This window comes from Mycobacterium ahvazicum (assembly GCF_900176255.2).
GTDB lineage: Bacteria > Actinomycetota > Actinomycetes > Mycobacteriales > Mycobacteriaceae > Mycobacterium > Mycobacterium ahvazicum.
On the sequence record NZ_FXEG02000002.1, the window covers coordinates 676,507 to 734,177 of the forward strand.

A 57,671-nucleotide genomic window follows, 5' to 3' on the forward strand; every position below is an offset into this window, starting at 1 on the left:
TCATGATGATCAAGATCAGGCTGATCGCGGCGACTCCCGCAATGAGCAGATCGTAAAAGGCGCCCTCTTGAATGTCCCGATACGTCGAGGCGGTGCCGCCCATCGAGATGGCCGCGCCCTGCATCGGAGTCCCCTTGATGGCCTCCTTGGCCGCCAGCTGGATCGGCTCGACACGGGAGATGCCTTCGGGCGTCGACGGATCTCCGTCCATCGCGATGATGAAGCGGGCCGCCTTGCCGTCCGGTGACAGGAACATCTTCAGGCCCCGCTTGAAATCCGGATTCTCAAAGGCCGACTGCGGGAGATAGAACGAATCGTCGACCTGGGCGGCGTCGAAGACCCGGCCCATGGCACCCGGGTCTTTGGTGTTCATCTCCTGCTCCTTGTAGAAAGACAGCAGTGTGCCGTGCCAGACGACCAGCATGTCGCGCATGATCGTCATCGTCGAAATCATCGGCAGCATCTGCGCGCGCATCTCCGGTAAGAGCCGGATCAGGACGTCCATATCCTTGACGAGCGACTCCAATTTCTCGCTCAGCTGATCGATGTTGTCGAACGTTTCGAATATCGATCTGACCGCCCAGCAGGCCGGAATATCGAAACAGTGCTTCTCCCAATAGAAATAGCTGCCGATCGGTCGCAGGAAGTCCGACAAGTCCGCAAGATGATCTCGTATTGTGTCGGTGGTGTTCGACATATCGTGCGTGAGGTGATCCATATCGACCGTGTTGTCGACGATTTCGCCCATGAGCTGATACATGTGCTTCATCGTGTCGATGGATACCGTCATCGCCTGCGCTTGGATCACCATGTCGTCCAGGCGGTCCTTCATGAATTGCATGTTTTCGGCCTGTGAGACGCCCTGCATGCTCATGATGAACGGAATCGACGTGTGTTTGAGAGACGTTCCCAGCGGCCGGGTTATCGATTTCACCTGTGAGATTCCGGGGCTGTGAAAAATGGCTTTCGCGACCTTGTCCAGGATCAGCATGTCCACCGGATCGCGCATGTCATGATCGGATTCGATCAAAAGCACATCGGGGTTGAGCCAGGACTGGGAAAAGTGCCGGCCCGCGGCCGCATCCCCGACGACGGCCGGCATGCTGGCCGGCACGAATCTGCGCAGATCGTAGGTCGTCCGGTAATTCGGTAAGGCCAGCAGCCCGACGAATGCCACCGCGCAGGTCGCCGCGAGCACCGGGCCGGGCCAGCGAACGATCGCGGTTCCCACCCGCCGCCAGCGCCGCGTGGCCATCCTGCGCTTGGGTTCGAAGAACTTGAAGAAGCTGGCGACGGTCAGCACCGCCGGCCCGAGCGTGAGCGCGGCGAGGACCGCGACCAACATGCCGACCGCACAGGGTGGCCCGAGCGACTTGAAGTACGGCAACCGGGCAAAGCTGAGGCAACACATGGCGCCGGCGATGGTCAGCCCGGAGCCCAGAATCACGTGGGCGGTTCCGTCAAACATGGCGAAGTACGCGGCTTCTCGGTCCTTACCCGCGTAGCGGGCCTCGTGGTAGCGGCCGAGCAGGAATATCGCGTAATCCGTGCTGGCGGCGATGGCCAGCAGCGTGAGCAAGTTGACCGCGAAGGTCGAAAGGCCGAAAACGCCGCGATCAACCAGAAAACTGACGATGCCGCGAATCGCCCCGAGCTCGATCCCGACCATGGCCACGACGAGGATCATCGTGACGAAGGACCGGTAGATGAAGAGCAGCATCGCCGCGATCACCACCCCGGTGATCAGGGTGACCCTGGCGATACTTTTATCGCCGGCCTCGGACTGATCGGCGATCAGCCCCATCGAGCCGGTTACATACGCCTTGAGTCCGCGTGGCGCCGGCGTGGTGTCGACGATGTGGCGTACGGCGTGGACCGAGTTGTATGCCGCCGTTTCACTCTTGCCGGCAAGGTAGACCACCACATACGCGGCTTTGTCGTCGGCACTTTGCGATCCCCCCGCCGTCAGCGGGTCACTCCAGAAGTCCTGGATGTGCGCGACGTGCTGGGTATCGGCCGAAAGGCGGCGCAACAGCTCGCTATAGAAACGGTGCGCCTCGTCGCCGAGTGGCTTGTCGCTTTCCAGCACGATCGTGGCGGCGTTGTCGGTACCGGATTCTCCGAATACCTGTCCCACCCGCTTGAGTGCCTGAATCGAAGCGCCGCCCTTGGGGCTCATCGAAACCGAATGCGCCTTGCCGACCGCTTCCAGCTGCGGGATGGCGAGATTGAGCACGGCCGTGAGCCCGAGCCAGATCAGGACGATCGGCACCGCGAATCGGCGGATGATCTTTGGCAACAGTGGGGGATTGGAGGCGGGTGCGGCGGCTGTTTGGCTCATCCGGCATTCACCTGGCAGAAGGTCAACGCTTTCGGTCCGGGTTCGGATCGCTCGTCCTTGGTCGTGCCGTTCACCTTGATTCGGCAGCCGATGACGCCGCCGCTGCTTTGCGCCAAAAGGTTGACGGTGACCGAAGTCAGTGTCGTCGACACCGTTTGCGACCACGGCAGCGGAATATTTTCCAGACGTTGCACGCGTGCGTCGGGATCCAGGTACGCGATCTTTGCGGTCGGGGCGGGGCCGAAGACTTCATAGGTGACTTGTTTCGGGTCGAACACCGGTTCGTCGAGATCGGCCTTGACCCTGACAACGGGATGTCCGTGAACGCCGAACATGCTATGGAGGCGATAGATTCCGAGCGCCGCGACACCGGCAATCGCAATTACGGCCAGCAGCAACCACATTCGTTTCACCACTGTGGTAACCGAATTCATCTTCGCCCTCGTCTGTCACCGGCGCGAACGCATATCCTCCGCCAGTTTTCGGCGTGCATTGCAAATCCGATAACTCGCGCGTCAGCGATGTAGACGCTACCGCCGATGGAATTGGCGCATCCTGGGTTTCAGCTAATCGTTAGGTGGTTTCTCGGTGAGCCCCGCATCCCGCCGCGCCCGGTGCTATGTTGATCGCGTGCGCCGCGCACCGAGAGCCCTCGAGACCACGCGGCGCAACCGACTTCGAGGCAAGCGGTGGGCAGCAGTCGCTGTGATCGTTCTTCCCGCGCCGCTTGCTCTCACGCATTGCCCGCGCACACTCGGGGCTTTGACTGCCATCGTTGCGGTCCACCAGGAATCTGCACAGGCGGCGCCCCCCGCCGGTGAGCAGCCGGTTGACCACTCGCGCGCCGCGTCGATGCGGCATAAGGCTGCCCCCGGCGAGCTTTGCCGCAGCAGCGATTTCACTCTCGTTGCCAATGGTTCGCCTACTGGTACTGACGACTCACCCAGCACGCCCGCGGTCGGTTTTGCCCAGGGGATCGACGTCTCCGCAGGCAACGCGAGGGCACCTCCTCATATTTTCAGCGGACGCGCTCGCCTTCATTTGCTCTGCTCACTCCGGCGCTGAGGAATAGCCCACCGCCGGAGTGAATTCCGCTCCCCGCAGCTGCGGATAGTGCTCGCCAATTCCTTCGGCCATCCACTGTCATAATCATTCCGATTTTTTTTAAGGATGGTATTTTCAATGCGAAATCAGGATCTCACTACTGAGCCCGGCACCCAAGGCTCGTCGGCTGCGCTCATTCTCTTTCCGCTCCGACTGGTTGTCGGGTGGACCTATTTTTCTGCATTTTGGCGCAGGGTAGTTCTCGCTGACAAGTTGGACGCCAGCAGCCCCGGATATGTCGGAGAGAAGTTCAACAATTTCCTTCCCAACGCACTGGGCATCAAACCGATCATAAGCTACCTGGTGATGCACCCGGATCTCCTGAAATGGTCCATGATTGCCTTCACAATGGTGGAAGCGCTCGTCGGATTGTTTCTGATGCTCGGGATATTTACCCGGACCATGGGTGCGATTGCCATGCTGCTGGCCCTCGGCATTCTGCTTGGCGCGGGTTGGCTGGGTACCACCTGTCTCGACGAATGGCAGATCGGAATTCTAGGTATCGCCTCGGGGGCCGCGTTCCTGCTCAGCGGAGGCGGCGAGTACTCAGTCGATGCTCTGCTCAGGCGCAAGGGCTTGAGCTTCACACGGAGCAAACATTTCACATGGCTGGCTTCGGGTGAATTGAAGGTCAGAAAGCCCGTGATCGTCATCGCGACGGCCGCGGTGCTTTCAGCAACGCTGGCGACCAACCAGTACTTTCATGGCGGTGTCTATGGGCCCCTGCATAACAAATCGGTCAAACCTGTCGTCAAAATCTCGGATGCCAGGATCACGCGCGGCGGTTTGCGGTTTACGGTCTATCGGACCGAAGGCGTGGATGTCTATGGCTCATTCCTGGTCAGTGTTGCTCTACTCGATAACGATACGACCATTTTCAAGGTCGCGGGTCCGCAGCTGAGCCAACTCCCCAAGAGCGACATCGTGAATTACAACGTGGCAGAGGTGAAACCGGGGACGTGTGGCCTGGTCATACCGTTGGGAGGCAAAGCGCGGATCTCCATCAACACCGGGGCCGCAGCTATTGACAGGAGTCGGGGCTACACACTTTCCCTCACCGACGTGAGCGGCGTCCGGTGGCAACAACCGGTTACCGGAGCGTGACCTTCGGTGGCCGCCACAATGTTGGGGTGATGCCGGTTCCGGCGAGCGTCACGATGGCGTTCAGTGCTGCGGCCGGCGGTTCATCGAGCGCGCGACCATGATCAACGAGAACACGACGATCGCCCCGATGATGCCCACACCCACCCGCACCGGCAACGCGTCGGCCGAGGGCAGTAGCCCCGCCGCCTGGGACCCGGCCCCAAGCCGATCCGCGGCGGGCTCTTGCTTGGGCGCCAGCGACGGGTCGGGTGCGATCAGGGCGCCGACCTGGGTGCCCTGCGCCGTGGCGAAGCCGTAGTCGAGCAGATGCGCCGCCTGCTCCCAGGGCGCGATCGGCTGCCGGGTGCCGTGCAGCAATATCGCCACCAGCCGTCGGCCGTCGTGGTTGGCCGCGCCGACGAACGTCTGGCCGGCATCGTCGGTGTAGCCGGTCTTGCCGCCGAGCGCGCCCGGATATTTGTAGAGCAGCTGGTTGTCGTTTTCCAGCTCATAGCCGGGGTGGTCGCCGTGACCGGGGAAGTCGAAGGTCTTCGTCGCGACGATGTCGGCGAAAGTCGGGTTCTGCCAGGCGTACCGGTAGAACAGGCCGATGTCGTAGGCCGAGGTGCTCATGCCCGGCCCGTCCAGTCCCGACGGTGTCGCCACCCGGGTGTCCTGGCCGCCGAGCTTGGCGGCCAGCACGTTGATCTTCTCCACCGCCTGCTGCATTCCGCCCAGCTGCATGGCCAGCGCGTGTGCCGCGTCGTTGCCGGAGTGCATCAGCAGCCCGTGCAGCAGCTGGTTGACGGTGTACACGCCGCCGTCGTCCACGCCGACCTTGGTGCCTTCGGCGGAGGCGTCGTCGGCCGTTCCGGTCACCGACTTGTTGAGGGGCAGCGCGTTCAGTGAGGCCATCGCGACCAGCACCTTGATGATGCTGGCCGGGCGGTGGCGGCCATGCGGATCCTTGGCCGCGATCACCGCGCCGCTGTCCAGATCCGCGACCAGCCAGGCGTCGGCGGAGACGTCGGTCGGCAGCGCCGGGGTGTCTGGCGCGGTGACGATGCCGCAGCCGGACAGGGCCTCGCCGCCGACCGGCTTGGCGGGCACCGCCAACGGCATCGGCGGATCGCCGGCCTGCGGCACCTCCGACGAGTCCACCGCGGGTGGAGTATTCACCTTGTACGGGCAGCTGGGAGCCCCGGCGTTGGCGCCGGGGCTCGGCTCCGCGAGCGCGGTGGGCATGCCCGAAGCGGCCGGGGCAGCGGTCATGAAAACCGCCGCAACCAGGCAGGATGCAGAACGTAGGCGAGCTTTTGAGCGGGGCATTGGTGTGCAGACTAGGCGATGGGGCGCCCGATTGCCGGGAGCCGCGCTGTGACTGCTGAGGCTGATGTGACAAGTTCATCCGTGCGGCGCAGGCTCCGGCAACCCACTACGCTGGCAGGGGCCAACAGCCGTCAGCCATCAGCCGTCGAAAAGGGTGCGCCATTCCAAGCGAGCGATTGTGGTCGAAGTGGCGGCGCCGCGCGGGCACCAACGGATCCGGCAGCTCGCCGCGATCGCTGGAGCAGCTGTTCAAACAGGTGGAGAAGTCGACCCAGGTACGGCGGACCGGACTTGACCAGGTATTGGCCGAGTTGGAGATGCATCGCGACGCCACCGGCGATCCCGAGGCGCGGTCGGCGCTGGCCTGGCTGTGCAATTCGCTGTCGCGGTTCGTGAACAACCCGAGCGCGGCGCACGCCCGTCAGCTGGTGATGGCCACCGGCACCGCTAGGGCCGCGCTGGATCGCTGAGCACGCCGCGCAGGATCGATTCGATCGTGTCGAATTCGGCCTGACCGCTGATCAGCGGCGGCGCCAACTGGATGACGGAATCGCCGCGATCGTCGGTGCGGCAATACAATCCGGCCTCGAACAGCGCTTTGGACACGTGGCCCAGCAGCGCCCGGCGTTCGGTGTCGGTGAAGGTCTGTTTGGTCGCCTTGTCTTTGACCAGCTCGACGCCGTAGAAGAAACCCTCGCCGCGTACGTCGCCCACGATCGGCAGGTCGTACAGCTTCTCCAGGGTGGCGCGGAAGGCGGGCGCGTTGGCCTTGACGTGGTCGTTGATGCCCTCGCGCTCGAAGATGTCAAGGTTGGCCAGGCCGACGGCAGCCGAAACCGGGTGGCCGCCAAAGGTATACCCGTGCGGGAACATGGTCTCGCCGTCGTTGAACGGCTCGAACAGCCGCTCGCTGGCGATCATCGCGCCGATCGGTGAGTAGCCCGACGTCATGCCCTTGGCGCAGGTGATCATGTCGGGAACGTAGCCGACGTCGTCACAGGCGAACATCGAGCCGATCCGGCCGAACGCGCAGATCACCTCGTCGGAGACCAGCAGCACGTCGTACTCGTCGCAAATCTCCCGGACCCGCTCGAAATAGCCTGGGGGAGCGGGGATGCTGCCGCCGGCGTTCTGCACCGGTTCGAGGAACACCGCGGCCACAGTGTCGGGTCCCTCGAACTCGATCGCCTCGGCGACCCGGTCGGCGGCCCACTGCCCGAATGCTTTTGCGTCGGTGCGAAAGGGTTCGGGCGCCCGGTAGAAGTTGGTGTTGGGTACCCGGAAGCCGCCCGGCGTGACCGGTTCGAACGGCGCCTTGAACCGCGGCAGTCCGGTGATCGCCAGCGCTCCCTGGGTGGTGCCGTGGTAGGCGATCGCGCGCGAAATCACCTTGTGTTTCCCGGGTTTGCCGGTGAGCTTGAAATACTGCTTGGCCACTTTCCACGCGGTCTCGACGGCCTCGGTGCCGCCGGTGGTGAAGAACACCCGGTTCAGATCGCCGGGGGCATAGTGGGCCAGGCGCTCGGACAGCTCGATCGCGGGCGGGGTCGCGTACCCCCACAACGGAAAGAACGCCAGTGTGCTCGCCTGCCGGGCCGCGACCTCTGCCAGTTCGGTGCGGCCGTGGCCGACCTGCACGGTGAACAGCCCGGACAGCCCGTCCAGATAGCTCTTGCCGCGGTCGTCGTAGATCATGACGCCCTCACCGCGGGTGATGATCGGCGCGGTGATGTCGGCGCCGTGCCGGGCGAAGTGCAGCCAAAGATTGTCAGTCATGTTGTCAGCGAGCGTAACGCCACGGGCGGCGATCACTTAAGCAATATTCCGGCATCCACCGACAGCGTCGTGCCGGTGATGTAGCGGCCGGACTTGGCGCACAGGTAGAGCATCGCTTCCGAGACATCCTCGGCGTCGATCACCGAAACGGGCAGCAGATTCGTGAAGGCTGACGCGAGCGTCGGGTGCTGCTCGAGGAACCTGTCCATCATCTCGTTGTGGATCATCGGCGTCCCCACCCCGGTCGGATGCACGGAGTTCACTCGAATCTCTTTCTCCGCCAATGTAGTTGCGTAATAACGCATCAGGCCGATCACCCCGTGCTTGGCCGCGGTGTAGCCCGCCAGGCCCGGGTTGCGGGTGTCGAAGTCGCGCCCGATCGATTTGAAGCCCGCCGCCGAGCTGGTGATGACGACCGCCCCGCCGTCCTGGTGCGCGAGCAGATGCGGCAAGGCCGCTTCGATCGTGGAGTAGACGCCGTTGAGCATGATGTCGATCGCATCGACGTAGGAATCCATCGTCGGCTCGGCGAGGCCGATGCCCGGCCCCACGCCGGCATTGGCCAGGACGAAGTCCAGGCGACCGAGCTCGGCCACGCCGTTCGCCAGTACCGACTGAAGACGTTCGAAGTCACGCACATCGGCCTGCTCGGCGACGATGCGGCGACCGGTCTTCTCGACCAGGTTGACCGTCTCGTCCAGATCCTCGGGACAGCTCAGCGAATAAGCGACGGTGTCGATCTGCCGGCAGATGTCCACGGCGATGATGTCCGCGCCCTCCTCGGCGAACCGCAGCGCGTGCGCGCGGCCCTGCCCGCGCGCTGCACCGGTGATGAATGCGACCTTGCCTTCCAAGCGGCCTTCCAAGCGCCCCGTCATGAATCCACTGTGCTGCCGGACCGGGGCCGCCGGCAGCCAGTGCGCGCACAGTTGTAGTCAGGATGCGCATAGGCTCGGGACATGACCGCAACGCAGGTCACCGATTTCGAAGCGCTGCGCCCCCATCTGATGGCGGTTGCGTACCGGGTGACGGGCACCGTGGCCGACGCGGAGGACATCGTCCAGGAAGCGTGGCTGCGCTGGGACGGACAAGACGCGACGATCACCGACCTGCGCGCCTGGCTGACGACCGTGGTGAGTCGGCTCGGACTGGATCGGCTGCGCTCGGCCGCCCACCGGCGCGAGACCTACACCGGCAACTGGCTGCCCGAGCCGGTGGTGACCGGCTTTGACGGCACCGATCCGCTGGCTGCCGTGGTGGCGCGCGAGGACGCCCGGTTCGCGGCGATGGTGGTGCTGGAGCGGCTGTCCCCGGATCAGCGGGTCGCCTTTGTGTTGCACGACGGGTTCTCGATGCCGTTCGCCGAAGTGGCCGAGGTGCTGGGAACCAACGAGCCGGCCGCCCGGCAGCTGGCCTCGCGGGCCCGCAAGGCCGTCGCGAGCCAGCCGCCGCCGGAACCCGATCCATCGCACAACGAGGTGGTCGGCAAGCTGATGGCCGCGATGGCCTCCGGCGACCTGGAAGCGGTGGTGGCGCTGCTGCATCCGGACGTGACATTGACTGGCGACGCGAATGGCAAGGCGCCCACCGCAATCAACGTCATCCACGGGGCAGACAAGGTGGCGCGATTCTTCTTCGGCCTGGCCAACCGCTACGGCCCGGCGATGTTCACGACGTATCAGCTCGGGTTGGTCAATGGCGAACTCGGCGGCTACACCGCGGGGGTGCCCGCCGGCGACGGGTATCGCGAGATGATGCCCCGGATCATGGCGATGACGGTGCGCGACGGAAAGGTCTGTGCCCTATGGGATGTCGCTAATCCCGACAAGTTCAGCGGATCCCCGCTGCGCCTTCCGTCGCCCACGGAACGCGGCAACTATCACCCGAATTGAAGCCCTGCTCGGTGATGCCCAGCGCCGAGTTCACCCGCGCCCGCATGTTCTCCAAGCCGATCTGATAGGTCAGCTCGATCACCCCGGCGTCACCGAACCGCGCCCGCAGGTCGGCCACCTGCTCGTCGGTGACGGTGTGCGGATCGGTAGTCATGGCGTCGGCGTAGGCGATCGCGGCGCGCTCGTCGTCGGTGAACGCCGCCGAGGTGGCGTAGTCGTCGATCTTCCTGAGCCGCTTGATGTCGAGGCCGTCCAGGCGCTGCAGCATGGACCCGAAGTCGACGCACCACGAGCACCCGATCGAGCGCGCGGTCCAGTACACGGCGAGCTCACGGACACTGATCGGTAGCGTGCGGGACGCCCGGTCGACCAGGGTCTCGTGCACGGCGCCGGCGACCATCAGCCGGCGATGATGCGCGGCCACCGCGAACGGTTCGGGCACCTGGCCATAGCGCCGCTTGGCGATCCGGTACATGGCGCGGGTCATCAGGCCGGCGCTCTTGGGTGGTAGCGGCTGGATGCGTGTTTTCTGAGTCATACGTTCAAGACGACGCAGCTTCGGGGAGTGTGACCAAGCTTCTTCCAAGAATCCGATAAGGATCCCCGGCAAGTGTGGGGTGATGACTTACTGCTATTTCGACGAGCCGCCCCGCCTGGAAGACATCGAGCCGGCCACCCACAGCGAGGTGCTGGTCGCCGAGCCGCGGCTGGACCAGGCTCGCGTCCGGGCCGCGGTCGACGCGGTTTTCGCTGCTCACCCCGACCTGGGCACCGTGTTCGAGTCGAAATTGAAGATCTGGATGACCCGACCGGGCGGCGGCTGGGCGTGGGGGGTGGAACCACCCGGCGGCAGCGTCACCGACGTCACTGCGCGGCATTTGGCCAGTTTCGACATGCACACCGGCCGGTTGTTCGCGGTCTCGCTGCTGCCGGGCGAACCCGACCGCGTGGTGCTGACCGCCAGCCGGCTGTGCATCGACGAAGCGGCCTGGCGGGCGGTGGTCGACGACCTGGTCGCCGAGTGCCACACCGCCGGGCTCAGCGTGAGAACATCAGCGCGCGCTTGACCTCTTGGATCGCCTTGGTGACCTGAATTCCACGCGGGCAGGACTCCGTGCAGTTGAACGTGGTGCGGCAGCGCCACACCCCGTCGACCTCGTTGAGGATGTCGAGGCGCTCAGCGGCGGCCTCGTCGCGGCTGTCGAAGATGAACCGGTGCGCGTTGACGATCGCGGCCGGGCCGAAGTAGGTGCCCTCGCTCCAGAACACCGGGCAGCTGGTGGTGCAGCACGCGCACAGGATGCACTTGGTGGTGTCGTCGTAGCGGGCGCGGTCGGTCGGGCTTTGGATGCGCTCGCGGGTCGGCGGGTTGCCGCTGGTGATCAGGTACGGCTTCACCGCCCGGTAGGCGTCGAAGAACGGCTCCATGTCGACGACCAGGTCCTTCTCCACCGGCAGACCACGGATCGGCTCGACCGTGATCGTCAGGGACTTGCCCGGTCTCTTGGGCAGCAGGTCGCGCATCAGCACCTTGCAGGCCAGCCGGTTCACGCCGTTGATCCGCATCGCGTCGGATCCGCAGACGCCGTGGGCGCAGGATCGCCGGAAGGTCAACGTGCCGTCCAGGTAGCCCTTGATGTAGATCAGCAGGTTGAGTAGCCGGTCGCTGGGCAGACACGGCACCCGAAAGCTTTGCCAGCCACCGGTTTTCGCGAACGCATCGGGATCGTCGGGATTGAACCGGGCGATCTTGAGAGTCACCATCACGGCGCCGTCCGGAACGGCGGGCAGGGGTGGTTCCCCGACCTCTTCAGACATCAGTACTTCCGCTCCTTGGGTTCGTAGCGCGTCTGCACGACGGGCTTGAAGTCGAGCGCGATGTCGCTCAACAGCTCGCTGCCCTGCTTGTAAGCCATGGTGTGGCGCATGTAGTTGACGTCGTCCCGGTTCGGATAGTCCTCGCGGGCATGTCCGCCGCGGGACTCCTTGCGATTCAAGGCGCCGACGACGGTGACTTCGGCCAGCTCCAGCAGGAAGCCCAGCTCGATGGCTTCCAGCAAGTCACTGTTGAATCGTTTTCCCTTGTCGTGCACGCTGATTCGCGAGTAGCGCTCCTTGAGCGCGTGGATGTCGGTGAGCGCCTGCTTGAGTGTTTCCTCGGTGCGGAACACCGCGGCGTTGTTGTCCATCGTCTGTTGCAGGGCGCCACGGATGTCGGCGACGCGTTCGTTGCCGTGCTCGCTCAGGATGTCGGCCACCCAGCCGACGACCATGGCCTCCGGATTCGGCGGCATGTCGACGAAGTCGTGGCCCCGAGCGTAGCTGGCCGCGGCGATGCCGGCGCGGCGGCCGAAGACGTTGATGTCCAGCAGCGAGTTGGTGCCCAGCCGATTGGCGCCGTGCACGGAGACGCATGCGCACTCACCGGCCGCGTACAGGCCGGGGACGGTGGATGTGTTGTCCCGCAACACTTGTCCGGAGACCGTGGTCGGGATGCCGCCCATCACGTAGTGACAGGTGGGGTAGACGGGGACGAGCTCGTGGACGGGGTCGACGCCCAGGTAGGTGCGGGCGAACTCGGTGATGTCGGGCAGCTTGGATTCCAGCACGTCTTCGCCGAGGTGGCGGACGTCGATGTACACGTAATCCTTATGCGGCCCGGCACCACGGCCCTCCAGGACCTCCAGGACCATCGAGCGGGCCACGATGTCGCGGGGGGCCAGGTCCACGATCGTCGGGGCGTAGCGCTCCATGAAGCGTTCGCCCTCGCCGTTGAGCAGCCGGCCGCCCTCGCCGCGCACGGCCTCCGAGATCAGGATGCCCAGACCGGCCAGTCCGGTCGGGTGGAACTGGTGAAATTCCATGTCCTCCAACGGAAGTCCCTTGCGGAACACGATGCCGATACCGTCGCCGGTCAACGTGTGCGCGTTGGAGGTGGTCTTGTACATGCGCCCGGAGCCACCGGTCGCCAGCACGACGGCCTTGGCGTGGAAGACGTGGATGCGACCGGTGGCCAGCTCATAGGCGACGACGCCGGTGGCCACCGGGCCGCTGGGCGTCTGGGTGAGCACCAGGTCGAGCGCGTAGAACTCGTTGAAGAACTGCACGTCGTGCTTGACGCAGTTTTGGTAGAGCGTCTGCAGGATCATGTGGCCGGTGCGGTCCGCGGCGTAGCAGGCGCGCCGAACCGGGGCCTTGCCGTGATCACGGGTGTGGCCGCCGAAGCGGCGCTGGTCGATCCGGCCCTCGGGGGTGCGGTTGAACGGCATCCCCATCTTCTCCAGGTCGAGCACCGCGTCGATGGCTTCCTTGCACATGATCTCGACGGCGTCCTGGTCCGCGAGGTAGTCACCGCCCTTGACGGTGTCGAAGGTATGCCACTCCCAGTTGTCGTCCTCGACGTTGGCCAGTGCCGCGCACATGCCGCCCTGGGCGGCGCCGGTGTGGCTACGGGTCGGGTACAGCTTGGTCAGCACCGCGGTGCGCACCTGGGGGCCGGCCTCGACGGCTGCCCGCATCCCGGCACCGCCCGCGCCGACGATCACCACGTCGTATCGGTGTTGCTGGATCACGGGTTAGCCTCCGACATCGGGGTTGAACGTCATCAACACGTAGGTACCCAGCACCAACGTGAATCCCATCGACAACAGCAGCAGGCTGTTCAGCCAGAACCGGGTGCTGTTCTTGCGGCTGTAGTCGTCGATGATGGTGCGCAGGCCGTTACCGCCGTGCAATTGCGCCAGCCACAGCAGCGATAGGTCCCAGAACTGCCAGAACGGCGACGCCCAGCGCTGCGCCACGTAGTTGAAGTCGATGCGGTACACGCCGTTGTCCCACATCAGCATGATGAACAGGTGCCCGATCGCCAGGAAGACCAGCGCGACGCCGGAGAACCGCATGAACAGCCAGGCGAATTTCTCGAAGTTGGGGATGCCAGACCGCCGCCGGGGTGAGCGCGGGTTGTCCAGGCTGGGCGGGCGATCGTGGCTGCGCTGCAGGACCGGCGCTACCTCGCCCCGGCCGAGCTGAAGGTCGGGGCTGCTCATCGGAAGTGCTCCATCATGTGGACACCGATGGCCACTGCCGCGGGCACCATGACCAACAGGTAGACGACGGCGACGACCCACAGCATCGTCTTCTGGTGGCGGGGACCCTCGGCCCAGAAGTCGATCAAGATGATGCGGATCCCGTTGAGTGCGTGGAATCCCACCGCGGCGACCAAGCCGAGCTCCATCAGGCCGACGATCGGCGTCTTATAAGTCGCGACCACTTCGTTGTAGGTCTGCGGGCTCACCCGGACCAGGGCGGTATCCAGGACGTGCACGAACAGGAAGAAGAAGATCGTTGCGCCGGTGATGCGATGCAGCACCCACGACCACATCCCCGGATCTCCCCGATACAGGGTCCGTGGTGGCCGCCGCTTGCGTGATGGCTCGGTGGTCTCAGTGCTCAAACCAGTTCCCTTGTTCATCCGCGAAACTAAAGCCGGGCAATCGAGCTTAGCCCGGCAGAGATGGGTCCGGAACCGGCCAACATCGTTCTTCAACGGCGCTTTCGTGCCAGGGTTAGGGTGGCTTTCTCGACTCGGCCGATCGGTGATTGGGGTTGCGGTATGCCTGCTATTGATTGGAATATGCTGCGGGACAGAGCAATACAGGCATCGACGGGAGCTTATGCCCCGTATTCGCAGTTCCCGGTGGGTGCGGCCGCGTTGGTCGACGACGGTCGCGTGGTCACCGGCTGCAATGTGGAGAATGTCTCATATGGCCTTGGTCTGTGTGCCGAATGCGGCGTGGTGTCCGCCCTGCATACGACCGGTGGCGGCCGGTTGGTTGCCCTGGTGTGCGTTGACTCACAGGCAGCGCTGTTGATGCCCTGCGGGCGCTGCCGCCAACTCCTGCTGGAGCACGGCGGACGCGACCTGCTGGTCGCGCATCCGGCCGGCCCCCGCCGGCTCGAAGAGCTACTGCCCGATCCGTTCGATGCCGATGATCTCACCCGGGAACGTCCTTGACTGACTTCGCATTCGACGCGCCTACGGTCATCAGAACCAAACGTGACGGGGGTCGGTTGTCCGATGCCGCGATCGACTGGGTCGTCGCGGCCTATACCGATGGTCGCGTTGCCGAGGAGCAGATGGCGGCGCTGTTGATGGCGATCTTCTGGCGTGGCATGGACCATGGCGAGATCGTCAGGTGGACAGCGGCGATGCTGGCGTCGGGCGACCGGCTGGATTTCAGCGATCTGCGGTCCGGCGGTAAACCGCTGGCCACCGTCGACAAGCATTCGACCGGCGGGGTCGGCGACAAGACCACGCTCGTGCTGGTGCCCGTCGTCGCCGCCTGTGGTGGTGCGGTGCCCAAAGTCTCCGGCCGTGGGCTCGGCCATACCGGCGGCACCCTGGACAAGCTGGAATCCATCACCGGGTTCAGCGCGTCGATATCCAAACATCAAGTGCATCAACAACTCTGCGATATCGGCGCGGCGATCTTCGGCGCCGGTGAACTGGCGCCCGCCGACAAGAAGATCTACGCACTGCGCGACATCACCGCCACGGTCGACTCCCTGCCGTTGATCGCCAGCTCGATCATGAGCAAGAAACTGGCCGAGGGCATCGGCGCGCTGGTGCTCGACGTGAAGGTCGGTGGTGGTGCGTTCCTGACCTCGGAGGCGCAATGCCGCGAACTGGCCGAAACCATGGTCGGGCTGGGTGTGGCCCACGGTGTGCCCACGCGGGCGGTGCTGACCGATATGGACAGCCCACTGGGCGCCACGGTCGGCAATGCGCTCGAGGTCGCCGAGGCGCTCGAGGTGCTGGCCGGCGGCGGACCACCCGATGTCGTGGAGCTGACGATCCGGCTGGCCGTCGAGATGCTGGAGCTGGCCGGGATCGACGGCCGCGATCCGGCCCAGACCCTGCGCGACGGCACCGCGATGGACCGGTTCCGCCGGTTGGTCGCGGCCCAGGGCGGCGACTTGTCCGTGCCGTTGCCAATCGGTTCGCATTCGGAGACCGTGATCGCGACGCGGAGCGGCACAATGGGGAACATCGACGCTATGGCAGTGGGACTGGCAGCTTGGCGACTCGGCGCGGGCCGATCCCGCCCGGGTGGGCAGGTGCAGCCCGGCGCCGGCGTCCGGATCCATCGACACCCCGGCCAGCCCGTTGCCGCCGGTGAGCCGTTGTTCACGCTGTACACCGACACCCCCGAACGCTTCGATGCCGCGCTGGCCGAGCTGGACCGCGGCTGGAGTGTGGGTGACACGGCACCGCCGCCGCGACCGCTGATCATCGGGATCGCCTCGTGAGCGCCCCGCTGGAATTGCGGCAGATCCAGCAGGCGCCCAAGGCGCTGCTGCACGATCACCTCGACGGGGGATTGCGCCCGTCGACCGTGCTGGACATCGCCGGCCAGATCGGCTACGACGAGTTGCCCGCCACCGACGCCGACGAGCTGGCGACCTGGTTTCGCACTCGGTCGCACAGCGGTTCACTGGAGCGCTACCTGGAGCCGTTCTCGCACACCGTGGCCGTGATGCAGACGCCCGAGGCGCTGTTCCGGGTCGGCTACGAGTGTGTGGAGGATCTGGCGGCAGACTCCGTGGTGTATGCCGAGATCCGTTTCGCGCCAGAGCTACACATCAACCGCGGGCTGTCCTTCGACGAGATCGTCGATGCTGTACTGGAAGGCTTCGCCGCCGGCGAGAAGGCCGCCGCCGCGGCGGGCCGTCCGATCGTGATGCGTCTTCTGGTGACCGCGATGCGCCACGCCGCGATGTCGAGAGAGATCGCCGAGCTGGCAATTCGATTCCGGGACAAGGGAGTTGTCGGCTTCGACATCGCCGGTGCCGAGGCCGGCTATCCGCCGACGCGACACCTGGACGCATTCGAATATATGCGAGACCATAACGCGCGCTTCACTATTCATGCCGGTGAGGCGTTCGGTCTGCCGTCCATTCACGAGGCGATAGCCTTCTGCGGAGCGGACCGGCTGGGCCACGGCGTGCGCATCGTCGACGATATCGAAGTCGTCGAGGGCGGCGGTGTCGAATTGGGCAGGCTGGCATCGATCCTGCGTGACAAGCGAATTCCGCTGGAGCTGTGCCCGAGCTCGAACGTGCAGACCGGCGCGGTCAAGAGCATCGCCGACCACCCGTTCGATCTGCTGGCCAGGGCCCGGTTCCGGGTGACCGTCAACACCGACAACAGGCTGATGAGTGACACCACGATGAGCCTCGAAATGCACCGGCTGGTAGAGGCTTTCGGTTACGGGTGGAGCGACCTCGAGCGGTTCACCATCAATGCGATGAAGTCGGCGTTCATTCCGTTCGACGAGCGGCTCGCGCTCATCGACGACGTGATCAAGCCGCGGTACGCGGTGCTGATCGGCTAGAAGGGCGGCGGCTCGTCGTCGTCTGGGGGTGGAACGGCTACTGCTGCGGCGCGGCGCTTTTCGCGGGCGGCGCGGTTATGCTGGCGCTCGGTGGCGATGCGGGCGGCACGGTTCTGCGCGCGAGTGTGGGTCCGCAGCGGCATCATTGTTTCGCGGTTGTCGCACTGCGTGTCCGGCATCGCGACGATCGGTGGCGGATCCGCACCGGCGCACAGGGCGGGGAACAGCAGGGCACTGCCGGGTGTGGTGACGCGAGTGTGTCCATCGGGCAGGGTCCAGATAACAGTGCCGTCGGGCAGTTGCTGGTCGCGCCAGCCCCAAAAAGTCTTGAGCAAGTGATGTTTTCGGCATAGACACTTGAGATTCGATGGGTGCGTGGCACCGCCGTCGCCAAACGGCACGGTGTGGTCGATGTCGCACTCGGTCGCTGGCCGGTCGCACCCAGGTGCCCGGCAGGTGAGATCGCGGGCCCGCACGAAGTCTGTCAGCGCCCGGGACGGTGTATATCCTGATTCTGTGGTCATCGTTACGGTAATCGGTTGCAGCTTGGCCGTTTTCGCTAACTCACGGGCAACCTCGGCCGGGATGATGCCGTCGCCGTAGAGAAATCCCGCAGCCGTACCGGACCCGTCGACGGTGGCGCTGTCGGCGACTACGTGGATCACGACCGAATTCGGTTGCCGGGGTGCAGAACTCGTCGGGCAATCGGTGCGGTCACATCCGCACGTCAGCCGGTCATGGCCGGCGGCCAGCGCACCCAGCGCATCGGCGCGCAGCTGCTCGATCGTGCGGGGATCGTCGTCGCACACCGTCTTGGCCAGTTCGTCGAGCCGGCGATCGAGGGCCTGCCCCGTCGTCGCGAACACCGTGCCGTTGAGCAGTGCCGTACCCGCCTCCATCGCCGTCACCTTGAAATAACGGTCCTCCGCGTACTCGCGCGACCGGCGCACCGCGTCGCGATCGATCTTGGCGACGATCCGATCAACCTCCGTCGCAAGCTTCCAGCTGGTCATCGACGGCCAGCGCGGCGCCTTGATCGCCAGCTGGGCATCCACCACGGCCAACGCCTCGGCATCGGAGATCAGGTCGGTGCGGAACGCGATAGTGCGAAACAGCCGAAAGTCGATGTCCCCGTCGCGAAATACGGCGGCGACGGCGGGCAGCCGTTCGTGCATGGCGCGGGCGTAACGCAGGTTGCTGTGGCCCATCGCCACGCTGGTGTGCAGTGCCGCCGCGACCTCGGCGGCAACCGCGTCACTGGTGTCGGCCGCCCACTGCGCGCGCTCGCCGTGCTGGGCGACCCGCAACCTGAACAGATCGCCGATCGCGTCAAGACGCGCCGCCGCGGCCTGGTTCTCCGCGCGCGCCGCGTTGGTGATGCGAGTCAGCAGCCCCGATGCATCGAACATGTGTTCGAGTATAGAAGAGGGGTCCGACAAGCCTCAGCCGTCGATGTGCGGGTCGAATCCCCCGGGGCCCATTACGTTGCAGGTCCGCTCGGGCACAAAGAAGGAACTGGCGCCGTTGGGCACCAGATTGTGCGTCACGACGCAACGTTCCCAGGTGCCGTCGGGCTGGATGGGTCCGTCGCACTTGCTGATCACGGGTCCGCCGTACTGGCAGCCGGCGAGGGCCGGCGGCGCCGTGGTGAGCAGCCCTCCGGTGATCAGCACGACGGCCAGTCCGCCGACGATGCTGCGCTTCATGGTTCGACGCTACCGCTTAGCCCAATGCCGCCGCGGCTTCGCCTTCGGGGAGAAGCGCGGAGGCCACGTGGCGGCCCCAATCGGCGAGGCCCTCGGCGTTGAATTGGGGTTGAATTCCCGCGGTTCCGGCCAGGCCGGGGGTGGCCAATGCGGGCACGGGGACGGAGGTGTAGGAGACGCTGCCCGCGGCATTGGTGAGGGTCGCGCCGGACAGGCCGGCGAATCCGACGGCGGTGTCGTTCACGGTGATGATGCCGGTTCCCGGACCGAGGGTGGCCGAGCCCGCGTTGAGGAAGCCGAAGGCCCCGATGGCGAATTTGGGGGTAAGGGTGACGGTTTCGCCAACCCCGACGTTCACGACGCCACTCACGTTGGCGCCGGTGGTCGCGTCCACCCACTGCAAGGCTCCGGCGGTAAAGACGCTGCCGGGGTTGAGGGTGACGGTCGAACCGCTCTGGGCCGTGACTTCGAAGAAGCCGGCGGCGCCGGTGGGTGCCATCGTGACCGACCCGGCGTCGACGATCATGTGCGAGTTGGTCCCGACGGAGATGATGCTCAGCGGCGGCACGTTGGCCGACGTTCCGGGCGGGATCGGCGGGTCGGCGTCGCCGACCGGCGTGTAGTCGATGCCACCGGGCCCGGTGGTGTTGGTCGATACCTGCTGCACCAGGGATTGGGTGCGGGCGCTGGTGAGATTGCCCGCGCTCTGGGCCATCGCGCGGCCCTGATCGGCTTGGCCGGCCTGGTTGGTGGTCTGCGGCGGCTCGTCGTAGGACGTCAGGGTGCTCGCGGTCGTCGCGTCGGCGGCGTAGGTGTACATCGCGGCGGCGTCTTGGACCCACATCTGCCCGTACTGGGCTTCGGTGGCCGCGATCGCCGGGGTGTTCTGCCCGAAGAAGTTCGTCGCGACCAGCGCCATCAGCTGCGCCCGGTTGGCGGCGATCACCGGCGGCGGGACCGTCATCGCGAAGGCCGCCTCGTAGGCCGCTGCCGCCGCGTATGCCTGAGCCGAGGTTTGGGCGGCTTGCGCGGCGGCCGCCTGCAGCCAGGCCACATAGGGTGCGGCGGCGGCGGCCATCCGCATTGACGACGGGCCGAACCACGTCTGCCCGGTCAAGCCCGAGACTTCCGAAAAGTAGCCGCCGGCAGCCGATTCCAGCTGAGCGGCGAGTTCGCCCCAGGCCGCCGCGGCGGCCAGCAACGGGCCGGACCCGGGTCCGGAGTACATGCGAGCGGAGTTGATTTCCGGCATCAGCAATCCAAAGTCCATGGCGGCGTTGCCTTTCGGACGGACCAGTAAAAACGGCGAAGCGTTCTGGCACAAACCCCCGCCCGAAGAGGTCGACCCCCTCGTAGGGATTTCTAGCACGCGGAATTCGGCTTCGGAAGGTTTTGGACGTGTGTATAAGTCCGTGTCGGCCGCGGGTCAGATCGACGACGAGTCGACGGCCAGACCGATAGCGCGCACGGTGCTGACCAGGTGGGTCTGCACGGCCTGCTGCGCTCGTGGCAGATCGCCGTCGCGCAGTGCCTCGGCGATCGCGAGGTGCTCGCGCATGATCGTCGCCACCCGATCTTGTTCGCGCAACGCCGATTCGCCGATCATCCGCATCTGCCGGTCGCGCAGCGAGGAGTAGAAGCCGGACAGAATCGCGTTGCCCGACTCTTCGAGGGTGATGGCGTGGAAGGCGCGGTCGGAGTCCAGGAATGCCCGCCAGTCGCCCGCCGCCGCGGTATCGCGCTGCCGTTGCAGCTCGGCCATCAACCGCTCGAACACGGCGGCACACCCGGCGGGCCCGCGTCCGACCACTTTGCGCGCGGCGTACTGCTCGAGCAGCAGCCGGGCCTCGATCACCGAGCGGACCTCGTCAGGGGAGACGGGCACGACGAGCGCCCCGCGTTGCGGATACAACCGCAGCAGGCCCTCGGCCTCCATGCGCAGAAAGGCCTCGCGCACCGGGGTCCGCGACATGCCCAGCGCGGTCGCGACGTCACCCTCGCTGATCAGTTCGCCGCCGGGAAACGCTCCGGTGAGCACCTGGGTCTTGACGTACTCCAGCGCGCGGTCCTTGGCGGTCGCTGCCACGGCGCCCCCTTGTAGCTCAGTCGTATCTCAGGGTGCCCATACCGTACACGACGTTGCGGTTGACACTGAGATACAAGATAGATACGATTCAAACACAAGATGTACTTGAGCCTGAAGGAGATGCGCGATGTCCGTGAACTTGGACCCGACGATTCCCGCCCCGATGACCAACGTGGCCGAGTACGGGTTCGAGGGCCGTTTCGCCGACTGGGCCGATGAAGCCCGCTACTTCGAGTACTCCAAGGCCGCCAATCCGATCGGCTCTGGGTATGCGCCGCAGGTTCCGGTTACCCAGTTCGGACCCGAGGTCTACATGGACGAGCCCACCGGAATCGTGCCGCTGGATCTGTCCGCGGACCTGGGCATCAGCGGAGCGGCGACCAGTCCCGCGCTGCTGGCCAACTTCCTGCGCATCCGCGCCGGCGAGCAGATCGACACCAGCCCCAACGCCACCTCGCAGCTGTACTACGTGTTGTTCGGGCACGGCTTCGCCGCCGTGAACGGCCAGCTGGTCAAGTGGGAGAAGGGCGACTTCCTGACCCTGCCCGCCGGTGCCCGCTCGGTGTTCTACGCCGACTCGGAGGCGGCCATGTACTGGGTGCACGACGAGCCGCTGCTGCGCTACCTGGGCGCCGAAGCCCGCGAGCCGCGGTTCGCCGCGACCAAGTTCTGCCGCACGGACGCGGTGGCCAAGCTGGACGAGATCGCGTCGCGTCCCGGCGCCAACGACAAGAGCCGGGTGAGCGTGCTGCTGGCCAACGAGAACCAGGAGCAGACGCTGACCATCACCCACGTGCTGTGGGCAATGTTCGGCGTGCTGCCGCCCAACCAGGAGCAGCGCCCGCATCGGCACCAGTCTGTCGCATTGGATCTCATTCTCGATGCTCCGCCCAGCGGCTGCTACTCGTTGCTCGGTACGCGCCTCGACGAGCGTGGCGACATCGTGGACCCGATCCGGGTGGACTGGCAGGCCGGTGGCGCGTTCACCACTCCGCCGGGCATGTGGCACGCCCACTTCAACGAGACCGATCAGCCCGCCCACCTGATTCCCGTGCAGGACGCCGGGCTGCAGACCCACCTGCGCAGTCTCGACATCAAATTCACTGCGCGCCGGGACCTCGTCGCTGGCTGAACCGTGTCGCTGCGGCGCCACGTAATGTGCGTGGCATGAAGCTGCCACTGCTGGGTCCGGTGTCGCTCACGGGCTTCCAGCACGGATGGTTCTTCCTGGCGCTGCTGGCCGTGCTGCTGGTGATCGGGCTCTACGTCGTCCAGCAATTCGCCCGGCGCCGACGGGTGCTGCGGTTCGCCAACATGGAGGTGCTGGAGCGCGTCGCGCCCGCACGGCTGTCGCGGTGGCGCCACATCCCGACGATCCTGCTCGCGGCGTCGCTGGTGCTGCTGACGACGGCAATGGCCGGGCCGACAACCGATGTCCGAATTCCGCTCAACCGCGCGGTGGTGATGCTGGTCATCGACGTCTCGGAGTCGATGGCCGCCACTGACGTGGCTCCCAACCGGCTGGCCGCCGCGCAAGAGGCCGGTAAGCAGTTCGCCGACGAGCTGACGCCGGCGATCAACCTCGGGCTGGTGGCGTTCGCGGCCAACGCCACCCTGCTGGTGTCGCCGACGACCAACCGCGGTGCTGTCAAGGCGGCGATCGACGGCCTGCAACCGGCTCCGAAAACCGCCACCGGAGAAGGCATTTTCACCGCGTTACAGGCGATCGCGACGGTTGGTGCGGTGATGGGCGGCGGCGACGGCCCGCCCCCGGCGCGCATCGTGCTGGAGTCCGACGGCGCCGAGAACGTGCCGCTGGACCCCAACGCGCCGCAGGGCGCCTTCACCGCGGCCCGCGCGGCCAAGGCCGAGGGCGTGCAGATCTCGACGATCTCGTTCGGTACGCCCGACGGCACCGTCGTCTACCAGGGCGCGACAATTCCGGTTCCGGTCGACGACCAGACCCTGCAGGAGATCTGCAAGATCACCGACGGCCAGGCGTTCCACGCCGACAGCCTGCAGTCCCTCAAGGAGGTCTACGCGACGCTGCAGCGCCAGATCGGCTACGAGACGGTCAAGGGCGATGCGAGCCTGGCGTGGCTGCTGCTCGGTTCGGTGGTGCTGGCCGGCGCGGTGCTGGCCGGCCTGTTCCTCAACCGCAGGCTGCCCGCCTGACGAGCTAGGTAGGCAGGCGCCGGTTGATCAGCAGCGCCAAGACGGTGGCGATCAACGCGGTGAGCACTCCGAGGCGCAGCCACCCGGAACCACCCGGCCCGGGCACGGTGCGATACCCGATCTCCTTCTGGATGGCTTGGTAGTCCTTGGTGAGCTCGTCGAGGTTGGACGCGGTATAGGCCTGCCCGCCGGCCAGCTGCGCGACCTTCTTCATCTGGTCCGTCGAGACCGGAACGTTCACCTGCACGCCGTCCAGGCTGATGCTGCCGCTCTTGGTGCCGAACGAGATCGTCGAGATGGGCACGCCCTGGTCCTTGGCCAGCCGCGAGGCCGTGTAGACACCGTCGTGCGGATCACTGGGATCGGTCGGCCTGTTCTCCCCGCCGTCGGACAGCAGCACGATCCGGGCCGGCGGCGGAGTATCCCCACCGGTCGTGTTCGTCGCCTCGATGGCGTGCAGGGCGGTGTAGATGGCTTCACCGGTCGCCGTGCCATCGCCGAATTGCAGCTTCGGCAGGGCGTCGATGGTCGCCTGGTGCTGCGGGGTCGGCGGCACCAGCAGGTACGGCGTGCCCGCGAAGCCGACGAGCCCGAGATTGATGCCCGGGGTCAGCGCCGCGGCGAACTTACTGGCGGCTTCCTCGGCGGCCTTGAGCCGGCTGGGCTCGACGTCGGTCGCCCGCATGGACTGCGACATGTCGATCACGAGCATCACGACGGCGCGGTTGCGCGGGATCTTCATGTCGTGCGTCGGGGTGCCCAGCGCGATCGTCAACAGCGCCAGGCTCAGCAGCGACACGGCTATCGGCAGGTGCCGCCATGGCGACTGCGGCACCTCCGCCTCGGTGTAGCGGCGCAGGCGCCGCCGCTGCCGGGCCGCAACGACGACATAGACGGCCAGCAAGACCAGCGGGATCAGCCCGAACAACAGCAGGGCCGGACGCTGAAATCCATAGACTGGCAGCGGTCCGATCACGGGAAGCGACACCCGCAAGTAAAGAGGACACTCGGACACCCGTCAAACGAACGCGGGTAGCGCCCTATTCACGCCGCAGCCGGGAATCGATGAACTTCTCCAGTTCTTCCCATTCGCGCACCGCCGCCGAATACGGCGGCGCGGGCTTGCTCACCGAGCCGGGCTCGAGCACGTAGGCCACCAGCTTGCCCAGCGGCTTGCCGGTTTCCAGGGCCTTGTCGACGGTGCTCTCCTCGGAGTAGTCGCCGATATCGCGGAGCAGTTCGACGGCCAGGTCGAGTTGCTCACGATCGACGGCGTCGGGGCCGTCGGCGAAGTCTTCGGCCAGCCCGCTGAGCACGTAGATGTTCTCGTCGCTGACCTCGACGGCCAGCGATCCGTCCGTCGCGGCGGTCCGGATGTCGTCGTAGGTGCTCAGATCGGACAGGTCGTGGTCGTGCTCGTCGGCGAGGTAGCGAGCCAGGCTCCGCTCGGAGGTGAACACGCTGATACGCCCGTTGCGGCCCAGGAAGATCGGGCGGTCGTCGAGGTAGCAGCGCAGCGTGTAGAACGTGCCCGAACTCGTCATGATGCGGACCGGGTCGATGCCGACCTGCATCCAGAAGTCCTCGTCACCGCCGAGGACGACGGTGTCGCCGGGCGCGCGATCCTCCTCCTCCTCCTCGTCCTCTTCTTCGTCTCCGTTTTCTTCGTCGTCCAAGGCCTCGTCGTCGACGGCTTCGTCAGCCTCGTCGTCCTCGTCGACGGCTTCGCCGTCGGACTCGTCCTCGTCGGTTTCTTCCGGAGCTTCTTCCTCGCGCTCTTCGTCCAGCTCTTCGGCGGCCTTCTTGACCGCCGTCTCGTCGACCTCGGGGGTGCTGGTGATGCCCTCGATGGCCTTGAGCACGTCGTCCCAGCTGCGTCCGATGACCTCGCCGATCGCATCCCAGCGTTTGGCGCCGGCACGGCCGGTGAAGTGCTCGACGCCGCCGGACACCGTGCCCAGGCTGGGGTTGCCGTTGAAGAACTTCGACACCGCAGGCAGCTCGCACACCGACCCGATCGACGACACGATCGCCAGTGCGCCGGCCAGCGCGGTCACCGAATCCTCGGTCGGCTTCTCGGCCACCAGCTCCTCGACCGCGATCAGGTCGAACTGTCTGGTTTCGGCGGGCTCGAAATCGTGCGCGTGGGCGGTGGTCAGGTCTTTCCACCCCGGGTGATCGGTCAGGTCGTTTTCGGCACCCGACCGCACGAACGCGACGAGATCGGCAACGGCCTCGAAGACGTACAGGTCGTCTTCATTGCCCAGGAACGCCTCCCACTCGTCGCCTGCGTCGCGCCAGCGCGGTGCCCAGACGGTATAGCGGTCGCCGTCGGACAGGCTCAGACAAATGGGTACGAGGTCAGCAGCCATGCGGCACACAATAGCGACGGCCGGGGAAGCGGCCTATCCCGCCCAGATGCTGGCGATCGCGGGAGCGTTGGCCGCGTTGCCGGTCTTGGGCAGTCCGTACATCTGCTCGATGGTGGACAGCAGGTTGTAGTGGCTCATCTGCTCGGGGTAACCGCCCGGCTGGACGTGCGCGCCGTAGATGATGGTCGGGATCTGGTTGTGGGTGCCGCCGTCGTCCTCGTCCCAGGTCACGATCAGCAGGCTGTTGTTGGCCACGGCCCAGTTGGCGTATCCGGACATCTGCCGGTTCAGCCAGGCGTCACCCTGCGCGATCGAGCCGTCGTGCATGTTGTTGTCGTTGTTGGGAATGACGAACGACACCGTCGGCAGGCTGGCGTAGTTCCCCTGCGGGAACGCGGAGAACGGCATCGAACTCGCTGGCGGCACGTTGGTGAAATTGGCCCACGGCACGTGCTTGCGTGCGTACTTGCCCGCGCTGCACGCCGGTGAGCCCACCGCGGGCAGGTCTTCCGCATAACCGACGAATGTGTAACCGGCGCTGAGCAATTCAGAGCCCAGGTTGGGGGCGTTGCCGGCGTTGATCGGGCACGAGTCCTTGGTCAGACCGAAGGTGTTGCCGGCGAACATCGCCAGATAGTTCGGCTCGCTGGGGTGGGTTTCGGCGAACGACGCCGTCATGTTGGCGCCGTGGGAGGCCAGCGCGTTGATGAACGGGTTCTGCGGGCTGCCGATGATGTGACCTTCAGAACGGTTCTCTTCCACCACAATTACGATGTGCGCGGGCCGGGGCAGCGCCGCCGCGGCGGCCCCGCGGGGAGCCAGCGGGGTGGCTGCCAGCCACATCAGCCCCACCGCTGCGGCCAACCTGCCAAGACTTCGGATCTCGCGAAACACCCGGGGAGCATATGGGCCGACGCGCGCGCCGCACGCCAGGCGCGCATGGGGGTGAGCTGCGCTTTAGCCAACCGAGGTCGGATCGTTATATACCCTCATGCGCATGGAAGTCCGCGTGATCGACCACCCGTTGGCCGCCACCCGGTTGACGGTGCTGCGCGACGAACGCACCGACGCCGCGGGCTTTCGGGCCGCGCTGCGTGAGCTGACGCTGATGCTGGTCTACGAGGCCACCCGGGACGCGGCCACCGCGCCGATCAGGATACGGACGCCCCTGGCCGAGACATTCGGAAAGCGATTGGCCAAACCGCCGCTGCTGGTGCCGGTGCTGCGGGCCGGGCTCGGGATGGTCAGCGAGGCGCACGCCCTGGTCCCGGACGCCCAGGTCGGCTTCGTCGGTGTGGCCCGCGACGAAGACACCCATCTGCCCTACCCGTACATGGAGTCGCTGCCCGAAAAGCTCAAACACCGGCCCGTCATCGTGCTCGACCCGATGCTGGCCACCGGCGGATCGATGACGTATGCCATCGAACTGTTGCAGCGCCGTGGTGCCACGGATATCAGCGTGCTGTGTGTGGTGGCCGCGCCGGAAGGGCTTGCGGCGGTTGAGGAAATCGCGCCGAACGCGCGAGTGTTCACCGCGGCGGTCGACAAGGGACTCAACAAGTCGGCGTATATCGTGCCCGGGCTCGGCGATGCCGGCGACCGTCAGTTCGGGCCCCGTATCTTCACCAGCGTTCCACCGAAGCAACCAACTCAGCGCGCAGCGCGCCGGCGTAAGTCCGAGAAGAAGCTAATTCGTCGGAAGCGGCGCAGCCAATCTCCAAGTAGCACTTGAGCTTTGGCTCCGTGCCGGAAGGCCGGACCACCACCCGGATCGAGGTGTCGTCGTTGCCGGCGGCGAAGATCAGCGCGTCGGTGATGTCGGTGACGGTAGCCGCGACCCCGGCCAGTTGCTTCGGCGGGGCGGCACGCAGCCGGGCCATGAGTGCGGCGGCCTCGGGGCTGTCGGCGCCCCGGCGCGAAACCGCCGCGACGTCATGCACGCCGTATCGCCGAGCGAGTTCGTCGAGCACGTCGGGGACCGAACGGCCCTGCTGTTTCTGAGAAGCCACCATGTCGCACACCAGCACCGCGGCACTGATGCCGTCCTTGTCACGCACGGCGGCCGGGTCGACGCAGTGGCCGATCGCTTCTTCGTAGGCGTAGACCAGGCTGCCGCCGGGCACCTTCGAATCGGCGCGCGCCAGCCACTTGAAGCCGGTGCGCGTTTCGACGTGGGTCGCGCCGTAATGGCCGGCGATCTGTGCGAGCATCCGGGAGGACACGATGGTGCTGGCAACCACCGCGTTGTCCAGTTTATCGTGGGAGAGGATGTAATCGCCTAGCAGCCAACCGGTTTCGTCGCCGTAGAGCATCCGCCATCCGGTGGCCGTGGGGATGCCCACCGCGCAGCGGTCGGCGTCGGGGTCCAGGGCGATCGCGACGTCGGCGTCGATCTCGGCGGCCACGGCCAGCAGCGCGTCGGCGGCGCCGGGCTCCTCGGGGTTGGGGAACGCGACGGTGGGGAAGTCGGGGTCCGGCGCGAACTGGGCGCCGACGGTGTGCACCTCGTGAAAGCCCGCCCGGTGCAGCGTCTCGACGGCCACCGCGCCGCCGACGCCGTGCAGCGGGGTCAGGGCCACCCGCACCGAGCCGGTGGTGCGCCGCACCCCGGCCGCGCGTTCGATGTAGCGCGCAACCAGGTCGGTGCCCGCGGGCGCCACCGGCTGGCGGGCGATTTGATCGGCGGGAGGCGCTGTGGCCATTGCGGTTTCGATCTCGGTGTCGGTGGGGGAGATGATCTGGATGCCGCCGTCGAAGTACACCTTGTAGCCATTGTCGGCCGGCGGATTGTGCGATGCGGTGATCTGGATCCCGGCGGCGGCGCCGGTCTGGCGCACCGCGTAGGCGAGCACCGGTGTGGGCACCGCGCCGGGTAGCAGCAAGACCGTAAAGCCTTGGGCAGCAAGGATTTCCGCGGTCGCCGTGGCGAAGATCGCCGAGCCGTGCCGGGCGTCACGCCCGACGATCACCTGCGAGCCGGCCAGGCCGCGATCGGTAAGCACCTGCGCCACTGCCCACGTCGCGCGCGAGACGACCGCGACGTTCATCGCGTCCGGGCCGCCGCGCACCGGGCCGCGCAAGCCCGCGGTGCCGAACGTCAGGGGGCGGGCGAAACGTGCCCGAAGTTCCTCGGGCGAGCACGCGGCGAGTTCGGCAGCAGTCGTCGGGTCGGGGTCATGTGCGATCCACTCCTGCGGCGTCACACGACCCATTCTGCTAAATACGGGCGATAACGTCGGCCAGCAGCGCGCCGATCCTGGCCGCCGACGCGGCCCCGGCCGCCATCACGTCGGCATGGCTCAGCGGAGCACCGCTGATCCCGGCCGCCAGATTGGTCACCAGCGAGATGCCCAGCACCTCGGCACCGGCCGCGCGCACCGCGATCGTCTCGTGCACCGTCGACATGCCGACCAGGTCGGCGCCCAGCGTCCGCAGCATCCGGATCTCGGCCGGCGTCTCGTAGTGCGGCCCGGGCAGGCCGGCGTACACGCCTTCGGTCAGCTCGAGGTCGGCGTCGCGGGCGAGGTCGCGCAGCCGCGGGGCGTAGGCATCGGTGAGGTCGACGAACTGGGCGCCGACCAATGGCGAACGCGCGGTCAGGTTCAGGTGATCGCTGATCAGCACCGGCTGGCCGACCCGCATGCCGGCGCGCAACCCGCCGGCCGCGTTCGTCAGCACCACGATGCCGGCCCCGGCCGCACAGGCCGCCCGCACCGGGTGGACGACGTGGCTCAGGTCATGACCCTCGTAGGCGTGCACGCGTCCGGCCAGCACCAGTACCCGGTGCTCGCCGATGCGCAGCGACAACAGCTCGCCGGGATGGCCGGCCGCGCGCGGCGGCGCGAAGCCGGGAAGCTCGGCCTGGGGCAGCACGACGTCGGGGGAGCCCAGCGCCGCGATCGCCGGCGACCATCCCGAGCCGAGGACGATCGCGACATCGTGCTCGTCGACCCCGGTTTTCTCGCGGATGGAATTTGCCGCGCGCCGCGCGAGTTGTGCACTCTCGGATGCAACGTCGGTCACACTGCGCGAGCTTAGCTTCGCTATATATGTCAGGATCTCCCGCATGAGTTTTGGTAGGTGGCCGGTTCTCGGCGCGCTTGTTGCTGTTGCGGTCTCGGTGGCCGCGCTCCTCGGTGGTCCGGCACCGAAGGCGAGGGCGGACTGCCCGGACGTCCAGCTGATCTTCGCTCGGGGCACCAACGAGCCACCCGGCCTGGGCGCCGTGGGTGATGCGCTCTTCGGTGCGCTGCAGGGCTCGCTGGGCGGTCGCAGCTTCGACAACTACGCGGTGAACTATCCGGCCAGCTACAACTTCCTGCAGACCGGTGACGGCGCCAACGACGCCCGCGATCACATCGCGGCGATGGTCGACCAGTGCCCGGCCACCCACCTGATCCTGGGCGGCTTCTCGCAGGGCGCCGCCGCGGTCTCGATGCTGGCCGGGGTGCCGCCGCTGGGCAACACCATCGGTGAGTTCGGGTCGGCCCCGGCGCTGGACCCCGGCCTGGCCAACAAGATCAGGGCGGTCGCCGTGTTCGGCAATCCCGGCAACCGGTTCAACACCCCGCTGTCGACGGCGGGTGCATTCGCCGGCCGTGCCATCGACCTGTGCGCCGCCGGTGACCCGGTCTGCGTCGTCGGCGGTCGCGACCGCGATGCGCATCACGACTATTCGACGCCGCCGTTCCCCGGCCAGGCGGCGGGATTCATCGCCGGGCGGGTGTAGCCGCGGTCGGCGCGGTCCGCCGCGGCTTGGTTCGATGAGATACTGCGAGGATGCCCACAAACACCGCATTGGACAGCGTCGAGGACGCAGTGCGGCGTCGTGGCGGCGATCTCGTCGAGTTGTCGCACGCAATCCACGCCGAGCCCGAGCTGGCCTTCGCCGAACACCGCAGCTGCGCTAAAACGCAGGCACTGGTCGCGGAGCGGGGCTTCGAGGTCACTGCGGGCGCCGGCGGTTTGGATACCGCCTTCCGCGCCGACTTCGGCAGCGGACCGCTGGTGATCGGGGTCTGCGCCGAGTACGACGCCCTGCCCGAAATCGGACATGCCTGCGGCCACAACATCATCGCGGCCTCGGCGGTCGGAACCGCGCTGGCGCTGGCCGAGGTGGCCGACGAGCTCGGTCTGACCGTGGCCCTGGTCGGCACTCCCGCCGAGGAGGCGGGCGGCGGCAAGGCGCTGCTGCTGGAGGCCGGCACGTTCGACGACGTCGCGGCGGCCGTGATGCTGCATCCCGGGCCGACCGACATCGCCGCCGCCCGTTCGCTGGCCTTGTCCGAAGTGACGGTCGACTACCGGGGCAAGGAGTCGCACGCCGCCGTCGCCCCACATCTGGGCGTCAACGCCGCCGACGCCATCACCGTCGCGCAGGTCGCGATCGGCGTGCTGCGCCAGCAGCTGGCGCCCGGGCAGCTGGTGCACGGGATCGTCACCAACGGCGGGCAGGCGGTCAACGTCATCCCCGGCCACGCGGCATTGCAGTACGCGATGCGGGCCGCCGAACTGGATTCGCTGCGCGAGCTGGAGGGCCGGATGTTTGCGTGCTTTGCCGCGGGCGCCCTGGCCACCGGCTGCGAATACGAGATCAGCACGCCGTCACCGGCTTACGCCGAGCTCAAGCCCGACCGTTGGCTGGCCGAGATCTGCCGGGAAGAGATGCGCCGGCTGGGGCGGGACCCGGTGTCGCCCGAATTCGAGACGGCGCTGCCGATGGGCAGCACCGACATGGGCAACGTCACGCAGGTGCTGCCGGGCATCCACCCGGTGATCGGTGTCGACGCCGGTGGCGCGACGGTGCATCAGCGCGCATTCGCCGCGGCCGCCGCCGGCCCGAGCGCCGACCGCGCGGTGGTCGACGGCGCGGTGATGCTGGCGCGCACGGTCGTCCACCTCGCCCAGGACAGCGCCGAGCGGGACCGGGTGCTGGCCGGGGTCCAACGTCGGGCCGCCCCATGAGCCTGGTCGACACCGCCGAATCCTGGCTGGCCGCGCACTACGAGGACATGGTCGAGTGGCGCCGGCACATCCACCGCTATCCGGAGCTGGGCCGGCAGGAGTACGCCACCACGCAGTTCGTCGCCGAGCGGTTGGCCGACGCGGGTCTCAACCCGAAGGTGCTCCCCGGCGGTACCGGGCTGACGTGCGATTTCGGGCCGGAACACGAGCCCAGGGTCGCGCTGCGGGCCGACATGGACGCGCTGCCGATGGCCGAGCGGACCGGGGCGCCGTATGCGTCGACGATGCCGAACGTCGCGCACGCCTGCGGTCACGACGCGCACACCGCGATCCTGCTGGGCACCGCGCAGGCGCTGGCGTCGGTGCCCGAACTGCCGGTCGGGGTGCGATTGATCTTCCAGGCCGCCGAGGAGCTGATGCCCGGCGGCGCCATCGACGCGATCGCGGCCGGAGCGCTGACCGGGGTGTCGCGGATCTTCGCGTTGCACTGTGATCCCCGCCTCGAGGTCGGCAAGGTCGCGGTCCGGCAGGGCCCGATCACCTCGGCCGCCGACCACATCCACATCACGCTGTATTCGCCGGGCGGGCACACCTCACGGCCACACCTGACCGCCGACCTGGTCTACGGTCTCGGCGCCCTGATCACCGGGGTACCCGGCGTTTTGTCGCGGCGCCTCGACCCCCGCAACGGCACCGTCCTGGTATGGGGCGCGGTCAACGCCGGGGTGGCCGCCAATGCCATTCCGCAGAGCGGCCAGCTGTCCGGCACCGTGCGCACCGCGAGCCGGCACACCTGGCTCGAGCTCGAGGCGATCATCGGTCAGGCGGTGGATTCGCTGCTGGCGCCGCTGGACATCGAACACACGATGCAATACCGGCGCGGCGTGCCGCCGGTGGTCAACGAGGAGGTCTCGACGCGCATCCTCACCCACGCGATCGAGGGGGTGGGCCCCGACGTGCTGGCCGACACGCGCCAGTCCGGCGGCGGCGAGGACTTCTCCTGGTACCTGGAGGAGATTCCGGGCGCGATGGCGCGGCTGGGGGTGTGGCCGGGCGAGGGCCCGCAGCTGGACCTGCACCAGCCGAATTTCGATCTCGACGAGCGCGCGCTGGGGGTCGGACTGCGAGTGATGGTCAACATCATCGAGCAGGCGGCCCAGTTCGCCGAGGGTTAATGCGGGACGGTCAGCCGTCCCATCTCGGCGAAGATCGACTCGCGCAACGCGTCCGCGGACAAATCCCGCAGGCCGAACGCCGAGCGGATGAAGGATTCGAACAGCTGCCAGCCCAGCAGCAAGGCGACGGCGTGCGCGGTGGCCAGCCGGGCGGCGTCGTCGCTGTCGTGCAGGGGCCGCACCTCGGCGAGCAGGCGATCGGCGGCCGGGAAGCTGGTCTGCAGCTGGGCCACCGGATAGCCGTCGAGGAGCGCCTGGCTGAGGATGCGCAGCTGGCGGGTGCCGGCGGTAGCGATCTCGGGTAGCTGTGCACCGGCGTCGATCAGTTTGCTCAGCGCTGCGGCCTCGTGGTTGAGCACCGCTCCCACCAGCTGTTCTTTGTTGCCGAAGTGGCGGAAGACGAGGCCGTGGTTGACCCGCGCCCGGGCGGCGATATCGCGGATGGATGCGGCTGCCGGTCCGCGTTCGGCGAACAGGTCCGCGGCGCTCTCCAGGATCGCGGCGACGACCTCGTCACGCCCCGTCGGCACCTCGCCGGCCGGGCTCGCACCCGGTGTCGTCACGCGGGAGTGCCGGGTCCGATGTTGCGGGCCGGTCGGGTCCGCAAATCGTGCACGTATTCCATTGGCGCGCCGGCGATTTCGGCAGCATCGGCCATTACACCCAGGTACCGTGCCGACGGCAGCCCGCCCTCCCAGGCATCGAGCACGTAGAGCCACGCCAGCACGGGATCGGTGTCGGTGTCCGACGACGTGCGTTCGACCCGGCATCTGATCTTTTTGTGGATGCCGAACTCGGAGCCCTCCCACCGGTCCAGGCTCATCTCGTCGGCCGGCGTCATGTCGTACAGCACGACGAACACCTTGGCATCGGGGTCTTCGACGACGGTGGCCAGCGCGCCTTCCCAGCCGATGTCCTCACCGCCGAAGGTCAGCCGCCAGCCGTGCAACCAGCCCGTTCCGGCCATCGGGGAGTGGGGTGCACGCTGCTGCATCTGCTCGGGATGCATGTTTGATCCGTAGGCGGCGTAGAGCGGCACGGGTGAAAGCTTAAACGGCGGGTGCCCGCCCGGTACTCATCCGGCCGTCCGGCGGGTTCTTGGATAGGTTAGGGCTGTGGTGACCCGCATCGTGATCCTCGGTGGAGGCCCGGCCGGTTACGAAGCCGCGCTGGTGGCCGCCACATCCCACCCCGATACCACCGACGTCACCGTCATCGACTCCGAAGGGATCGGCGGCGCGGCCGTACTGGACGACTGCGTGCCGTCCAAGACGTTCATCGCGTCGACCTGGCTGCGCACCGAACTGCGCCGCGCGCCCCGGCTGGGCTTCGACATCGACATCGACGACGCCAAGATCTCGCTGCCGCGGATCCACAAACGGGTCAGGACGCTGGCCGCCGAGCAGTCCGCCGACATCGCGGCCCAACTGCGCAGTGCCGGTGTGACTTTGGTCGCAGGACGCGGGGAGCTCTGCGACTCGGCCCCCGGCCTGGCCCGGCATCGCGTCAAGGCGACCCATTCGGACGGCTCCACCACCGAGCACGACGCCGACGTGGTCCTGATCGCCACCGGCGCCAGCCCGCGGGTGCTGCCGTCGGCCCAACCCGACGGCGAACGGATCCTGACCTGGCGCCAGCTTTACGACCTGGAGGCGCTGCCCGAGCACCTGATCGTGGTGGGCTCCGGCGTCACCGGCGCCGAGTTCGTGCACGCCTACACCGAGCTGGGCGTGCCGGTGACGGTGGCGGCCAGCCGGGACCGGGTGCTGCCTTACGAGGACGCCGACGCCGCGCTGGTCCTCGAGGAGGCGTTCGCCGAGCGCGGCGTCGACCTGATCAAGAACGCCCGCGCGGAATCCGTCGTCCGCACCGAGACCGGGGTCCTGGTCACGATGACCGACGGCCGGACCGTCGAGGGCAGCCACGCGCTGATGACGATCGGATCGGTGCCCAACACCAGCGGCCTCGGCCTGGAGCGGGTCGGCATCGAGCTGGGCCGCGGCGACTATTTGAAGGTGGACCGGGTGTCGCGGACGTCGGTTCCGGGCATCTACGCCGCCGGCGACTGCACCGGCCTGCTGTTGCTGGCCTCGGTGGCCGCCATGCAGGGCCGGATCGCGATGTATCACGCGCTGGGCGAGGGCGTCAGCCCGATCCGGTTGCGCACGGTGGCCTCGACGGTGTTCACCCGCCCCGAGATCGCGGCGGTGGGCGTGCCGCAGAGCATGATCGACGACGGCTCGGTGCCGGCCCGCACGATCATGCTGCCGCTGCGGACCAACGCGCGGGCCAAGATGTCCGGCCTGCAGCAGGGCTTCGTGAAGCTGTTCTGCCGGCAGGCCACCGGGGTGGTCATCGGCGGCGTGGTGGTGGCGCCGATCGCCTCCGAGCTGATCCTGCCGATCGCCGTGGCCGTGCAAAATCGCATCACGGTCAACGAGCTGGCGCAGACGCTGGCCGTGTACCCGTCGTTGTCCGGTTCGATCACCGAGGCCGCTCGCCGGCTGATGGCACACGACGATCTGGATTAGCCTGGCCCAAGTGAGGAGTCCGTTCCCGTGAGTGACCTGTTGTCCATGCTGGGCCCGCAGCAACGCGCGGCGGCCTGGAAGCGACTCGGCACCGAGCAGTTCGACGTCGTCGTGATCGGCGGCGGGGTAGTGGGCTCCGGGTGCGCGCTGGATGCCGCCACCCGCGGGCTCAAGGTCGCGCTGGTCGAGGCCCGAGACTTCGCCTCGGGGACCTCGAGTCGCTCGTCGAAGATGTTCCACGGCGGGCTGCGCTACCTCGAACAGCTGGAGTTCGGCCTGGTGCGCGAGGCGCTGCACGAGCGTGAGCTGTCGCTGACCACGCTGGCACCGCACCTGGTCAAGCCGCTGCCGTTCCTGTTCCCGCTGACCCACCGGTGGTGGGAGCGGCCCTACACCGCGGCCGGCATCTTCCTCTACGACAGCCTGGGCGGAGCGAAATCCGTTCCCGCCCAAAAGCATTTGACCCGCGCCGGCGCGCTGCGACTGAGCCCGGGCCTGAAGCGCAGCTCGCTGATCGGCGGGATCCGCTACTACGACACCGTCGTCGACGACGCCCGGCACACGATGACGGTCGCGCGCACCGCCGCGCATTACGGCGCGGTCGTGCGGTGCTCGACACAGGTGGTCGCGCTGCTGCGCGAGGGCGACCGGGTGATCGGGGTGCGGGTGCGCGACTCCGAGGACGGCTCGGTGACTGAGGTGCGCGGGCATGTCGTGGTCAACGCGACCGGGGTGTGGACCGACGAGATCCAGGCCCTGTCCAAGCAGCGCGGGCGCTTTCAGGTGCGCGCGTCCAAGGGCGTGCACGTGGTGGTGCCGCGGGACCGGATCGTCAGCGATGCCGCGATCATCCTGCGCACCGAGAAGTCGGTGATGTTCATCATTCCGTGGGGCAGCCACTGGATCATCGGCACCACCGACACCGACTGGAACCTCGACCTGGCCCACCCGGCGGCCACCAAGGCCGACATCGACTACATCCTGGGCACCGTCAACGCCGTGCTGGCCACGCCGCTGTCGCACGCCGACATCGACGGGGTGTACGCGGGACTGCGGCCGCTGCTGGCCGGGGAGAGCGAGGAGACCTCCAAGCTGTCCCGCGAGCACGCCGTCGCGGTGCCCGCGCCCGGCCTGGTCGCCATCGCCGGCGGGAAGTACACCACCTACCGGGTGATGGCCGCCGACGCGATCGATGCCGCGTCGCAGTTCGTTCCGGCCCGGGTGGCGCCCTCGATCACCGCGAAGGTGAGCCTGCTGGGTGCCGACGGCTATTTCGCCCTGATCAACCAGGTCGAGCACGTCGGCGAACTCGTCGGCCTGCACCCGTACCGGGTGCGCCATCTGCTGGACCGCTACGGCTCGCTGATGGACGACGTGCTGGCGCTGGCCGCCGATCGTCCCGAACTGCTAACCCCGATCAAGGACGCGCCGGGCTACCTGTTGGTCGAGGCGCTGTATGCCGTCGCCGCCGAGGGGGCCCTGCATCTCGAGGACATCCTGGCCCGCCGGATGCGGATCTCCATCGAATACCCGCACCGCGGCGTGGACTGCGCCCGCGAGGTCGCCGAACTGGTGGCTCCGGTACTGGGCTGGAGCGCCGGGGACGTCAACCGTGAGGTCGCGAACTACACCGCGCGGGTGGAGGCCGAGATCCTGTCGCAGGCCCAGCCCGACGACGTGTCGGCCGACGAGCTGCGCGCCAGCGCGCCCGAAGCGCGTGCCGAGATCCTCGAGCCGGTTCCTTTAACGTGAACCGGCCGTGAGGCCCGCCCCGCTGCCGGTGCGCGACGGATTGGGGCCCGCGCGGGTACGGCTGCACGGCGGGGCGGTGCTGGCCGAGCTGACCACGCGGTTCGGTGAGCAGGCCCGGGCCAAGGTCCTCGCCGGTGAGGTCGTCGACGCCGACGGCGCGGTGATCGAAGCGGCCACCGTGCTGCCCGCCGGCGCCAGCGTCTACCTCTACCGCGACCTGCCCGACGAGGTGCCGGTGCCGTTCGACATCCCGGTGCTCCATCGCGACGACGACATCGTGGTCGTGGACAAGCCGCACTTTCTGGCCACCATGCCGCGCGGTCGCCACGTCGCGCAGACCGCGCTGGTGCGGCTGCGCAACGAGCTGGGACTGCCCGAGCTCAGCCCCGCTCACCGGCTGGACCGGCTGACCGCCGGGGTGCTGTTGTTCACCACCCGGCGCGAGGTGCGCGGCGCCTACCAGATGCTGTTCGCCCGCGGGGAGGTCGGTAAGACGTATCTGGCTCGCGCGGCGGTCGATCCCGGCCTGGAGCTGCCACGCGTGGTGCGCCATCGAATCATCAAGCGCCGCAGCCACTTACAAGCCGTAATCGAGCCCGGTGAGCCGAACGCGGAGACGCTGGTGGAACTGTTGTCCCCGGACGGACTGTACCGGCTCACGCCGCGCACCGGACGCACCCATCAACTGCGGGTGCAGATGGCGTCGCTGGGATTGCCGATCATCGGAGATCCGTTGTATCCCAAGGTAATCGACGTGGCCGCCGACGATTTCAGCACTCCGCTGCGATTGCTGGCTCAACGCATCGAGTTCGACGATCCGTTCACCGGGTCGCGCCGTATGTTCGGCAGCCACCGCGACGCAGGATGACCTTGCGGATCTCGCTGACCCACAGCACTGTGCTGGACATGGCGATGCACACCAGCCACTGGCTCAGGGACAGCGGCTCGGTGGTGAAGGCCGTATTCAGCAGCGGCAGCTGCACCACCGCTACCTGGAGCAGCGCCGAGAAGGCGATCGCCGCCCACAGCCAGCCGTTGGCGAACAGGCCACGAAACACGGTCTGCGTCTCCGAGCGGGCATTGAGGGTGTTGAACAGCTGGGTGAGCACCAGCACGGTGAAGCCCGCGGTGCGGGCCGTGTCGAGCGACGACGGCAGCGGGCCGCCCGGGACATAGAGGTGGATTGTCAGCAGTGTCGCGGCCGCGACGGCCGCGCCGATCACGACGATGTTGTTCCACATCCGCCTGTCGATGACCCGATCCGACGCCGCCCGAGGCGGCAGGCCCATCAAGTCCTCGGTTTGCGGGTCCGCGCCCAAGGCCAGGGCCGGAGCGCCGTCGGTGAGCAGGTTGATCCACAGAATCTGGGTGGCCAGCAGCGGTAACGCCACGGTGTGCGCCTGCGACAGGCCGATCGCGCCGGCCAGGACCACCCCGAAAAAGACGGTCAGAACTTCCCCCATGTTCGAGGACAACAGGTATCGCAGGGACTTCTTGATGTTGGCGAAGATGCCGCGGCCCTCCCGGATGGCCCGCACGATCGTCGCGAAGTTGTCGTCGGCGAGAATCATGTTCGCCGCTTCTCGGGCGACGTCCGTGCCGGTGCGGCCCATGGCGATCCCGATGTCCGCCGATTTCAGGGCGGGTGCGTCATTGGTCCCCTCGCCGGTCACGGCCACGATCTCGTGGTCGGCCTGCAGGGCGCCGATGATGCGCAATTTGTCGGCCGGGCCCAGCTGCGTGTACTGCGAGTGCCGGCGCACCGTTTGCCGGAGCTGATCATCGGTCTGGGCGGCGATCTCCGCGCCGGATACCGCCGACTCGTTGTCTTCGATGCCGAGTTCGCGCGCGATGCGCGCCGCCGCGCGGGGATGGTCCCCCGTGATCATCACCACCCGGACCCCGGCGCGGTGGGCGTCGGCGATGGCCGTGGCGGCTCCTGGGCGAGGGGGATCGGTGAGGCCGACCATGCCCAGGTACGCCAGCGGCTGGTCGGGCCGGTCGGCCGCGGCCGGACAGGCCACCGCGACCGCGTGCAGCCCGTCGCGCGTGAGCCGCTCGGCGCCGCACCGGATGGTCGCCTTCGTCGCGGTGTCCAGCGGTACGAGTCGATCGCCGATCCGCACCTGTGTGCAGCGCGCCAGCACCGCATCCGGCTCACCCTTGGTCACGCGCGGCGACGGGGATGGTGCGGCACCGAGCTTCGTCTGGGCAATTAGGAAGGCCGCCTCGATGGGATCGCCCTCGGCAATCCGTTGGCCGTCCTGTTCCCGAAGTGAGGCATTCGCGCCGGCGGCGCGGGCGCCGAGCACCAATGCTGTTTGGCGCCAAAGGTTTTCACCCTCTCGAAGCTGGACCCCGTCGTGCTCGAACGTGCCTTCCGGCCGGTATCCCGCACCCGTCACGCTGACATCCCCGGCCGGGGTGAGGATTCGAACGACCGTCATCTCCCCGGTCGTCAGGGTGCCGGTCTTGCCAGAGCAGACCACCGAGGCCGATCCCAGGGTTTCGGCCGACGAGAGTTGTTTGACGACGGCGTTTTCGTCGGCCATCCGCCGTGTTCCCAGCGCGAGTACGACCGACATGATGGCGGGCAGCCCCTCCGGCACGGCGGCCACCGCCAGCGAGACACCGAGCAGCACCGCGGTGACCACATCATCGGCGCTGTGCACGCCGAAGACGATGAAGATGCTCGCGATCACCACGACGCCGAGAATCAGCACGGCGATCCCGAGAACACGGCTGGCGCGGTCGATCTCGCGCTGCAAGGGCGTCGCGGTGTCGTCGACGGCGCGCACCAGGCCGGCGATCTGACCCGTCTGCGTGGCCATCCCCGTGGCGGTCACCACCGCCCGCCCGGCGCCCTTGGCGACCGCCGTGCCCTTGAACACCATGCCGGCTTTCTCGTCCAGCGCCGTCGCCTCGGCCAGGGTCCGCGGATCTTTACGGGCCGGCTCACTCTCCCCGGTCAACGCGCTTTCCAGCACCTGCAGCCCGTCCGCCGACAGCAGCCTGGCATCGGCTGCCACGGCGTCGCCCTCCGTCAGCAGCAGCACATCACCGGGCACCACTTCGCTTGCGGCAACCCTGCATTCGATTCCGTCGCGCACGACGGTCGCTGTGGTCGTCGTCATCCGGGCCAACGCATCGACCGCGCGCTCGGCGTGGGCCTCCTGTCCGTAACCCAGTGCGGCGTTGAGGACCAGAATGACGCCGATCACCAACGCATCGACCGGCCAGCCGGCGGCCCCCTCGAGGGCCCAAACCACAAGGGAGGCAAGGAGTGCGGCCAGTAGCAGGTAAATCAGCGGACTGCGGAACTGGCTGACGATCTTTTTCCACTTCGGCAGCGGCGGGACACGTTCGATGTCGTTGGGTCCCACCGCGGCAAGGCGGCGAGCGGCCTCGTGCGCGGTCAAGCCGGCTTCGGGATCAGGTTCGACCAGGGCACACACGTGTCATCGGCCGCTCGCCGAGGCGGCTGAGGAGGCCTTGCGCCGGGACTCGATCATGCGGTTGAGCACGATGTGTTCGACGAGGATCGGCACGAAGGTCTGCACCGGCGCATTGACGAATTGTTGGGCGGCCTCTTGGCACCAGTCCTTGATCTGGGCGGTGCGCCGATCGTCATCAAGCCCCTCGTGCCGGGCCAGCTTGTCCGCGACCTCGACCACGGACCGCGCCACCGTTGCACGACCGGCCGGGGTGACGTCGGCGTCCGCCGGTACTTGCACCTTCGCCAACGCTTCTCGGGCAACCGCTTCGTCGGTGTCCGGACGGATGACGTGCAGCGTGAGATGGCGGCCGTCTTCGCCGATCAGGATGACACTGGCCGGCTCGTCGCTGATGAAGCCCAGCAATTCGATGGTGTGCCCGCCGATCTCGGCCAGGGCCGGGGTTGCGTCCCAGCCGTTGCGGCGGTAGCCCACCATGACGACCCGTCCCAGTCGTTCGGACACCGACGCCACCAGGTCGGGCAACTCCTCGACCAGGTTCTGCGACCGCGGCCACCAAGCTCCGTCGAGATGCTCCGAGGCGGCTCGATAAGGCGTGAGCTGCAATCGTGAATCACTGTTATCGCCAACCACTTTCGACTCCTTGAGTTAGTCGGGCCAACTCTTCGCCCGAGATTTGTCGTCGGATTACCTCAGCTGCCCGCCGCAGCAGGCGGGGAGCAATCGCGGGCAGCGCGCTGGCCACCGCAGCCCCGAGTAAGGCCTGACTCCAGGCCAGCGGGTCTACCGGGGTGCAGCCGAACAGCTGGCTTAGTCCCGGAGTGCTGACCACCACCACCAGCACTCCGAGTGAACCGACCGACGTCAGCACCACCATCGGCGCGTGCGAGTCGATCAGAGTCTGGGCAAGTTGCGTGCTCACCAGCGCGATCAGCCCGACGGTCGCGGCGCGCCGCGGCGTGCCGGTCACGCTGGCCATCGTCCAGGCCACCGTGGCGCCGATCGTGGTGGCCGCACCGCGAATCCCGATAGCGCGCCACATCGCCGCCTCGTCGCGGTCCTCATCGGCTTTGCCCGTCTGCGGGCTGACGGCCAGCGCGGCGGCGGGTAGCGCGTCCGTCAGCATGTTGACCAGCAGCATCTGCCGGGCGTTGAGCACCGACCGCCCGGTCAAGAGCGCGGTCATCGTCGCGAAGGACGCCTCGCCGAGGTTGCCGCCCAACAGCATCGAGACGGCCGAGTGCACCCGCTGCCACAACTGCCGGCCTTCGTCGAGCGCATCGAGCAGCGCCTCGATCCGTTCGTCGAGCAGCACCACGTCGGCCGCACTGCGCGCCGCGTCGCTGCCGCGGGCCGCCACCCCAATGCCCACGCTCGCCGCCCGGATCGCGGCGGCGTCGTTGACGCCGTCGCCGACCATCGCCGTGACCAGGCCCGCCCGCTCGAGGGTCTGGACCACGTCGATCTTGTCTTCCGGCGTCATCCGCGCGAACACCACACAGGATTTGACGGTCTGCGCCCGCTGGTCGGCGGAGAGCGCTTCCCAGTCGCTGCCGGTGATCACCTGATCGGCGCGCACGTCGATGCCCAGCTCTTGGGCGATTACCCGCGCGGTGCAGGGATGATCACCGGTGATCAGCCGGACCGCGATGTCGCGCTCGGACAGGCTTTGCAGCAGGGCGCGGGCCGTCGGCCGCGGAGTGTCTGCCAAACCGATCAGGCCGACCGGGGTGAGGCCCGACGTGCACACGCTCTCCAGATAGCCCGGGTTGGCCGCGGCGGCCGCGGCCTGGTGCGGGGTGAGTTCGCGCTCGGCGACCGCCAGCACCCGAAGACCATTGGCCGCCATCTCGTCGACCTGCTGTGCCAACGGCTGGTCGTCGTGCCGCAGCGCCGACGAGAGCGCCTCGGGTGATCCCTTGATGGTCAGTCGAGTGCCCACCAGCGCCGCGGCGAACGGCCGGCCGGATGACTGGAACGGCAGGAACGCGTCGCGGCTGCGCCGCGGTGGTGGCGGCATCCCGTCGCCTCGCAGCCGCGGGTCGTCGGCGGCTTGGGTGATGGCGTCGTCGGTGGCGTGGTCGACACGATGGGTGTGTCTGGCGTAGCTGGTGCTCACCGCCGCGTCGAGCACCTGCGCCGGGGTGTAGCCGGCCATCGGGTGCACCGATTTGACCCTCAGCCGGTTCTCGCTGAGCGTCCCGGTCTTGTCGAAGCAGACCACGTTCAACCGGGCCAGCGCTTCGATCGAGTGCGGATTGCGGATCAGGACCGATCGGCTGGTGAGCCGGCGGGCCGCGGACAGCTGGGCCAGGGTGGCGACCAATGGCAACCCCTCCGGAATGGCCGCGATGACCAAGGTGACCGCACTGGACATCGCGTCGCGCAACGGTGTGCCGCGCACCAGGCTGATCAGCCCCACCAGGCCGCCGCTGGCCACGCTGAACGGCAACGCCCGGCCGGTGATGTGGCGCAACTGCCGCTGCAGGCCGACCTCTTGCAATTTCCGCGGGGCCATCGCCAGCGCTCGGCGCATCTCCGAGCGCGAGCTCGCCGCGGTAACCACGGCCACCGCGGTGCCCGCGACGACCGTGGTGCCGGCATAGATCATGCAGGTGCGCTCGGCGAGCGGGGCGCCCGGTGTGGGCTCGGTCTGCTTGGCCACCGGTAGCGATTCGCCGGTCAGTGTGGATTCGTCGACTTCGAGATTGACCGCGTGCAGCAGTCGGGCGTCCGCCGGGACCACCTCGTCGGCACGGACTTCGATGACGTCGCCGAGCCGCAGCCGCCTGGTGGCAACGTTCTCGTAGCGCTGCGCCTGCACTCGGCCCACGTAGCGACGCGCAGGCGGATCCTGCACGGCTAGCAGGCGATCCAGCGTGCGTTCGGCGTACAGCTGCTGCTCGGCCGACAACGCCGCATTGGACAACAGGACGCTACCCACCAGGACCGCATCCAACGGGGAGCCGAGCAGCGCGCTGGCCAGCGCCCCGGTGGCCAGCAGCGGGGTGATCGGGTCCGCCAGGTCGCCGCGCATCTCGCCGACGAAGTCGCGGAGCAGACCCCATGACGCCGCGGTGGCATCGTGTACCGCACGAACCGCCGGCCGCTGGGACCACCACGTTGGTACTTCCACCACGCGTTGGTCGGTGGGGCGGGGCAACAGTCGCTGCACTTCCGTCACGGGCAGTGCGTGCCATTCGTGGCTGGTCTCCGGCTCGGGCAACGGATCGCGAAACGCCTTGGCGGCGGCCCGGTATCCGAGCCACAGGCTGGTGACCATGCCGATGTTGACCGACGTTGAACTGCGGCCGGGCACACCGGGAATCAACATCAAGGCGCCGAGCGCCGACGCCGAGGCGGACAGCCGGACGGCACCCTCGGTGGCGGACCGGGCGGCGGGCAGTGCGTGCAGCACCCGCCAGACGCCGGTCAGGTCGTCGACGATCACGTCGGCATTCCACGGCGGCGGCCGCCCGTCGCGCAGCACGCCGATCGTGATGTCGGACCGGTGCGCGGCCCGCATCTCCGCCGTCGTCAGCAGCGCCACGGTGGCGCCGCCGGCCTTCAGTTCGGCCACCGCCGCTGCCACCGCGTGGTCGATCGAACCGTCTGTGGGATAGAGCTGGTCGAATCCCCTTGCCAGAGAACGTAACCCGTCGTCGTACAGGGAGAATATCCGCGGCTGTGAGCGGCGCGCTTCGGTCAGCACCGCCGCGGCGAACGGATCGCGAACCGGGCTGATCAGCGCCTCGCCGATACCGCCGGCGCCGGGGATGTCGGCCAGCTGGTGCCATCCCGGCTTCAGGCCGTCACGTTCGAGTTCGCCACGCACTGCTTCCCATGCGTGGGAACGTACCGAGTTCTCCACTCCCAGAACGCGACTGACCATCAGCTCGTCGGTGTAGAGCGCCCGCGGGTCGATCATGATCGCGTCGATCCGATCCAGTGAGCGCAGCACGCGAGGGTGCAGCACCAGCGCGTCATGGTGGACGTTGAGGCCGCTGCTCATCGCACAGGCGAACGCCTCACGTACGGTGCGCAACGGCTTCGGAACGGTACTGAGCGCGGCGGCACCGGCCGTGTCGAGATTCCGTGACAGCAGACCCACCAGCGCGCCGGCACCGATGCCGGCCAGGCCGATGCGGTTCGCGTAGCGTTCGGCGGGACCGTCGGGCGGGCGGGGCCGGTCCCGCGTCGTCAACGCCGCATCGTCCGGAATCGGTTGGCAGCCCACGGTGGATTCATGCCGGAACCACGCCAGCCGGCAACTCCACGCCTCCACCGCCAGCAGCGTGTTGGTAGCGGCCTCGGCGGCCGCCGCCGTCGGCGACACCGTCAGCGCGGCGGTGACGGCGTTGACCAAACCGAACAACACATCGGTTCCCTCCGGACCAAGGCGTTGTTCCAGCTCTCGACGCGCTCGCGGCAGGTGATCGGCCAGCGTCGGTACCACGGCCACCAAGTCGGGCATTCTGGGCAGGCGCAGCAGGCTGCCGGTCAGTGAAAGGCCAAGGCCCACAGTGGCGGCCGTGGCCGCGACCATCCGCGCCACCAGCAGCGCATCGTCGCCCGGCAGCGAGGCCGGGTGTTGTCGAGTGGCGCCAACCCGGGCGCGCGATTCGGCGTTCTCGACGATCCGGCACAGGTCGGTCAGCGAGGGCGCATCGGCGGCTTCGGTGTCCAGGGTCACCACGACCCGCGCCAGGGCACGGTTGAGGAAGGCCGTGTGAACACCGGGTGTCGCGCGGACGGCGGTCAGCACGTCGGTGCCGATGGCGCGGGCATGTTCGCCGCCGAGACCTCGCACCTCGATCCAGCACCGCGGCCCGCTGCGACTGGTGCGCCGTGCCGCGGGGCCGCCCAGCGCCTCGATCAGCACGCCCGCCGTCGCGCGTGCCGCCGACGAAAAATCCGGCGCGGCATGGGTTAACGTTTTGCTGAGGGTGCCGCCGACCGTCGCCCGCAACGGGCCGGTCACCAAGGCAAAGCCCGGTAAACCACGCGGCGTGATCACCTCGCCAGACTATGTGGCGCCGGGCTGATTCAGAGGAGGCGTAAGGCCCCCCTTCAGGGGCTTTCGTCCCTTGCGAGCGGTTCCCGAACAAGGCGAACATCGTTGTCGAGCCACTCGCTTTCAGGGAGGTCTTCACCGATGCGTACCGCCTATCACCAACAGCTGGCCAACCTGACCACGCAGCTGGGCGACATGTGCGCCCTGGCGGGCGTCGCGATGAAGCGCGCGACCCGGGCTCTGCTCGAGGCCGACAATGTCGCCGCCGAGCAGGTGATCGGCGACCACGAGCGGATCGTGGCATTGCGGGCCCGCGTTGAAAAGGAAGCCTTCGCGCTGCTGGTGTTGCAACAACCGGTGGCCAGCGAATTGCGAGCGGTCTTCAGCTCGATACAAATCATCGCCGACGTGGAACGCATGGGTGCGCTGGCGGTGCATATCGCGAAGATCGCCCGGCGCGAGTACCCCAACCACGTCCTGCCCGCCGAAGTCGGCGACTACTTCACGGCCATGGCCAAGGTGGCAATTACGTTGGGCGACAGTGCGAAAAGCGCATTGATATCCTGCGATCCGCGACAAGCCGGTCTGCTTCACGAGCAAGACGACGCGATGGATGACCTGTATCGGGAGCTGTTCGGTGTGCTGATAGATCGGGAATGGCCGCACAGCGTCTCCGCCGGTGTCGAAACGGCATTGCTGGGCCGCTTCTACGAGCGCTTCGCCGACCACGCCGTGGAGATCGGCCGTCGTGTCATCTTCATCAACAGCGGAGTATTGCCGAATGAGGATGAGATCTCCGCGTACTGACGCCGGGGGTCTATAAGTTGGTTATGAGCGAAGAACGCACGCTGGTCATCGTTGCCGGCTATCAAGGCCTCGAGGCAGCCCGCCACGACTTTCACACCCTGACCGACCGCGCTAAGGCCAAGAGCCTGCGGGTACGCGACGCGGTGCTGGTCGGCAAGGACGCCGAGGGCAATCGCGTGTTCGTCGACAGCGGCAATCGCCTCGGCCGTCGTGGCGCCAAGTGGGGGGCGGGCGCGGGCCTGGCCGCGGGCCTGCTCTCGCCGGCGTCGGTGGTCACGGCGGCAGTCGGCGCCGCGGCCGGCGCCCTGGCGGGCACCTTCTTGAATCAGAAGGTCAAGGGCGGGCTATCCGACCAGATCGGCGAACAGATGGCCGCCGACAGTGCCGTGATCGTCGTCCTGGCTCCGGACGAATCCCGATTGGCCGTCCAGCAGGCGCTGGCCGGCTCGCCGATGAAATCTATTGCAGAGCTTGGTCATTCGACCTTGCGTGGCTTCGGCGCGGCGCTCGGTGAGGCGATGGGCAAGTTCAACCCGGACCGCACCCGGTTACCGATCCCGCAGCGCGGCTTCGGCGGCACCGTGGGCCGCACCGTGGCTGAGTCGGTGGGGGACTGGACGATCGTGCCCGGTGCCGCCGCACCCGAGGGCGCGCCGAACGTGCTGATCGTGCTGATCGACGACGCCGGCTTCGGCGGCCCGGACACCTTCGGCGGCGCTATCCGCACCCCGACACTGTCCCGGTTGGCGCGTAACGGGTTGGTTTATAACCGATTTCACGTTACCGCGGTGTGCTCGCCGACCCGCGCGGCGTTGCTGACCGGACGCAACCACCACCGGGTCGGCTTCGGATCGGTGTGCGAGTTTCCCGGGCCTTACCCCGGCTACTCGGCGGCCAAGCCGCGCAGCTGCGCCGCGCTACCGCGGATTCTTCGCGACAACGGTTATGTAACAAGCGCTTTCGGCAAGTGGCATCTGACTTCGGACAACGTGCAGGGCGCTGCGGGTCCGTTCGACAACTGGCCGCTCGGCTGGGGATTCGACCACTTCTGGGGCTTCCCGTCGGGAGCCGCGGGCCAGTACGACCCGATCATCAGCCAGGACAATTCCGTGCTTGGCATACCCCCGGGCCAGGGTGGTAAGCCGTACTACTTCCCCGACGATCTCACCGACAAGGCCGTCGAGTGGTTGCACACCGTGCGGGCGGCCAACGCCACCAAGCCGTGGATGATGTACTACGCGACCGGCGCCACCCACGCGCCGCACCACGTGTTCGCCGAGTGGGCCGACAAGTATCGCGGTCAATTCGACGAGGGTTGGGACGTGTACCGGCAGAAGACCTTTGAGCGGCAAAAGCAGCTCGGGATCATTCCGCCCGACGCCGAACTCACCGAGCGGCCCGATCTTTTTCCGGCGTGGGACAGCCTGTCGCAGACCCAGCGCCAACTCTATGCCCGGCAGATGGAGGTGTTCGCCGGGTTCTCGGAGAACGCCGACTGGAATGTCGGTCGCCTGCTGGACGCGATCGACGGTCTCGGCGAGTCCGACAACACGATGGTCTTCTACATCTGGGGCGACAACGGCGCCAGCATGGAGGGCACCAACACCGGTTCGTTCAACGAAATGACGTTCATCAACGGCCTCGATCTCACCGCCGAGCAGCAGTTGGCACTCATCGAGCAATACGGCGGGATCGAGGCGCTGGGCGACGAGGACACCGCACCGCATTTCGCCAGCGCCTGGGCGCACGCCAACAACACCCCGTATCAGTGGGGCAAACAGATGGCCAGCCACCTCGGCGGCACCCGCGATCCGATGGTGGTGGCCTGGCCGAGCCGGATCCGGCCCGACGCCCAAGTGCGCGACCAGTTCACACACTGCATCGACATTGCGCCAACGGTGTTGGAGGCCATCGGTTTACCGGAACCGAGCAGTGTCGACGGGTTCGAGCAGGAGCCGATGGACGGCACCAGCTTCATCCACACCTTCGACGACTCGGCGGCACCAGAGCGGCACACCGTGCAGTACTTCGAGAACTTCGGCAGCCGCGCGTTGTACAAGGACGGCTGGTGGGCCTGCGCCCGGCTGGACAAGGCGCCATGGGATCTGTCGCCGCGGACCATGCAGCGGTTCGCGCCGGGCAACTACGACCCCGACGACGACGTCTGGGAGCTGTACTACCTGCCCGACGACTTCTCTCAGGCCAACGACCTGGCCGGCGAGCATCCCGACAAGCTTGCCGAGCTGATCGAACTGTGGTGGCACGAAGCTGAAAAGAACCGGGTACTACCGCTTCTCGGCGGACTTGCGGTGATGTTCGGCGACCTGCCGCCGCTGCCCACCACCACGCGGTTCAGCTTCTCCGGCGGCGTGCAGAACATTCAGCGCGGCATGGTGCCGCGCATCTTCGGCCGTTCCTACGCGATCGAAGCGCGGCTGCACATCCCCGGGGCCGGAGCGCAGGGGGTGCTCGTCGCCAACGCCGACTTCATGGGCGGGTTCGCGTTGTGGGTCGACGAGGAGCGCAAGCTGCACCACACGTATTCGTTCCTCGGCGTCGAGACCTATCGGCAGGTATCGACCGAGGCACTGCCCGTCGGCGATGTCACCGTGCGGATGCTGTTCGAATCGGCCCAGCCCGTCGTCGGTTCGGGGGGACGCGTGACGCTATGGGCCGGCGACCGGTTGATCGGAGAGGGCGAACTGCCGCAGACGGTGAGTCTGGCCTTCACGTCGTACGCGGGGATGGACATCGGCCGCGACAACGGGTTGGTCGTCGATCGCGAATACGAGGATAGGGCGCCCTACGCGTTCACCGGAACCGTCAAGGAGGTCGTCTTCGACCTGATGCCGGTTCCGGTGAACGCTGAGCAGGCGCTACACGAGCACGCCGCTGTCCAAGCTGTCGGACAGGGAGCGGCCGGTTAGCCGTTGTCGCCAGGCAGCACGCGGGTCAAGGCGTCGTGAATACCCTGGTTGATGCGATCCGCGGCCAGTGGGCTGGCGAATGGGGGCGGTGCCCCGCAGGTACAGGAAAATTGGTTGAACACCACGTCCGCGTTAGCAGGTGCGGCGAGTCCAACCGTGGCACCTAGAACGACCGCGCCACCAATTATTATCTTCGTGATCATTTTTAGTCCTCCGTCTGTTCACCTGTTGTTAAAGTGTACGCACAGACGAAGGCGCAACGGCGTCGGCTCGCCGTTTTGTGGTGGTTTGTGGCCGTTTCGTTAGGTCGACGGCGGTGCCGGCGGAGGTGCAGGCTCCGGCGGCGGCTTGTACTGCGGGCAGTAGGCGCGAATGGCCGCGCCGACGAAGTAGCCTGCGTCGTAGTCGGGCAGGCTGCTGCTGTTCATCACGTCGATGACGACTTCGTTGGGCGTCATCCCCTGGGCGAGGTACTCACAGACCTTCCGCGCTGCCGCGATTGCAGCGGGGACGGAATCGTGGGTGATGCCGTCGGCAATCAGCAGCTGGATGAATTTGTCGTCGTTTGCGTCGGCGTGGGCGGCAGGGGCCACCCCCGCGCCGAGCACGCCAAGCGACACGGCCATCGCTGCTACGAGTCGGGTGCCCGACGGCATCTTCAGGGAGCCGGGCTTGGCAATTTTCACGTTCCTCATCATGGCTCAAATCGCGATGGTTGCCAATGTGAGTAACTCTGGCCGGGAGTTGAACATGGCCGTTTTCAGTGCCGGCCTATCCAATACCCGCCCGAGGTGATCGAACCGTCACTGCGGTAGGTAATTTGACCCTCATGCCGTATGGACGATTGCTACCGCTGGCGCTGCTGGCGGTCTGTCTCGTCGGCTGCGGCGTGCAGCACGTATCGGCGGCCACGCCGCGCGATCTGGCCGGAAAGTTTCGGTCCGGCGGCCTGGACCGCACCTACGTAATGCACCTGCCACCCGGGGATCCCGTCGGTTTGGTACTCAGCCTGCACGGAGGCGGCGGCAGCGGAAAGGGCCAGAAGGGTCTGACGGACTTCGACGCCGTCGCTGACGCCAACAACCTGCTGGTGGTTTACCCCGACGGTTACGACAAGAGCTGGGCCGACGGGCGGGGAGCTTCGCCCGCCGATCGCCGCCATGTCGACGACGTCGGCTTCCTGGTGGGGCTGGCCGACAAGCTGCGCAACGACTACAACATCGCGCCCGGACACGTATTCGTCACCGGAATGTCCAACGGCGGCTTCATGTCCAACCGGCTGGCTTGCGATCGTGCTGATGTTTTTTCGGCGATCGCGCCGGTGGCGGGCACGCTGGGCGTCGGCGTGGCGTGTAATCCGTCGCAGCCCGTTTCGGTGTGGGAGGCGCACGGGACCGCGGATCCGCTGGTGCATTTCAACGGCGGGGACGTACGTGGTCGCGGGGGGTTGAGCCACTCCATTTCGGTCAAAAGCATGGTGGACAAGTGGCGTTCGGCCGATGGATGCCAGGGTGACCCGATGGCCCAGGTTCTGCCCAACGTCGGCGACGGCACCGTCGTGCACCGCATCGAATCGACGGCGTGCGCGGCGGCCACCGAGGTGGTCTTCTACCAAATCGACAACGGCGGGCACACCTGGCCGGGCGGCAAGCAGTATTTGCCGAGGGCGGTGATCGGGCCGACCACGCGAGTGTTGGACGGATCCGAATCGATCGCGCAATTCTTCCTGGCGCATGCCCGCGACTAGCCGTCGCCGATTCGCATTGTTCCGCAGGATTTCCCGGCGGGGTTGAACAACGTGTTTGTGAAGTTCGCCCAGAGTTTGGGGTTCAGCGCTGACAGGACGGACACCAGTAGGCCACCCGGGCGGCAGTGTCATCGATGTTGATGCGCGTGCCGCAGCGCCGGCAGCTCTGCCCGGCGCGGCCGTAGACCCACAGCTGCCGGCCCGCCCGGGTGTCGCCGGTGGTGCAGCGGTTCCAGCGGAAGCGGTTGGCCCACAGCATGTCCCGGGCTCGCGACACCAAACGGCGCGGGTCTGCGATCGCGCTGACCGGTGCGGTGGGCAAGTGTCCACTGACGAAACACAATTCGTTGCAGTAGACGTTGCCGACCCCGGCCATCACCCGCTGGTCGAGCAACGCCTCGGCCAGCGGCCGGTCCGGGCTTGCGGCCAAGTTCGCCGCGGCCAGGTCGGGATCCCAGTCCGGGCCCAACAGATCGGGCCCCAAATGGGCGACCGCTTCGCCGTCGCGATCGCGGTCGAGAACCTCGAGCACGCCAAGATCGATGCCGACAGCACGAATACCGTTGGCTTCCAAGATGATACGTGCGCGATGGTCTATCCGCACCGGGCGGTTTCCGACTCGCCAGCTGCCGTCCATTTTCAGGTGTGAGTGGATGCTGGCCCGCCCGGCCCGGATGAACAGGTGCTTGCCGCGGCTGAGCACCTCGTCGACCACGGTGCCGGTCAGGTCGACGGTGGCGAATTGCGGCACCCGGACGTCGCAGCGGGTCAGCGTTTGCCCGGCCAGGTGCTCGCGCAGCATGGCCGCGGTGTGCCAGACGGTGTCACCCTCGGGCATCGGTCATCACCGCAGCCGCATTCCGCGCGGGGTGCGCGCGAAGCCCGCTTCCGACAGTGCCTCGGTGACGGGACTCGGCCCGCCGGGCAGCGGCTGCAGGGCCGGCACCCCGTCGATGCGTTCGACCAGGATCGACTCGACGCGCCGGGCGGTGACCAGGTCGGCCAGCCCCTGGGCCGCCGCGTGGTGGGCGCCGGGATCGTCGGTGAACGTCAGCAATGTTCGCCCGCCGCGCTCGAGGAACCAGGCCAACTCGCCGTCGACCAGCACGACGAGCGCGCCGGCCTTGCGGCCCGGGCGTGGCCCGTCGGTTGCGGGCCAGGGCAATGCGGCCCCGTACGGGTTGGCGGGGTCGGCGGCGGCCAGCACGACCGCCCGGTATTCGGGTCGTTCCGGATCGATCCCGTCGAGGTAACTGCGCAGCCGGTCGACGGTCGAGGCGACGGCGAATTGGGCGCCGCCCAGCGACTCCACGAAGTATCCCCGCTGACACCGGCCCGCTTCTTCGAAGGTGCTCAGAACCTTGTACAAGGTGGCGAATCCCCCCGGTACATTTTCCGACACCACCGCGCCCCTGGTCAGCACGCCATGCCGGTTGAGCAGCAATTCGGCTTGATAGTGGGCGCGCAGGGTGGAATCGGGCTCCGGGGTCGGCAGCGCCGACCAGCGCCCGGCCACGGTGGGATCGGTGGTCCTGGCGTTCGGATTCGCGACGCTGTACCGGCTCAGCCGCGGCGCCCGGCGGGTCCGGTGGGCGGGAGCCGAGCGTTTGCGGGCCCCGGTGCCCGTCAGCAGCGCGCGCACCGGTGCGAAGGTGTCGCCGGTGATCCAGCCCGCCCAGATCAGTTCCCACAGCGCATCTTTGAGCGCGGATTCGGAGATGCCGTCCTGAGCGAGCTGCCGGAAGAAGTAGGCGCCGCCGCCGGCCAGGGTTTCCAGGATCGCGCGATGGGCGTCGGTGAAGTCGATCTCGTCGGGTGTCGTCAGGCTCAGCGGCGCCGAATCGCTGGCGTGCAAAGCAATCCAGCCGTCGCTGCCCGAGATCGACCCGGCACCCGACCAGGTGACCTCGCCGGCCGCCAGCAGCTCGTCGAGCATCGCCGGCGAGTAGCCGGTCACTCGCGGTGCCAGCACCAGCGGCTCGAGGGCCGACGCCGGGATCCGCACCCCGGCCAGCTGATCTATCACAGACATCAGCCCGTCCAGGCCGCTGGCGGCCCCCAGGTGATGCCAGGCGGGCAGGAAGCGTCCGTAGGCGGCGGTGCTGACCGGCTCGACCTGAGCGCGCAGCGCCGCCAGCGAACGCCGCCGCAGTATGCGCAAAACGTCTGCGTCACACCATTGTTCGCCGCCGACTCCACCGACACCGCCGGAAGCGACGAAGTCGCCGCGCACCAGCCGGCCATCACTGGCCAGCCGGTTCAGCACGTCGGCCGTCACTCGCAGCCCCAGCCCGAAGCGGGCGGCGGCCTCGGCCGTGGTGAATGGGGTGCGGGTGCGCGCGTAGCGGCCCAGCAGCTCGCCGAGTGGGTCTGCCACCTGCTCGGTGAAGGTTGCCGGGACGCCCAGCGGGACGGCCACGCCGACCGCGTCGCGCAGGCGGCCGATGTCCTCGATGGCCACCCACCAGCTGCGGCCGGCGAACGACACCGTCAGCGCACGCCGGGCGGCGCGCAGGCCTTCCAGCCAGCCGCCCACGTCGGCGGCCTCGGATCGCGCGGCGGCCTCGTCTTCGGTCAGCGGGCCCAGCAACCGCAGCAGGTCGGCGACCGCCTCGGCGTCGCGGGCGGCCCGCTCGGCGGTCAGATGCTGCAACTGGCGGCCGGTCGCGGCGATGACGTCCGCGTCGAGCAGCTCGCGCAACTCGACGCGTCCGAGCAGCTCGGCCAGCAGCGTGCTGTCCAGTGACAGGGCCGCGGCGCGGCGCTCGGCGAGCGGGGAATCGCCTTCATACATGAACGCGCCGACGTAGCCGAACAGCAGCGACGCGGCGAACGGTGACGGCTTGGGTGTTTCGGCCTCGAGCACCCGCACCCGGCGGTTGGCGATGCCTGTCATCAAATCGACCAGCGCCGGGACGTCGTACACGTCCTGCAGGCATTCCCGGACGGTCTCCAGCACGATCGGGAAGTCGGGATATTTGCGGGCCACGTCCAGCAATTGCGCGGCGCGCTGACGCTGGTGCCACAGCGGCGAGCGGCGGCCGGGGTGGCGCCGCGGCAGCAGCAGCGCACGCGCCGCGCATTCCCGGAAGCGGGACGCGAACAGTGCCGAGCCGCCCACTCCGGCGGTGACGATCGGGTCTATTTCATCGGCGTCGAAGACGAAAAGCTCTGCGCCCAGCGGGGCGCCCTCTTGGCTGGACAGCCCGGTGTCGGGCAGGTGCACGACGATGCCGTCGTCGGAGGCGGTCGGCTTCTCGTCGATGCCGTAGCGCTCGGCCAGCCGCCGGCCCACCGCCAGCGCGAGCGGGCCATGCACGCGCAGCCCGTACGGCGAGTGCAGGATCACCCGCCAGTCGCCGAGCTCGTCGCGGAATCTTTCGACCAGCAGGGTGGTGTCGGTGGGCACCGTCGAAGTGGCGGTCCGCTGGTCGTCGAGCAAGACCCACAGGTTGTCGGTCGCGTATTCGTTGAAACCCAATGCAGCGCAACGTGTTCCGAATTCTTCGCGGCTAAGGCTGGCAAGTTCGCCGGTGAACGCACCCAGCGCCGCGCCGAGCTCGGCGGGGCGGCCCACGCCGTCGCCGTGCCAGAACGGCAGCCGGGCCGGCAGGCCGGGCGCCGGAATTACCAACACCCGATCGTGGGTGATCTCGGTGATCCGCCAGCTGGTCGCCCCCAGCGAGATCACATCACCGGGCCGCGACTCGTAGACCATCTCCTCGTCGAGTTCACCTACCCGCGAGGGCTTTTCGGCTTCACTGGCCAGGTAGACGGTGAACATCCCGCGATCGGGGATCGCGCCGCCGGACGTGACGGCCAGCCGCTGCGCACCGGGCCGGGCGGTCAGCGTGCCGGTGTCGCGGTCGTACACCAGTCGCGGTCGCAGTTCGGCGAATTCGGTGGACGGGTACTTGCCGCTCAACAGGTCCAGGGTGGCCTCGAACACGCTGCGCGGCAGGGTCGAGAACGGGGCGCTGCGTCGTACCGTGTCGAACCACCGGTCGGCGTTCAGCGGCTCGAGCGCGGCGGCGGCCACCGTCTGCTGAGCCAGGATGTCGAGCGGATTGGCCGGCACCCGCATGCTCTCGATCTGCCCGGCCAGCATCCGCTGCACGCTGACCGCGCAACTGATCAGATCGGTGCGGTGCTTGGGGAACAGCACACCTCGGGACACCTCACCGACCTGATGGCCCGCCCGCCCGATGCGCTGCAAGCCGCTGGCCACCGACGGCGGCGCCTCCACCTGGATCACCAGATCGACGGCTCCCATGTCGATACCCAGCTCCAGGCTCGACGTGGCGACCACCGCCTTGAGCAGCCCGCGTTTGAGATCCTCTTCGACCAGCGCGCGCTGTTCCTTGCTGACCGAACCGTGGTGCGCGCGAGCCAGCAACGGATCGGCGCCGAAGGTCTGGCCGCTGCCCATGATGTGGGCCGGAGCCCCGCCGGGCACCTTGCGGTTGCCCCTTTGATTGTCCGGGTCCGACAGTTCGACACCGCTGCGCTCGGCGTGAATCTCGTTGAGCCGTGCGGTAAGTCGTTCGGCCAGCCGTCGTGAGTTGGCGAATACGATGGTCGAGCTGTGCGCTTCGATCAGGTCGACCAGGCGGGCCTCGACGTCGGGCCAGATGGTGTTTTCGGCCAGATTGGCCATGTCGGGCACCGGCACCTGCACGGTGAGCTGAAAGGATTTGGCCGACGGCGGAGCCACGATCGTGGTCGGGGCGGTACCGGACAGGAACCGCGCGAGCTCCTCGGGCGGGCGCACCGTCGCCGAGAGTCCGATGCGCTGCGCGGGCCGCCCGTCCCGCAGGTCCCGGGACAAGTCCTCGAGCCGCTCCAGCGACACCGCCAGGTGTGCGCCGCGCTTGCCCGCGGCGATCGCATGCACCTCGTCGATGATCACCGTCTGCACGCCGGCCAGCGTGTCGCGCGCGGCCGAGGTCAGCATCAGAAACAGCGACTCGGGGGTGGTGATCAGCACGTCGGGCGGGGAGTTGATCAGCTGGCGGCGCTGGGCCGGCGGGGTGTCACCCGAGCGGACCCCGACACTGATGTCGGGGGCGGGCAGGTCGTGGCGTTCGGCGATTCGCCTCAGCCCGGCCAGCGGCGTGCGCAGGTTGCGCTCCACGTCGACCGCCAGCGCCTTGAGCGGGGAGACATAGAGGACGCGGGTGCCGCTCCGATGTTCGTCCGCGACGGTGGTGCGGGCCAAGGAGTCCAGGGCCCACAGGAACGCCGCCAGCGTCTTACCGGATCCGGTCGGCGCTATGACCAGCGTGTTGTTGCCGTCGGCAATGGCTTCCCACGCCGCCGCCTGCGCGGTGGTCGGGGCGGGGAAGGTGCTACTGAACCACTCGCGGGTTATCTCGCTGAACTTCTCGAGTGCTTCGGTGCTCACCTGGCCATGGTGCCAACACCCACCGACAGAAACGTGCTACTGCGGTTGATGGCGGGCGGTCGCCATCGCGTGGGCGAGTTCCTCGGGGATCTCGGGAACCCGGGTGATCGCGTCGAGCAGCGTGTGCGCGCACGAGTCGGCCAGGCGCTCGGCACTGGTGGTCGGGTCCATGATGCGCTGACGGCACAGCTCGAACGTGAACGCGATCCAGCCGTTGAGGATCACCCGCAGGTCCCGCTCGACGTCGGGTGCCAGCTTCGCTCCCGGAACCGCGGCCACGACCTCATGGATACGGGTCATGATGTGCTCCAGCTGGCGGTTCTTGGCGTCGTCCTCGACGCCGAGGAGAACCGGGTCGGACCGGCCCAGGCCGACGTAAGCGGCCCAGGCGGCCTCCGGGTTCTGTTCGTGGTAGGCCATGTAGGCCAGCACGCCCATCCGCGCCTCTTCGAACATCGTCAGCCCGGTCATCGGCTCTTTGTTCGTCGCCTCGTAGAGCCGGTCGGCCTCGTCCTTGACCACCGCGGCGAAGAACGCTCGCTTGTCGGGGAAGTAGTGGTACATCAGCGCCCGCGAGACGCCGGCCCGCTCGGCGATCTCGTCGATGCGGACCTCGTCGTAAGGCCGCTTCCCGAAGACTTCCGCCCCTAACGCAAGCAGTTCGGCGCGTCGGTCCTCAGGGGACAACCGCCTCCTAGCCGTTGGCATGTGTCAGATAGTACCCACGAAGACCGGCAGACAATTCAGCTTGCGTTTATCCGAACTCCACACCTTGAGCCAAGGGCAGCTCGCTGGAGTAATTAACGGTATTGGTGGCCCGTCGCATGTACGCCTTCCACGCGTCCGAGCCGGATTCCCGCCCGCCGCCGGTTTGCTTCTCGCCACCGAAAGCACCCCCGATTTCGGCCCCCGACGTGCCGATATTGACGTTCGCGATGCCGCAGTCGGAGCCGTCCAGGAATCGCTCGGCCTCGCGCAGGTCGGTGGTGAAGATGGCCGACGAGAGCCCTTGCGGCACGCCGTTGTTGAGCGCGATCGCCTCGTCCAGGTCGTCGTAGGTGAGCACGTAGAGGATCGGCGCGAACGTCTCGGCGGCCACGATGTCGCTCTGCGCGGGCATGCGCACCACCGCCGGCGCGACGTAGTAGGCGCTCGGATACGCCTCGCCCCAGACGTCCTGGTAGTCGCCGCCCATCACCTCGCCGCCCTCGGCGCGCGCCTGCTCCAGCGCGCCGACCATGTCGCGGTAGGCGGTCTCGTGGATCAGCGGGCCGATGAGCGTGCCGGGCGCCGACGGGTCGCCGATCGGCAACTGCCGGTACGCGGCGGCCACCCGCTCGACGACCACGTCGGCCAGCGAGCGGTGCACGATCAGCCGGCGCAGGCTGGTGCAGCGCTGACCGGCGGTGCCGGCGGCGGCGAACACGATGGCGCGCACCGCCAGGTCCAGGTCGGCCGACGGCGTCACGATCGCCGCGTTGTTGCCGCCCAGCTCCAGCAGCGCCCGCCCGAAGCGCGCGGCCACCCGCGGACCCACCTGCCGGCCCATCCGCACCGAGCCCGTCGCGGACACCAGCGCGACCCGCGGGTCGTCGACCAGCCGCTCGCCCAGGTCGCGCTCGCCCAGCACCAGCCGG

At 67.6% G+C, this 57,671-nt stretch carries 47 protein-coding genes and 1 pseudogene (2 of these 48 only partly in view); 19 read left to right on the forward strand and 29 right to left on the reverse strand.

The window, feature by feature from the left end; translation table 11 throughout:
- Both MAAFP003_RS05475 and MAAFP003_RS05480 read right to left on the reverse strand, forming a co-directional pair.
- Window positions 1-2,341, reverse strand: partial view of an MMPL/RND family transporter gene (locus tag MAAFP003_RS05475; RefSeq protein ID WP_096285089.1) — the 5' portion only. 563 nt of this gene lie to the left of the window's left edge; the window shows 2,341 of its 2,904 coding nt (coding positions 1-2,341); its start codon is at window positions 2,339-2,341; its stop codon lies beyond the left edge, outside the window.
- Complete coding sequence (locus MAAFP003_RS05480; RefSeq protein ID WP_096285091.1) at window positions 2,338-2,775, reverse strand: MmpS family transport accessory protein; 438 nt, start codon at window positions 2,773-2,775, stop codon at window positions 2,338-2,340. The genes MAAFP003_RS05475 and MAAFP003_RS05480 overlap by 4 nt, the downstream gene beginning before the upstream one ends.
- Window positions 2,776-3,523: 748 nt before the next feature.
- On the opposite strand from MAAFP003_RS05480, the gene MAAFP003_RS05485 reads away from it, so the two are divergent.
- Window positions 3,524-4,549, forward strand: coding sequence for a TQO small subunit DoxD (locus MAAFP003_RS05485; RefSeq protein ID WP_096285093.1), 1,026 nt, complete (start codon window positions 3,524-3,526; stop codon window positions 4,547-4,549).
- Between the two features lie 60 nt (window positions 4,550-4,609).
- Here the strand turns inward: MAAFP003_RS05485 and dacB1 are convergent, their stop codons facing one another.
- A complete protein-coding gene (gene dacB1 / locus MAAFP003_RS05490; RefSeq protein ID WP_096285095.1) occupies window positions 4,610-5,857 on the reverse strand; it encodes a D-alanyl-D-alanine carboxypeptidase DacB1 in 1,248 nt (415 codons plus the stop codon).
- A gap of 176 nt (window positions 5,858-6,033) precedes the next feature.
- Here dacB1 and MAAFP003_RS05495 point away from each other — a divergent pair, with 176 nt between their 5' ends.
- On the forward strand, window positions 6,034-6,327 hold the full coding sequence (locus tag MAAFP003_RS05495) for a hypothetical protein (protein WP_096285097.1): 294 nt from the start codon (window positions 6,034-6,036) through the stop codon (window positions 6,325-6,327).
- Here MAAFP003_RS05495 and MAAFP003_RS05500 read toward each other — a convergent pair.
- Entirely contained in the window at window positions 6,305-7,633 is a 1,329-nt protein-coding gene (locus MAAFP003_RS05500) for an aspartate aminotransferase family protein (protein ID WP_096290902.1), read from the reverse strand. The genes MAAFP003_RS05495 and MAAFP003_RS05500 overlap by 23 nt on opposite strands.
- A gap of 32 nt (window positions 7,634-7,665) precedes the next feature.
- A complete protein-coding gene (locus tag MAAFP003_RS05505; RefSeq protein ID WP_096285099.1) occupies window positions 7,666-8,511 on the reverse strand; it encodes a mycofactocin-coupled SDR family oxidoreductase in 846 nt (281 codons plus the stop codon).
- Window positions 8,512-8,592: 81 nt separating this feature from the next.
- On the opposite strand from MAAFP003_RS05505, the gene MAAFP003_RS05510 reads away from it, so the two are divergent.
- Window positions 8,593-9,525, forward strand: coding sequence for a sigma-70 family RNA polymerase sigma factor (locus MAAFP003_RS05510; protein ID WP_096285101.1), 933 nt, complete (start codon window positions 8,593-8,595; stop codon window positions 9,523-9,525).
- Here the strand turns inward: MAAFP003_RS05510 and MAAFP003_RS05515 are convergent.
- Window positions 9,464-10,075: pseudogene (locus tag MAAFP003_RS05515) on the reverse strand (carboxymuconolactone decarboxylase family protein); the annotation flags it as partial. The gene MAAFP003_RS05510 and the pseudogene MAAFP003_RS05515 overlap by 62 nt on opposite strands.
- 70 nt (window positions 10,076-10,145) lie before the next feature.
- Here MAAFP003_RS05515 and MAAFP003_RS05520 point away from each other — a divergent pair.
- Window positions 10,146-10,592 (forward strand): condensation domain-containing protein, encoded by a 447-nt coding sequence (locus MAAFP003_RS05520; RefSeq protein WP_096285105.1) that lies wholly within the window; start codon window positions 10,146-10,148, stop codon window positions 10,590-10,592.
- On the opposite strand, the gene MAAFP003_RS05525 is transcribed toward MAAFP003_RS05520, so the two are convergent.
- Genes MAAFP003_RS05525 through sdhC form a run of 4 tightly spaced genes read right to left on the reverse strand, consistent with a single transcriptional unit; the run spans window position 10,564 to window position 13,906 of the window.
- Complete coding sequence (locus MAAFP003_RS05525) at window positions 10,564-11,343, reverse strand: succinate dehydrogenase iron-sulfur subunit (RefSeq protein WP_096285107.1); 780 nt, start codon at window positions 11,341-11,343, stop codon at window positions 10,564-10,566. The two genes, MAAFP003_RS05520 and MAAFP003_RS05525, sit on opposite strands and share 29 nt — an antisense overlap.
- Window positions 11,343-13,097: a succinate dehydrogenase flavoprotein subunit gene (gene sdhA / locus MAAFP003_RS05530; protein WP_096285109.1), complete on the reverse strand. Its 1,755-nt coding sequence runs from the start codon at window positions 13,095-13,097 to the stop codon at window positions 11,343-11,345. The genes MAAFP003_RS05525 and sdhA overlap by 1 nt, the downstream gene beginning before the upstream one ends.
- A 3-nt stretch (window positions 13,098-13,100) precedes the next feature.
- Complete coding sequence (locus MAAFP003_RS05535; protein ID WP_096285111.1) at window positions 13,101-13,571, reverse strand: succinate dehydrogenase hydrophobic membrane anchor subunit; 471 nt, start codon at window positions 13,569-13,571, stop codon at window positions 13,101-13,103.
- On the reverse strand, window positions 13,568-13,906 hold the full coding sequence (gene sdhC, locus MAAFP003_RS05540) for a succinate dehydrogenase, cytochrome b556 subunit (RefSeq protein WP_243393927.1): 339 nt from the start codon (window positions 13,904-13,906) through the stop codon (window positions 13,568-13,570). The genes MAAFP003_RS05535 and sdhC overlap by 4 nt, the downstream gene beginning before the upstream one ends.
- A 231-nt stretch (window positions 13,907-14,137) precedes the next feature.
- On the opposite strand from sdhC, the gene MAAFP003_RS05545 reads away from it, so the two are divergent.
- Genes MAAFP003_RS05545 through MAAFP003_RS05555 form a run of 3 tightly spaced genes read left to right on the forward strand, consistent with a single transcriptional unit; the run spans window position 14,138 to window position 16,919 of the window.
- Window positions 14,138-14,539, forward strand: coding sequence for a cytidine deaminase (locus MAAFP003_RS05545; protein WP_096285115.1), 402 nt, complete (start codon window positions 14,138-14,140; stop codon window positions 14,537-14,539).
- Entirely contained in the window at window positions 14,536-15,834 is a 1,299-nt protein-coding gene (locus MAAFP003_RS05550) for a thymidine phosphorylase (RefSeq protein WP_096285117.1), read from the forward strand. The genes MAAFP003_RS05545 and MAAFP003_RS05550 overlap by 4 nt, the downstream gene beginning before the upstream one ends.
- Window positions 15,831-16,919, forward strand: coding sequence for an adenosine deaminase (locus MAAFP003_RS05555; RefSeq protein WP_096285119.1), 1,089 nt, complete (start codon window positions 15,831-15,833; stop codon window positions 16,917-16,919). Before MAAFP003_RS05550 ends, MAAFP003_RS05555 begins: the two co-directional genes overlap by 4 nt.
- On the opposite strand, the gene MAAFP003_RS05560 is transcribed toward MAAFP003_RS05555, so the two are convergent.
- The 4 genes from MAAFP003_RS05560 to MAAFP003_RS05575 form a co-directional block, all read right to left on the reverse strand.
- The gene (locus MAAFP003_RS05560; protein ID WP_096285121.1) at window positions 16,916-18,328 is read right to left on the reverse strand and encodes an HNH endonuclease signature motif containing protein; all 1,413 of its coding nucleotides are present in this window, start codon (window positions 18,326-18,328) and stop codon (window positions 16,916-16,918) included. The two genes, MAAFP003_RS05555 and MAAFP003_RS05560, sit on opposite strands and share 4 nt — an antisense overlap.
- A gap of 33 nt (window positions 18,329-18,361) precedes the next feature.
- Window positions 18,362-18,625, reverse strand: coding sequence for a CDGP domain-containing protein (locus tag MAAFP003_RS05565; RefSeq protein ID WP_096285123.1), 264 nt, complete (start codon window positions 18,623-18,625; stop codon window positions 18,362-18,364).
- A gap of 16 nt (window positions 18,626-18,641) precedes the next feature.
- The gene (locus MAAFP003_RS29880) at window positions 18,642-19,895 is read right to left on the reverse strand and encodes a PPE family protein (RefSeq protein WP_096285125.1); all 1,254 of its coding nucleotides are present in this window, start codon (window positions 19,893-19,895) and stop codon (window positions 18,642-18,644) included.
- Between the two features lie 156 nt (window positions 19,896-20,051).
- Window positions 20,052-20,711 (reverse strand): GntR family transcriptional regulator, encoded by a 660-nt coding sequence (locus MAAFP003_RS05575; protein WP_096285127.1) that lies wholly within the window; start codon window positions 20,709-20,711, stop codon window positions 20,052-20,054.
- 127 nt (window positions 20,712-20,838) lie between these two features.
- Here MAAFP003_RS05575 and MAAFP003_RS05580 point away from each other — a divergent pair, with 127 nt between their 5' ends.
- Together MAAFP003_RS05580 and MAAFP003_RS05585 are read left to right on the forward strand one after the other, a co-directional pair.
- Entirely contained in the window at window positions 20,839-21,843 is a 1,005-nt protein-coding gene (locus tag MAAFP003_RS05580; protein WP_096285129.1) for a cupin domain-containing protein, read from the forward strand.
- A 35-nt stretch (window positions 21,844-21,878) separates the two neighbouring features.
- Window positions 21,879-22,886: a VWA domain-containing protein gene (locus MAAFP003_RS05585; protein WP_096285131.1), complete on the forward strand. Its 1,008-nt coding sequence runs from the start codon at window positions 21,879-21,881 to the stop codon at window positions 22,884-22,886.
- 4 nt (window positions 22,887-22,890) lie between these two features.
- Here MAAFP003_RS05585 and MAAFP003_RS05590 read toward each other — a convergent pair whose 3' ends face one another.
- From MAAFP003_RS05590 to MAAFP003_RS05600, 3 genes are read right to left on the reverse strand one after another with little or no spacing between them, the layout of a single operon-like run.
- Window positions 22,891-23,874: a VWA domain-containing protein gene (locus MAAFP003_RS05590; RefSeq protein ID WP_096285133.1), complete on the reverse strand. Its 984-nt coding sequence runs from the start codon at window positions 23,872-23,874 to the stop codon at window positions 22,891-22,893.
- Window positions 23,875-23,926: 52 nt separating this feature from the next.
- Window positions 23,927-25,258, reverse strand: a complete 1,332-nt coding sequence (satS, locus tag MAAFP003_RS05595; protein WP_096285135.1) for a protein export chaperone SatS — start codon at window positions 25,256-25,258, stop codon at window positions 23,927-23,929.
- A 33-nt stretch (window positions 25,259-25,291) separates the two neighbouring features.
- Complete coding sequence (locus tag MAAFP003_RS05600) at window positions 25,292-26,101, reverse strand: alkaline phosphatase family protein (RefSeq protein ID WP_096285137.1); 810 nt, start codon at window positions 26,099-26,101, stop codon at window positions 25,292-25,294.
- A 154-nt stretch (window positions 26,102-26,255) separates the two neighbouring features.
- Here MAAFP003_RS05600 and upp point away from each other — a divergent pair, with 154 nt between their 5' ends.
- Complete coding sequence (upp, locus tag MAAFP003_RS05605) at window positions 26,256-26,990, forward strand: uracil phosphoribosyltransferase (protein ID WP_096285139.1); 735 nt, start codon at window positions 26,256-26,258, stop codon at window positions 26,988-26,990.
- On the opposite strand, the gene MAAFP003_RS05610 is transcribed toward upp, so the two are convergent.
- Both MAAFP003_RS05610 and MAAFP003_RS05615 read right to left on the reverse strand, forming a co-directional pair.
- Window positions 26,881-28,461, reverse strand: a complete 1,581-nt coding sequence (locus MAAFP003_RS05610; protein ID WP_165796308.1) for a phospho-sugar mutase — start codon at window positions 28,459-28,461, stop codon at window positions 26,881-26,883. The two genes, upp and MAAFP003_RS05610, sit on opposite strands and share 110 nt — an antisense overlap.
- A 13-nt stretch (window positions 28,462-28,474) precedes the next feature.
- Window positions 28,475-29,281: a purine-nucleoside phosphorylase gene (locus MAAFP003_RS05615; RefSeq protein WP_243393783.1), complete on the reverse strand. Its 807-nt coding sequence runs from the start codon at window positions 29,279-29,281 to the stop codon at window positions 28,475-28,477.
- Between the two features lie 43 nt (window positions 29,282-29,324).
- On the opposite strand from MAAFP003_RS05615, the gene MAAFP003_RS05620 reads away from it, so the two are divergent.
- From MAAFP003_RS05620 to MAAFP003_RS05630, 3 genes are read left to right on the forward strand one after another with little or no spacing between them, the layout of a single operon-like run.
- A complete protein-coding gene (locus MAAFP003_RS05620) occupies window positions 29,325-29,987 on the forward strand; it encodes a cutinase family protein (protein ID WP_096285145.1) in 663 nt (220 codons plus the stop codon).
- Window positions 29,988-30,037: 50 nt separating this feature from the next.
- A complete protein-coding gene (locus MAAFP003_RS05625) occupies window positions 30,038-31,222 on the forward strand; it encodes a M20 family metallopeptidase (RefSeq protein ID WP_096285147.1) in 1,185 nt (394 codons plus the stop codon).
- On the forward strand, window positions 31,219-32,397 hold the full coding sequence (locus MAAFP003_RS05630; RefSeq protein WP_096285149.1) for an amidohydrolase: 1,179 nt from the start codon (window positions 31,219-31,221) through the stop codon (window positions 32,395-32,397). The genes MAAFP003_RS05625 and MAAFP003_RS05630 overlap by 4 nt, the downstream gene beginning before the upstream one ends.
- Here the strand turns inward: MAAFP003_RS05630 and MAAFP003_RS05635 are convergent.
- Together MAAFP003_RS05635 and MAAFP003_RS05640 are read right to left on the reverse strand one after the other, a co-directional pair.
- Entirely contained in the window at window positions 32,394-32,960 is a 567-nt protein-coding gene (locus MAAFP003_RS05635; protein WP_096285151.1) for a TetR/AcrR family transcriptional regulator, read from the reverse strand. The two genes, MAAFP003_RS05630 and MAAFP003_RS05635, sit on opposite strands and share 4 nt — an antisense overlap.
- Complete coding sequence (locus MAAFP003_RS05640) at window positions 32,957-33,436, reverse strand: gamma-glutamylcyclotransferase family protein (protein WP_096285153.1); 480 nt, start codon at window positions 33,434-33,436, stop codon at window positions 32,957-32,959. Before MAAFP003_RS05640 ends, MAAFP003_RS05635 begins: the two co-directional genes overlap by 4 nt.
- A 76-nt stretch (window positions 33,437-33,512) precedes the next feature.
- Between MAAFP003_RS05640 and MAAFP003_RS05645 the strand changes: the two genes are divergently transcribed.
- The 3 genes from MAAFP003_RS05645 to MAAFP003_RS05655 are packed head-to-tail and all read left to right on the forward strand — an operon-like array spanning window position 33,513 to window position 37,548.
- Window positions 33,513-34,928 (forward strand): NAD(P)H-quinone dehydrogenase, encoded by a 1,416-nt coding sequence (locus tag MAAFP003_RS05645; protein ID WP_096285155.1) that lies wholly within the window; start codon window positions 33,513-33,515, stop codon window positions 34,926-34,928.
- 45 nt (window positions 34,929-34,973) lie between these two features.
- Window positions 34,974-36,680 carry a glycerol-3-phosphate dehydrogenase/oxidase gene (locus MAAFP003_RS05650; RefSeq protein ID WP_096290903.1) on the forward strand — a complete coding sequence of 569 codons (1,707 nt, stop codon included), beginning with the start codon at window positions 34,974-34,976 and terminating at the stop codon, window positions 36,678-36,680.
- A 7-nt stretch (window positions 36,681-36,687) separates the two neighbouring features.
- On the forward strand, window positions 36,688-37,548 hold the full coding sequence (locus MAAFP003_RS05655; protein ID WP_096285157.1) for a pseudouridine synthase: 861 nt from the start codon (window positions 36,688-36,690) through the stop codon (window positions 37,546-37,548).
- Here the strand turns inward: MAAFP003_RS05655 and MAAFP003_RS05660 are convergent.
- From MAAFP003_RS05660 to MAAFP003_RS05670, 3 genes are read right to left on the reverse strand one after another with little or no spacing between them, the layout of a single operon-like run.
- Entirely contained in the window at window positions 37,502-40,135 is a 2,634-nt protein-coding gene (locus MAAFP003_RS05660) for a cation-translocating P-type ATPase (protein WP_096285159.1), read from the reverse strand. The two genes, MAAFP003_RS05655 and MAAFP003_RS05660, sit on opposite strands and share 47 nt — an antisense overlap.
- A gap of 3 nt (window positions 40,136-40,138) precedes the next feature.
- Window positions 40,139-40,768, reverse strand: coding sequence for a DUF5994 family protein (locus MAAFP003_RS05665; RefSeq protein ID WP_096285161.1), 630 nt, complete (start codon window positions 40,766-40,768; stop codon window positions 40,139-40,141).
- Entirely contained in the window at window positions 40,755-45,152 is a 4,398-nt protein-coding gene (locus MAAFP003_RS05670) for a cation-translocating P-type ATPase (protein WP_096285163.1), read from the reverse strand. The genes MAAFP003_RS05665 and MAAFP003_RS05670 overlap by 14 nt, the downstream gene beginning before the upstream one ends.
- A 138-nt stretch (window positions 45,153-45,290) precedes the next feature.
- On the opposite strand from MAAFP003_RS05670, the gene phoU reads away from it, so the two are divergent.
- Together phoU and MAAFP003_RS05680 are read left to right on the forward strand one after the other, a co-directional pair.
- Window positions 45,291-45,956: a phosphate signaling complex protein PhoU gene (phoU, locus tag MAAFP003_RS05675; RefSeq protein WP_096285165.1), complete on the forward strand. Its 666-nt coding sequence runs from the start codon at window positions 45,291-45,293 to the stop codon at window positions 45,954-45,956.
- Between the two features lie 23 nt (window positions 45,957-45,979).
- Window positions 45,980-48,883, forward strand: coding sequence for an arylsulfatase (locus MAAFP003_RS05680; RefSeq protein ID WP_096285167.1), 2,904 nt, complete (start codon window positions 45,980-45,982; stop codon window positions 48,881-48,883).
- Window positions 48,884-49,185: 302 nt separating this feature from the next.
- Here MAAFP003_RS05680 and MAAFP003_RS05685 read toward each other — a convergent pair whose 3' ends face one another.
- Window positions 49,186-49,569 carry a DUF732 domain-containing protein gene (locus MAAFP003_RS05685; RefSeq protein ID WP_243393785.1) on the reverse strand — a complete coding sequence of 128 codons (384 nt, stop codon included), beginning with the start codon at window positions 49,567-49,569 and terminating at the stop codon, window positions 49,186-49,188.
- A 143-nt stretch (window positions 49,570-49,712) separates the two neighbouring features.
- Between MAAFP003_RS05685 and MAAFP003_RS05690 the strand changes: the two genes are divergently transcribed.
- Window positions 49,713-50,630 (forward strand): extracellular catalytic domain type 1 short-chain-length polyhydroxyalkanoate depolymerase, encoded by a 918-nt coding sequence (locus tag MAAFP003_RS05690; RefSeq protein ID WP_096285171.1) that lies wholly within the window; start codon window positions 49,713-49,715, stop codon window positions 50,628-50,630.
- 82 nt (window positions 50,631-50,712) lie between these two features.
- On the opposite strand, the gene nei2 is transcribed toward MAAFP003_RS05690, so the two are convergent.
- The 4 genes in view from nei2 to amaB are tightly spaced (at most 46 nt apart) and all read right to left on the reverse strand, a layout consistent with a single transcriptional unit that may run on beyond the window.
- Window positions 50,713-51,468 (reverse strand): endonuclease VIII Nei2, encoded by a 756-nt coding sequence (nei2, locus tag MAAFP003_RS05695; RefSeq protein ID WP_096285173.1) that lies wholly within the window; start codon window positions 51,466-51,468, stop codon window positions 50,713-50,715.
- A gap of 6 nt (window positions 51,469-51,474) precedes the next feature.
- Window positions 51,475-56,034, reverse strand: a complete 4,560-nt coding sequence (locus tag MAAFP003_RS05700; RefSeq protein ID WP_096285175.1) for an ATP-dependent helicase — start codon at window positions 56,032-56,034, stop codon at window positions 51,475-51,477.
- 36 nt (window positions 56,035-56,070) lie between these two features.
- Window positions 56,071-56,742, reverse strand: a complete 672-nt coding sequence (locus MAAFP003_RS05705) for a TetR/AcrR family transcriptional regulator (protein WP_096285177.1) — start codon at window positions 56,740-56,742, stop codon at window positions 56,071-56,073.
- A 46-nt stretch (window positions 56,743-56,788) separates the two neighbouring features.
- Window positions 56,789-57,671, reverse strand: the 3' portion of a protein-coding gene (amaB, locus tag MAAFP003_RS05710) for an L-piperidine-6-carboxylate dehydrogenase (protein WP_096285179.1). Its footprint extends 641 nt past the window's final position; 883 of the gene's 1,524 nt are visible here — the last part of the coding sequence; its start codon lies beyond the right edge, outside the window — the gene reads right to left on this strand; its stop codon occupies window positions 56,789-56,791.

Excerpts from the sequence above, each read along its gene's own strand:
- satS (WP_096285135.1), bottom strand. The coding sequence starts at position 25,258 with ATGGCTGCTGACCTCGTACCCATTTGTCTGAGCCTGTCCGACGGCGAC.
- MAAFP003_RS29880 (WP_096285125.1), bottom strand. The coding sequence starts at position 19,895 with ATGGACTTTGGATTGCTGATGCCGGAAATCAACTCCGCTCGCATGTAC.
- MAAFP003_RS05560 (WP_096285121.1), bottom strand. The coding sequence starts at position 18,328 with ATGTTCGATGCATCGGGGCTGCTGACTCGCATCACCAACGCGGCGCGC.
- MAAFP003_RS05600 (WP_096285137.1), bottom strand. The coding sequence starts at position 26,101 with ATGTGGCTGGCAGCCACCCCGCTGGCTCCCCGCGGGGCCGCCGCGGCG.
- MAAFP003_RS05650 (WP_096290903.1), top strand. The coding sequence starts at position 34,974 with ATGCTGGGCCCGCAGCAACGCGCGGCGGCCTGGAAGCGACTCGGCACC.
- MAAFP003_RS05680 (WP_096285167.1), top strand. The coding sequence starts at position 45,980 with ATGAGCGAAGAACGCACGCTGGTCATCGTTGCCGGCTATCAAGGCCTC.
- MAAFP003_RS05535 (WP_096285111.1), bottom strand. The coding sequence starts at position 13,571 with ATGAGCAGCCCCGACCTTCAGCTCGGCCGGGGCGAGGTAGCGCCGGTC.
- MAAFP003_RS05480 (WP_096285091.1), bottom strand. The coding sequence starts at position 2,775 with ATGAATTCGGTTACCACAGTGGTGAAACGAATGTGGTTGCTGCTGGCC.
- nei2 (WP_096285173.1), bottom strand. The coding sequence starts at position 51,468 with ATGCCCGAGGGTGACACCGTCTGGCACACCGCGGCCATGCTGCGCGAG.
- MAAFP003_RS05565 (WP_096285123.1), bottom strand. The coding sequence starts at position 18,625 with ATGAAGCGCAGCATCGTCGGCGGACTGGCCGTCGTGCTGATCACCGGA.
- MAAFP003_RS05705 (WP_096285177.1), bottom strand. The coding sequence starts at position 56,742 with ATGCCAACGGCTAGGAGGCGGTTGTCCCCTGAGGACCGACGCGCCGAA.
- phoU (WP_096285165.1), top strand. The coding sequence starts at position 45,291 with ATGCGTACCGCCTATCACCAACAGCTGGCCAACCTGACCACGCAGCTG.
- MAAFP003_RS05485 (WP_096285093.1), top strand. The coding sequence starts at position 3,524 with ATGCGAAATCAGGATCTCACTACTGAGCCCGGCACCCAAGGCTCGTCG.
- MAAFP003_RS05690 (WP_096285171.1), top strand. The coding sequence starts at position 49,713 with ATGCCGTATGGACGATTGCTACCGCTGGCGCTGCTGGCGGTCTGTCTC.
- MAAFP003_RS05525 (WP_096285107.1), bottom strand. The coding sequence starts at position 11,343 with ATGTCTGAAGAGGTCGGGGAACCACCCCTGCCCGCCGTTCCGGACGGC.
- MAAFP003_RS05630 (WP_096285149.1), top strand. The coding sequence starts at position 31,219 with ATGAGCCTGGTCGACACCGCCGAATCCTGGCTGGCCGCGCACTACGAG.
- MAAFP003_RS05500 (WP_096290902.1), bottom strand. The coding sequence starts at position 7,633 with ATGACTGACAATCTTTGGCTGCACTTCGCCCGGCACGGCGCCGACATC.
- MAAFP003_RS05505 (WP_096285099.1), bottom strand. The coding sequence starts at position 8,511 with ATGACGGGGCGCTTGGAAGGCCGCTTGGAAGGCAAGGTCGCATTCATC.
- MAAFP003_RS05625 (WP_096285147.1), top strand. The coding sequence starts at position 30,038 with ATGCCCACAAACACCGCATTGGACAGCGTCGAGGACGCAGTGCGGCGT.
- MAAFP003_RS05545 (WP_096285115.1), top strand. The coding sequence starts at position 14,138 with ATGCCTGCTATTGATTGGAATATGCTGCGGGACAGAGCAATACAGGCA.
- MAAFP003_RS05520 (WP_096285105.1), top strand. The coding sequence starts at position 10,146 with ATGACTTACTGCTATTTCGACGAGCCGCCCCGCCTGGAAGACATCGAG.
- sdhC (WP_243393927.1), bottom strand. The coding sequence starts at position 13,906 with ATGTGGTCGTGGGTGCTGCATCGCATCACCGGCGCAACGATCTTCTTC.
- dacB1 (WP_096285095.1), bottom strand. The coding sequence starts at position 5,857 with ATGCCCCGCTCAAAAGCTCGCCTACGTTCTGCATCCTGCCTGGTTGCG.
- MAAFP003_RS05585 (WP_096285131.1), top strand. The coding sequence starts at position 21,879 with ATGAAGCTGCCACTGCTGGGTCCGGTGTCGCTCACGGGCTTCCAGCAC.
- MAAFP003_RS05620 (WP_096285145.1), top strand. The coding sequence starts at position 29,325 with ATGAGTTTTGGTAGGTGGCCGGTTCTCGGCGCGCTTGTTGCTGTTGCG.
- MAAFP003_RS05510 (WP_096285101.1), top strand. The coding sequence starts at position 8,593 with ATGACCGCAACGCAGGTCACCGATTTCGAAGCGCTGCGCCCCCATCTG.
- upp (WP_096285139.1), top strand. The coding sequence starts at position 26,256 with ATGGAAGTCCGCGTGATCGACCACCCGTTGGCCGCCACCCGGTTGACG.
- MAAFP003_RS05580 (WP_096285129.1), top strand. The coding sequence starts at position 20,839 with ATGTCCGTGAACTTGGACCCGACGATTCCCGCCCCGATGACCAACGTG.